Annotated in this window: 48 protein-coding genes, 4 tRNA genes and 5 pseudogenes (1 of these 57 running past the window's edge); 32 read left to right on the forward strand and 25 right to left on the reverse strand. The window is 44.6% G+C overall.

Annotated features, from left to right (window positions below; translation table 11 throughout):
* Nucleotides 1–134 precede the first annotated feature (134 nt).
* On the reverse strand, nt 135–1,133 hold the full coding sequence (gene yejK, locus AK965_RS14465; RefSeq protein ID WP_099080275.1) for a nucleoid-associated protein YejK: 999 nt from the start codon (nt 1,131–1,133) through the stop codon (nt 135–137).
* 85 nt (nt 1,134–1,218) lie between these two features.
* Between yejK and AK965_RS14470 the strand changes: the two genes are divergently transcribed.
* The 3 genes from AK965_RS14470 to AK965_RS14480 all read left to right on the forward strand — a co-directional run bounded on the left by AK965_RS14470 (nt 1,219) and on the right by AK965_RS14480 (nt 3,507).
* Nucleotides 1,219–1,446 (forward strand): YejL family protein, encoded by a 228-nt coding sequence (locus AK965_RS14470; RefSeq protein ID WP_099080276.1) that lies wholly within the window; start codon nt 1,219–1,221, stop codon nt 1,444–1,446.
* 22 nt (nt 1,447–1,468) lie between these two features.
* Nucleotides 1,469–3,277, forward strand: a complete 1,809-nt coding sequence (locus tag AK965_RS14475; RefSeq protein ID WP_099080277.1) for a DUF3413 domain-containing protein — start codon at nt 1,469–1,471, stop codon at nt 3,275–3,277.
* Nucleotides 3,278–3,416: 139 nt separating this feature from the next.
* Nucleotides 3,417–3,507 (forward strand) — tRNA-Ser (locus tag AK965_RS14480).
* A gap of 525 nt (nt 3,508–4,032) precedes the next feature.
* Here AK965_RS14480 and AK965_RS20945 read toward each other — a convergent pair.
* A pseudogene (locus tag AK965_RS20945) lies at nt 4,033–5,064 on the reverse strand (recombinase family protein); the annotation flags it as partial.
* A gap of 495 nt (nt 5,065–5,559) precedes the next feature.
* Between AK965_RS20945 and AK965_RS20710 the strand changes: the two are divergent.
* Nucleotides 5,560–6,062, forward strand: a pseudogene (locus AK965_RS20710) (transposase); the annotation flags it as partial.
* Here AK965_RS20710 and AK965_RS14500 read toward each other — a convergent pair.
* The 5 genes from AK965_RS14500 to AK965_RS14520 are packed head-to-tail and all read right to left on the reverse strand — an operon-like array spanning nt 6,010 to nt 13,982.
* On the reverse strand, nt 6,010–9,264 hold the full coding sequence (locus AK965_RS14500) for a type I restriction endonuclease subunit R (protein WP_099080278.1): 3,255 nt from the start codon (nt 9,262–9,264) through the stop codon (nt 6,010–6,012). The pseudogene AK965_RS20710 and the gene AK965_RS14500 overlap by 53 nt on opposite strands.
* Before the next feature lie 52 nt (nt 9,265–9,316).
* Entirely contained in the window at nt 9,317–9,898 is a 582-nt protein-coding gene (locus AK965_RS14505; RefSeq protein ID WP_099080279.1) for a hypothetical protein, read from the reverse strand.
* Nucleotides 9,895–11,103 (reverse strand): ankyrin repeat domain-containing protein, encoded by a 1,209-nt coding sequence (locus tag AK965_RS14510; RefSeq protein ID WP_099080280.1) that lies wholly within the window; start codon nt 11,101–11,103, stop codon nt 9,895–9,897. Before AK965_RS14510 ends, AK965_RS14505 begins: the two co-directional genes overlap by 4 nt.
* Entirely contained in the window at nt 11,096–12,289 is a 1,194-nt protein-coding gene (locus tag AK965_RS20475) for a restriction endonuclease subunit S (protein WP_099080281.1), read from the reverse strand. The genes AK965_RS14510 and AK965_RS20475 overlap by 8 nt, the downstream gene beginning before the upstream one ends.
* The gene (locus AK965_RS14520) at nt 12,279–13,982 is read right to left on the reverse strand and encodes a class I SAM-dependent DNA methyltransferase (RefSeq protein WP_099080282.1); all 1,704 of its coding nucleotides are present in this window, start codon (nt 13,980–13,982) and stop codon (nt 12,279–12,281) included. The genes AK965_RS20475 and AK965_RS14520 overlap by 11 nt, the downstream gene beginning before the upstream one ends.
* Before the next feature lie 110 nt (nt 13,983–14,092).
* Here AK965_RS14520 and AK965_RS14525 point away from each other — a divergent pair, with 110 nt between their 5' ends.
* The 10 genes and pseudogenes from AK965_RS14525 (at nt 14,093) to AK965_RS14575 (ending at nt 20,723) form a co-directional block, all read left to right on the forward strand.
* On the forward strand, nt 14,093–14,689 hold the full coding sequence (locus AK965_RS14525; RefSeq protein WP_099080283.1) for a tyrosine-type recombinase/integrase: 597 nt from the start codon (nt 14,093–14,095) through the stop codon (nt 14,687–14,689).
* 9 nt (nt 14,690–14,698) lie between these two features.
* Nucleotides 14,699–14,872, forward strand: a complete 174-nt coding sequence (locus tag AK965_RS20480; RefSeq protein WP_099080284.1) for a hypothetical protein — start codon at nt 14,699–14,701, stop codon at nt 14,870–14,872.
* Complete coding sequence (locus AK965_RS14535; RefSeq protein ID WP_099080285.1) at nt 14,865–15,464, forward strand: hypothetical protein; 600 nt, start codon at nt 14,865–14,867, stop codon at nt 15,462–15,464. Before AK965_RS20480 ends, AK965_RS14535 begins: the two co-directional genes overlap by 8 nt.
* Before the next feature lie 31 nt (nt 15,465–15,495).
* Nucleotides 15,496–16,842, forward strand: coding sequence for a P-loop NTPase fold protein (locus AK965_RS14540; RefSeq protein WP_172438158.1), 1,347 nt, complete (start codon nt 15,496–15,498; stop codon nt 16,840–16,842).
* 62 nt (nt 16,843–16,904) lie between these two features.
* Entirely contained in the window at nt 16,905–17,768 is an 864-nt protein-coding gene (locus AK965_RS14545) for an ImmA/IrrE family metallo-endopeptidase (protein WP_099080286.1), read from the forward strand.
* 162 nt (nt 17,769–17,930) lie between these two features.
* A pseudogene (locus AK965_RS20715) lies at nt 17,931–18,026 on the forward strand (integrase); the annotation flags it as partial.
* 9 nt (nt 18,027–18,035) lie between these two features.
* Nucleotides 18,036–18,209 carry a hypothetical protein gene (locus AK965_RS20485; RefSeq protein WP_099080287.1) on the forward strand — a complete coding sequence of 58 codons (174 nt, stop codon included), beginning with the start codon at nt 18,036–18,038 and terminating at the stop codon, nt 18,207–18,209.
* A gap of 1,259 nt (nt 18,210–19,468) precedes the next feature.
* Nucleotides 19,469–19,618, forward strand: a pseudogene (locus AK965_RS20720) (integrase); the annotation flags it as partial.
* Between the two features lie 9 nt (nt 19,619–19,627).
* Entirely contained in the window at nt 19,628–19,801 is a 174-nt protein-coding gene (locus tag AK965_RS20490) for a hypothetical protein (RefSeq protein ID WP_099080290.1), read from the forward strand.
* On the forward strand, nt 19,794–20,723 hold the full coding sequence (locus AK965_RS14575; RefSeq protein ID WP_099080291.1) for an HNH endonuclease: 930 nt from the start codon (nt 19,794–19,796) through the stop codon (nt 20,721–20,723). Before AK965_RS20490 ends, AK965_RS14575 begins: the two co-directional genes overlap by 8 nt.
* 86 nt (nt 20,724–20,809) lie before the next feature.
* On the opposite strand, the gene AK965_RS14580 is transcribed toward AK965_RS14575, so the two are convergent.
* On the reverse strand, nt 20,810–21,019 hold the full coding sequence (locus tag AK965_RS14580) for a hypothetical protein (RefSeq protein WP_099080292.1): 210 nt from the start codon (nt 21,017–21,019) through the stop codon (nt 20,810–20,812).
* Between the two features lie 323 nt (nt 21,020–21,342).
* Between AK965_RS14580 and AK965_RS20495 the strand changes: the two genes are divergently transcribed.
* Both AK965_RS20495 and AK965_RS14585 read left to right on the forward strand, forming a co-directional pair.
* On the forward strand, nt 21,343–21,492 hold the full coding sequence (locus AK965_RS20495; RefSeq protein ID WP_172438159.1) for a hypothetical protein: 150 nt from the start codon (nt 21,343–21,345) through the stop codon (nt 21,490–21,492).
* Between the two features lie 219 nt (nt 21,493–21,711).
* Nucleotides 21,712–22,278, forward strand: a complete 567-nt coding sequence (locus tag AK965_RS14585) for a cytochrome b/b6 domain-containing protein (RefSeq protein ID WP_099080293.1) — start codon at nt 21,712–21,714, stop codon at nt 22,276–22,278.
* Between the two features lie 61 nt (nt 22,279–22,339).
* Here the strand turns inward: AK965_RS14585 and AK965_RS14590 are convergent, their stop codons facing one another.
* Nucleotides 22,340–23,263 carry a histone deacetylase gene (locus tag AK965_RS14590; RefSeq protein ID WP_099080294.1) on the reverse strand — a complete coding sequence of 308 codons (924 nt, stop codon included), beginning with the start codon at nt 23,261–23,263 and terminating at the stop codon, nt 22,340–22,342.
* Nucleotides 23,264–23,429: 166 nt separating this feature from the next.
* Here AK965_RS14590 and AK965_RS20725 point away from each other — a divergent pair, with 166 nt between their 5' ends.
* Nucleotides 23,430–23,612 carry a hypothetical protein gene (locus tag AK965_RS20725; protein ID WP_099080295.1) on the forward strand — a complete coding sequence of 61 codons (183 nt, stop codon included), beginning with the start codon at nt 23,430–23,432 and terminating at the stop codon, nt 23,610–23,612.
* A gap of 43 nt (nt 23,613–23,655) precedes the next feature.
* On the opposite strand, the gene AK965_RS14600 is transcribed toward AK965_RS20725, so the two are convergent.
* The 3 genes from AK965_RS14600 to AK965_RS14610 form a co-directional block, all read right to left on the reverse strand.
* Nucleotides 23,656–25,620 (reverse strand): DNA topoisomerase III, encoded by a 1,965-nt coding sequence (locus AK965_RS14600; RefSeq protein ID WP_099080296.1) that lies wholly within the window; start codon nt 25,618–25,620, stop codon nt 23,656–23,658.
* A gap of 105 nt (nt 25,621–25,725) precedes the next feature.
* Nucleotides 25,726–26,274, reverse strand: a complete 549-nt coding sequence (locus tag AK965_RS14605) for an NAD(P)H nitroreductase (protein WP_099080297.1) — start codon at nt 26,272–26,274, stop codon at nt 25,726–25,728.
* Nucleotides 26,275–26,443: 169 nt separating this feature from the next.
* Nucleotides 26,444–28,456, reverse strand: coding sequence for an NADPH-dependent 2,4-dienoyl-CoA reductase (locus tag AK965_RS14610; protein WP_172438160.1), 2,013 nt, complete (start codon nt 28,454–28,456; stop codon nt 26,444–26,446).
* A 225-nt stretch (nt 28,457–28,681) separates the two neighbouring features.
* On the opposite strand from AK965_RS14610, the gene sppA reads away from it, so the two are divergent.
* Together sppA and ansA are read left to right on the forward strand one after the other, a co-directional pair.
* Nucleotides 28,682–30,532 (forward strand): signal peptide peptidase SppA, encoded by a 1,851-nt coding sequence (gene sppA / locus AK965_RS14615; RefSeq protein WP_099080298.1) that lies wholly within the window; start codon nt 28,682–28,684, stop codon nt 30,530–30,532.
* Between the two features lie 113 nt (nt 30,533–30,645).
* Nucleotides 30,646–31,659, forward strand: a complete 1,014-nt coding sequence (gene ansA / locus AK965_RS14620) for an asparaginase (protein WP_099080299.1) — start codon at nt 30,646–30,648, stop codon at nt 31,657–31,659.
* A 237-nt stretch (nt 31,660–31,896) separates the two neighbouring features.
* Here ansA and AK965_RS14625 read toward each other — a convergent pair whose 3' ends face one another.
* On the reverse strand, nt 31,897–32,181 hold the full coding sequence (locus tag AK965_RS14625) for a YeaC family protein (protein WP_099080300.1): 285 nt from the start codon (nt 32,179–32,181) through the stop codon (nt 31,897–31,899).
* Between the two features lie 99 nt (nt 32,182–32,280).
* Between AK965_RS14625 and AK965_RS14630 the strand changes: the two genes are divergently transcribed.
* Nucleotides 32,281–33,102: a DUF2989 domain-containing protein gene (locus tag AK965_RS14630; RefSeq protein WP_099080301.1), complete on the forward strand. Its 822-nt coding sequence runs from the start codon at nt 32,281–32,283 to the stop codon at nt 33,100–33,102.
* Between the two features lie 105 nt (nt 33,103–33,207).
* Here AK965_RS14630 and msrB read toward each other — a convergent pair whose 3' ends face one another.
* On the reverse strand, nt 33,208–33,621 hold the full coding sequence (msrB, locus tag AK965_RS14635; RefSeq protein ID WP_172438161.1) for a peptide-methionine (R)-S-oxide reductase MsrB: 414 nt from the start codon (nt 33,619–33,621) through the stop codon (nt 33,208–33,210).
* A gap of 332 nt (nt 33,622–33,953) precedes the next feature.
* Between msrB and gap the strand changes: the two genes are divergently transcribed.
* The 6 genes and pseudogenes from gap to AK965_RS14665 all read left to right on the forward strand — a co-directional run bounded on the left by gap (nt 33,954) and on the right by AK965_RS14665 (nt 40,474).
* Nucleotides 33,954–34,949, forward strand: a complete 996-nt coding sequence (gene gap / locus AK965_RS14640) for a type I glyceraldehyde-3-phosphate dehydrogenase (protein ID WP_099080303.1) — start codon at nt 33,954–33,956, stop codon at nt 34,947–34,949.
* Nucleotides 34,950–35,123: 174 nt separating this feature from the next.
* On the forward strand, nt 35,124–36,008 hold the full coding sequence (locus tag AK965_RS14645) for a D-hexose-6-phosphate mutarotase (RefSeq protein ID WP_099080304.1): 885 nt from the start codon (nt 35,124–35,126) through the stop codon (nt 36,006–36,008).
* 115 nt (nt 36,009–36,123) lie between these two features.
* On the forward strand, nt 36,124–36,966 hold the full coding sequence (rlmA, locus tag AK965_RS14650; protein WP_099080305.1) for a 23S rRNA (guanine(745)-N(1))-methyltransferase: 843 nt from the start codon (nt 36,124–36,126) through the stop codon (nt 36,964–36,966).
* A gap of 78 nt (nt 36,967–37,044) precedes the next feature.
* Nucleotides 37,045–37,992, forward strand: coding sequence for a ChaN family lipoprotein (locus AK965_RS14655; RefSeq protein ID WP_099080306.1), 948 nt, complete (start codon nt 37,045–37,047; stop codon nt 37,990–37,992).
* 185 nt (nt 37,993–38,177) lie between these two features.
* Nucleotides 38,178–38,399, forward strand: a pseudogene (locus AK965_RS14660) (hypothetical protein); the annotation flags it as partial.
* Between the two features lie 173 nt (nt 38,400–38,572).
* Nucleotides 38,573–40,474: a BCCT family transporter gene (locus tag AK965_RS14665; protein ID WP_099080307.1), complete on the forward strand. Its 1,902-nt coding sequence runs from the start codon at nt 38,573–38,575 to the stop codon at nt 40,472–40,474.
* 348 nt (nt 40,475–40,822) lie between these two features.
* Here the strand turns inward: AK965_RS14665 and vmeF are convergent, their stop codons facing one another.
* Together vmeF and AK965_RS14675 are read right to left on the reverse strand one after the other, a co-directional pair.
* Nucleotides 40,823–43,936 (reverse strand): multidrug efflux RND transporter permease subunit VmeF, encoded by a 3,114-nt coding sequence (gene vmeF, locus AK965_RS14670; RefSeq protein WP_099080308.1) that lies wholly within the window; start codon nt 43,934–43,936, stop codon nt 40,823–40,825.
* The gene (locus tag AK965_RS14675; RefSeq protein WP_099080309.1) at nt 43,936–45,024 is read right to left on the reverse strand and encodes an efflux RND transporter periplasmic adaptor subunit; all 1,089 of its coding nucleotides are present in this window, start codon (nt 45,022–45,024) and stop codon (nt 43,936–43,938) included. Before AK965_RS14675 ends, vmeF begins: the two co-directional genes overlap by 1 nt.
* Nucleotides 45,025–45,318: 294 nt before the next feature.
* On the opposite strand from AK965_RS14675, the gene AK965_RS14680 reads away from it, so the two are divergent.
* From AK965_RS14680 to AK965_RS14690, 3 genes are all read left to right on the forward strand, one after another.
* Nucleotides 45,319–45,403, forward strand: a tRNA-Tyr gene (locus AK965_RS14680).
* 97 nt (nt 45,404–45,500) lie between these two features.
* Nucleotides 45,501–45,585 (forward strand) — tRNA-Tyr (locus AK965_RS14685).
* Nucleotides 45,586–45,682: 97 nt separating this feature from the next.
* Nucleotides 45,683–45,767 (forward strand) — tRNA-Tyr (locus tag AK965_RS14690).
* Between the two features lie 64 nt (nt 45,768–45,831).
* On the opposite strand, the gene AK965_RS20845 is transcribed toward AK965_RS14690, so the two are convergent.
* Together AK965_RS20845 and AK965_RS14700 are read right to left on the reverse strand one after the other, a co-directional pair.
* Complete coding sequence (locus tag AK965_RS20845; RefSeq protein WP_099080310.1) at nt 45,832–45,966, reverse strand: hypothetical protein; 135 nt, start codon at nt 45,964–45,966, stop codon at nt 45,832–45,834.
* Nucleotides 45,967–46,238: 272 nt separating this feature from the next.
* Entirely contained in the window at nt 46,239–47,111 is an 873-nt protein-coding gene (locus AK965_RS14700) for a Tim44 domain-containing protein (protein ID WP_099080311.1), read from the reverse strand.
* Between the two features lie 256 nt (nt 47,112–47,367).
* Between AK965_RS14700 and AK965_RS14705 the strand changes: the two genes are divergently transcribed.
* From AK965_RS14705 to AK965_RS14715, 3 genes are all read left to right on the forward strand, one after another.
* Nucleotides 47,368–47,958 (forward strand): TetR/AcrR family transcriptional regulator, encoded by a 591-nt coding sequence (locus tag AK965_RS14705; protein ID WP_099080355.1) that lies wholly within the window; start codon nt 47,368–47,370, stop codon nt 47,956–47,958.
* Nucleotides 47,959–47,972: 14 nt separating this feature from the next.
* Nucleotides 47,973–49,847 carry an MFS transporter gene (locus AK965_RS14710; RefSeq protein ID WP_099080312.1) on the forward strand — a complete coding sequence of 625 codons (1,875 nt, stop codon included), beginning with the start codon at nt 47,973–47,975 and terminating at the stop codon, nt 49,845–49,847.
* Between the two features lie 160 nt (nt 49,848–50,007).
* The gene (locus AK965_RS14715; RefSeq protein WP_172438163.1) at nt 50,008–50,913 is read left to right on the forward strand and encodes a YeiH family protein; all 906 of its coding nucleotides are present in this window, start codon (nt 50,008–50,010) and stop codon (nt 50,911–50,913) included.
* On the opposite strand, the gene AK965_RS14720 is transcribed toward AK965_RS14715, so the two are convergent.
* The 7 genes from AK965_RS14720 to AK965_RS14750 form a co-directional block, all read right to left on the reverse strand.
* A complete protein-coding gene (locus AK965_RS14720) occupies nt 50,899–51,099 on the reverse strand; it encodes a hypothetical protein (RefSeq protein ID WP_099080314.1) in 201 nt (66 codons plus the stop codon). The genes AK965_RS14715 and AK965_RS14720 overlap by 15 nt on opposite strands.
* Before the next feature lie 120 nt (nt 51,100–51,219).
* Nucleotides 51,220–52,641, reverse strand: coding sequence for an o-succinylbenzoate--CoA ligase (menE, locus tag AK965_RS14725; RefSeq protein WP_099080315.1), 1,422 nt, complete (start codon nt 52,639–52,641; stop codon nt 51,220–51,222).
* Nucleotides 52,626–53,615 carry an o-succinylbenzoate synthase gene (gene menC / locus AK965_RS14730; RefSeq protein WP_099080316.1) on the reverse strand — a complete coding sequence of 330 codons (990 nt, stop codon included), beginning with the start codon at nt 53,613–53,615 and terminating at the stop codon, nt 52,626–52,628. Before menC ends, menE begins: the two co-directional genes overlap by 16 nt.
* Nucleotides 53,616–53,745: 130 nt before the next feature.
* Nucleotides 53,746–54,612, reverse strand: coding sequence for a 1,4-dihydroxy-2-naphthoyl-CoA synthase (menB, locus tag AK965_RS14735; RefSeq protein ID WP_099080317.1), 867 nt, complete (start codon nt 54,610–54,612; stop codon nt 53,746–53,748).
* Between the two features lie 26 nt (nt 54,613–54,638).
* Nucleotides 54,639–55,433, reverse strand: a complete 795-nt coding sequence (gene menH, locus AK965_RS14740) for a 2-succinyl-6-hydroxy-2,4-cyclohexadiene-1-carboxylate synthase (RefSeq protein ID WP_099080318.1) — start codon at nt 55,431–55,433, stop codon at nt 54,639–54,641.
* Nucleotides 55,420–57,126 (reverse strand): 2-succinyl-5-enolpyruvyl-6-hydroxy-3-cyclohexene-1-carboxylic-acid synthase, encoded by a 1,707-nt coding sequence (gene menD / locus AK965_RS14745; RefSeq protein WP_099080319.1) that lies wholly within the window; start codon nt 57,124–57,126, stop codon nt 55,420–55,422. Before menD ends, menH begins: the two co-directional genes overlap by 14 nt.
* Nucleotides 57,123–57,671: the final stretch of an isochorismate synthase MenF gene (locus AK965_RS14750; RefSeq protein ID WP_099080320.1), read on the reverse strand. The gene runs 759 nt beyond the window's last position; only the last 549 of its 1,308 coding nucleotides appear in the window; its start codon lies beyond the right edge, outside the window; the stop codon is at nt 57,123–57,125. Before AK965_RS14750 ends, menD begins: the two co-directional genes overlap by 4 nt.

The following is a 57,671-nucleotide window of genomic DNA, read 5'->3' on the forward strand; positions in this document are numbered from 1 at the left end:
TGTCTTGCCCATTAAACGAGAAGATCGGATATATCCGAGAGCAATAAAAGCAAAGGCAAAGAAATACCCCAATAAAAAGAAAGCCAGTCAGCTTAACTGACTGGCATTAAGCACGCGGCTCTCTTTTTTATGAATTAGTTACGGCTTAACTGATCTTTTAGGTTTGGTGGAGTGCCTTTGATCGTTAGTGTGTCGGTTTCAGGGTCGTAGAAAATACGCTCTCCAAGTAACAGACTATCGAAGCTGATGTTCAAACCACCACCAGCCCCGACATACTTAGTCAACTTACGGACAGTTGAACGATCACCAGGGAAAGAGTCTTCTAACTCATAACCTTGCTCTTTGGTGAAGTCCATAAAACTCGTGCCACCTTGGCTTGCCGGCAATTCACCAGACAGTTCAGCTATTTGCACTTCATCGCCCGATTTGATTTGCTCGTTACAGTAGTTGTAAACCTGCTTCTTGTACTCGTTCGCTTCTTGCTTTTCCAACTTTGAATCTGCACAGAAGTCTTCTACCGCCTGCATCAACACTTGGTTTTGCAACTTAGTGTCTAAACCTATGTCTGCCTGCAAGAAATCGAGGAAGAAATCCGCCACTTTACGACCAACACGCCCTTTAATGTACGAAAGGTAACGATTTGAATCGCGATCCGTATCGTAGCTAGATAGATCAATACGTGCAGCGATGTCCATTTTAGTGATGTCTAGGTAGTCAGTGGCACTAATATCTAAGCCTTCTGTTACTTTTAGGCTTTGGTTCATTGGTAAAATACCGATAAACAGATAGTCAGTGGCTAAACTTTGATACTCAGCGAAGACTAAAATACCTTCGTCAGCGAATGGATACTTAATCAACTCTTGTTTCAAGCGATTTGCACTGATTTGTGAGAAGTCGTAAAAATCTCTCTCTCCTTTGCGCATTTCCTGAAGCCAAAACTGGAATTCGCTGTCTGACTGGAAAGAGCCGAAACCTTTGCCCGCTTTAGAATGGAATACGCGATGCAGTTCCGCAACGAGATTCTCTGTCGAGGTATCGTTCTCTAACGATGCCGGGCGAAAGTTTACAACCAGTTCGTCCTGATCGTTTTTGCACAGTTGGTGCAAAATGACATTTGAAAGATGAAGGCTCATAGTGATTTTATCTTGCTACAAGGTTTAAGTTATTAGGCATTGTAGGTTATCATAAGCCGCTTTTACTATCATTATTAGAGTCTTTATGCCGATTACATCTAAATATACTGACGAACAAGTAGAGAAAATTCTTGCTGAAGTGGGTGCTGTCCTAGAAAAACACGCAGCTTCTCCTGAGTTGACGCTAATGATTGCCGGAAATATCGCAACCAATGTCTTAAATCAACAAGTTGCTGCTTCACAACGCAAACTTATTGCTGAAAAATTTGCTCAGGCACTGATGTCTTCTCTTGACGTGCCAAAAACACACTAATCACGGACAATAGAACAAGTACATGGTAGACAGCGGAAACTCATACGGCGAACGCGTATCTCGACTGGTTGGTTGGGGTCATTGGTTTGCATTCTTCAATATCGTCGCATCGATGTTGATAGGTACACGCTATATCGTTCAGTCGCCTTGGCCAGAAACCTTGATGGGACAATTCTATCTTGCGGTTTCTTGGGTTGGCCATTTTGGCTTCCTCGTTTTCGCTCTTTATCTGTTGGTTCTATTCCCGCTGACGTTTGTCCTGCCATCTCGGAAGCTTTTCCGTTTGGTGGCAGTGATATTCGCGACGATTGGTCAAACCCTTTTGTTGGTCGATACGCAGGCCTATCAGTCAATTAACCTTCACTTGACCCCTGTCGTTTGGGAGCTGTTATTTAGTGAAGATAAAAGCGCCATTAGTGCAGATTTACAACACCTTTTTGTTGTTATGCCACTGATCTTCCTGATTCAGCTTGGTCTGTCTGAATGGGTTTGGCGCAAACAGCGCAAACTTTCTTACAAACACATAGGCCGTCCATTGGCCGCTGTGTTCTTCTTGAGCTTTATCACTAGTCACTTGGTTTACATTTGGGCTGATGCCTACTTCTATAACCCGATTACTAGCCAGCGTTCTAATTTCCCATTGTCTTATCCGATGACAGCGAAAAGCTTCATGGAAAAGCATGGCTTACTCGATCATGAAGAGTACCTTAAGCGCTTAGCAGAAAACCAAAACAATGTAGCCCTCGTGAACTACCCGCTCGAACCGCTTGAATTTAACCGTCGTGGTAGTAAGTTGAACGTACTGATGATCAGCGTCAACAACCTTCGTGCCGATGCACTTAACCAAGACCAAATGCCAGAACTCTATCGGTTTGCGCAAAACAACCAAAATTTTATCAATCATTACAGCTCAAGCAACGACGCTTACGGGGCGTTTGGCTTGTTTTACGGCTTACCGAGCAGCTACGCAAGCAGTATCAAAGCTCAAGGCTCTGCTCCTGTACTGCTTGATGTACTAACAGAACAAAATTATAACTTTGGCCTGTTTAGCGGCAATGGATTTGAAGATACTCTGTATTCCGAAGTCATCTTCAGAGATCTAAACCTTGCAGAGCAGATTGATGGAACGCAAGCACACAACGATAAACAATCCATCAATGCTTGGAAGCATTGGCTAACAGAACAAGCGAAACAGCCATGGTTTAGCTATATCGAAGTGACAGCTGTTGATAATTTCGAATCAGAACCTACAGTTGCGAACAAAGAAACGCTTGCGAGTGAACGCTTCAAAAAGGCATACGAAAAAGCCGTTAAATCCGCAGACAAGACCGTTGCAGGGATTATTGAAACCCTTGAGCAACAGCAATTATTAAACAGCACCATTGTGATTATCACCTCTAACCATGGTAGTGAGTTTAATGAAACCAATACCAACAGTTGGGGCGCTAACAGCAACTACAGTCGTTACCAACTTCAGGTGCCTATGATTATTCATTGGCCGGGCATGCTTCCTGGGGAGTTTTCTCATAGCACAAGCCACTTGGATCTTTCAGTCACACTGCTACAAGATATGTTGGGTGTATCATCCAATCCCTACGACTACAGCAGTGGCCGCAATTTATTTGATGAAAGCCGCCGTCGCTGGATCTTAGCGGGTGATACCCAAGAAATTGCCTTAATCACTGGTTCTCAAACAACCGTCATCGACAAGTTTGGTAACTATAAACTGTACAATGACGACTACAAGCGCTTGCGAGAAACCACACCCAAGCTACCAGTGCTGATGCAAGGCTTAACAGAATTACAACGCTTCTATTCGAAAAGCAATTAATTCGAGCAAAATCTCTACATTCGGGGAGCTTTTTTGTATCTTTTATCAGCAAACAGTTCATAATCGAGCAGTAAACGTCCAAACGATTCATTTTGGGGTTTACAAGATTTTCAAAGCCTTATATTATGCGCTCAACAACGGAGAGATGGCTGAGTGGTTGAAAGCACCGGTCTTGAAAACCGGCGTACGTTAATAGCGTACCTAGGGTTCAAATCCCTATCTCTCCGCCACTTTGTGATGAAAACGGGAACCGAGAAGTCGGTTCCCGTTTTTGCATTTGCAATTAAGTATAAAACAGCCATATTAGATCCTCCGAATATCAGCTTTTTTTCTGCATCTACCACCTTTACACTCATAACTGTAGCAAGCATGAGCTGCTTCAATGCCTCATTGTCTATCTGTTGCAAGTACCCCTGTAAGGCTGAGGCGACCTCTACTAACCTCGCTTCTCCAAAGTTTCTCACTGGAAGATTTATTTTCACTGTTAATTTAGCCATTTCAGACTCAAGAATATCTAATTGAGTAGATAGAGCAGTTATAGTTTTATTGATTCTTGCATCTGGTTCTAACTCTCCGTCGGCAACCATAGTGATTAAACGGAATTGACGCATTTCCAAATGGTTTATTTTTTTTGAAAGCTTTGTTTTTTCAAACGACAGCAGTTTACTAGCCTCCTTAAGACGCTGCTTCGCCTGATAACAAATTTCTCTCAGGTGAGCCTCTGTCAATAATTCATTAATAAATTTATCCTTTACTAAAAGCTCTACTTTATCTCTTCTTATTCTTTTAGATGTGCACGAGTCTGGCGCATGTCTAACCTGCTTGCTGCATTGGTAATAGCTGTACTTGCCACTTTTACCGCTTGTAACAACCATACTTGCACCGCAAACATTGCACTTTAATAACCCAGTTAATAAACAATTAGACCTAATTCTTCTTGACTCGGCAGAAAATATATCTCGGAATTTTAATCCCTCTTGAACATTATGAAACTGTTCCTTAGATATAATACTTGGTATGTTAACTACAATAGGCTCACTATCACTAGAGTTATAAATAAACTCTCCAATATAAGATCTATTATTTAAAATTCTACATACAGAGTTACGGTTCCACTTTGTGCCTCTTCGAAAGGATTTCTTTTTGTTCAACATCTCAGCAATAGCTTTTACTCCAAGTGGTTTACCATTAATTCCTTTTTCAGATAGATTGAATATTTCTATTACTAACTCAGCTTCCTCTTGTAGTATCTGTAGCTTTTTCCTAGACTTCGATGTCACACCAGAGACTTTAACAGAACGATAACCAAACGGAATTGGCCCACCTGTGAAATATTGTTTTAACGCTGTATCCCTCAGCCTATCTCGAACTACCTTGCCATTTTGCATACTCGAATGTTCGTTCATCAGGCCTAGAATTGAAGACATTACATAGCTGTCTTCATAGCTTTCGGGTAAAGCTTCTGTTGCTGAAATCAGACGTATTTCTTTCCTCTGTAATACCTTGGTAGCTTCTAATTGAGCTAATAGATTCCTACTGAAGCGCGATAGAGAATAGACTATTAATCCGTCTACTTTAACGATATCATTTTCAAGTTCTTGTAGCATTAGGTCAAAATTATTCCTCTTACCTTTATATGCACTAACACCATCATCTATGTACCACTTGATTATATTACCTCCTCGCTCAGTGACCCATGCGATTATTGACTTTCTTTGTCCATCAATTGAATCGCCTTTCTCTTTTTGATTATATGAAGAGATTCGTAGATACGCCGCGTATTTCATCGAAAGCCTCCTTATTAAATATATTTGCCATATTCTGAGCAATGAAAATAAATGATTTCATCAATAATTAATTCTGGTATCAGCTCAACATTAATTTCAATTTCAATCTCAAATAAAGAATTTCTAGCATTATTCATATTCAGCACCCTGTGACGATAATTAGAATACTATATAATGAAAGACCAATTATTAATTTTGTCAAATGAAGGGAAGCGCATGAACTATGAAGGTAAAATGTACGGCATAATAGTGATACAAAAAGAATTAATATTTTTAAAAAGTTTTAATTCGAAAAAGTCGTTGAATGTTATCTAGTAATTAAAATTCAATAATCCGCATATTGCCACAAAATAAAAAATTTAAATATTACTGTCTTTATATTGCCACTGCTCATGAGTTAAATAGGAGTTTTCTTATGACATCATGATATATAGTTGTCGTTATTTAAAATTAAACAATATAAAAATAAACACAATAAAACCTTTCGTCGAATCAGCCGTTGATGTCGATACCCATGATGTGATTAGCACAGAAGTCAGCCTCATCAATGTTGGGGATAGTGAAGTTCTCCCAACATTACTGAATCCACTTCGTAGAAGAGTTCATTCTGTATCAGTTGACGGTGCTTATGACACGAAGAAGTGCCAAGAAGTATTGCAGGCGAAGGGCTGAAAACCTCTAATACCTCCCAGAACAATGCTGGATACAGGGAAAAGGCTCACCCCAGAAATGAAGTGGTAAATGCACTTTACAATGGTACGCTAGCTCAGTGAAAAACTAACTCTGGTTCTCATGAGCGTTCGATATCTGAGGCCGTAATGTCTCGATGTAAAGGACTGACTAGCGGTACATTGAACTTGAGATGTTATAATGCTCAAGTTGGCGAAGCATTGGCAAACGTCAAAGCAATGAACAAAGGCAAGGTATCAAACCTTGCCTTTGTCATTACTTATACCAGCCGTCAGCCAGCACTTCAGCCTGCTCCAATACAAGCTTGATTGCCTCTTCAGCAGCATCTGGCGGGTACTTCCAGCGGCGCAGCAGTCGGCGAACTAAGTTACGCATACGAGCGCGGACGCTTTCTCGCTTCTGCCAGTCAACCGTAGCTGATTTACGAAGTTGGCCTGTTAGCTCAATCGCTAAGTTACGCAAAGCATCATCGCCAAGCTCACGTACTGAAGACTCGTTTTCAACCAAAGCACGGTAGAACGCCATCTCATCCACAGAAAGGTTCAGTTTATCGAGCAATTCTGCATCTTCCTGCATCTCTTTAGCCCATTGGATCAGTTCTTCAATGACCTGAGCGGTTTCGATGCTGCGGTTGTGGTACTTGTTTAATGTCGTCAAAATACGGTCTGAGTATTTTTTCTCTTGCACCACATCGTTTTTCATTCGAGCTTTGACTTCATCGCGCAGAAGCTTCTCGAGCAGCTCAACAGCAAGGTTTTTCTCCTTCATGTTCTTTACATCTTCTAAGAACTCTTCAGAGAGCAAACCAATATTAGGTTTATCTAAACCAACCATTGCGAAAATATCATCGACGCCATCCGCAATCACAGCATTGTCAAGAATTTGCTTCAATGCGGTATTACGTTGTTCTTGATCGATTTTTTTACCAACATTGGTGTGCTTTATAAAAGCAGCTTTGATTGCTGAGTAGAAAGCGATTTCGTTCTTGTAACCTCGCATCTCATCCATGGTGTTGCACAACGAGTATGCTTTACCTAGCGCAGCCATTACATCAAGGAAACGACGTTTGCCATCACGAACTTCTTTACCTTTACTATCAGTATGTGACAACCCTGACAAGTGGCTTGCCGCTTTAGGTAACAAGCGTAAAGCCTCGGTTTCGAAGTCTGGGCGATAGTTAAATACCTTGCCATCAACTGGTGTGGCAAACATGCCGCGAACGATATCAACCTTTTCCATCAGCACGGAAAAGGCTTCGGCAGTATCGACTGTTGGTTGCCCTTTACCTTGGCTATTGGTATAGGTTTTGAGTGCGTTTTTCAGCTCATTGGCGATGCCGATATAGTCAACGACCAGACCGCCCGGTTTATCTTTAAAAACGCGGTTTACGCGTGCGATAGCCTGCATCAGGTTGTGACCTTTCATTGGCTTATCGATATACATGGTATGGCAACACGGCGCATCAAAGCCTGTTAGCCACATATCACGTACAATCACCAATTGAAGCTCATCTTGAGTGTCTTTGTATCGCGCCTCAAAGAGCTTCTTAGTTTTCTTATCATGAATGTGCGGCTGCATCTTAGGTTTATCAGATGCGCTTCCCGTCATGACAATCTTGATAGCCCCTTTAGCAGGGTCATCGTTGTGCCACTCTGGTTTGATGGCAACAATCGCATTATAGAGGTCGACACAGATTTCACGACTCATCGCTACAATCATGGCTTTGCCGGGAAACGTTTCGGTACGCGTTGTAAAGTGATTCACTAAGTCCTGAGCTACTTGTTGGATACGTGGCTCAGCACCGACGAGCTTTTCAAGCGTTGCCCATTGAGATTTGATTTTCTCGCGGCTTGCGGTCTCTTCGTCCTCACCGATCTCATCTTCGATTTGGTCATTAAGCTGCTCAATTTCAGCTTGGTTGATATCAAGTTTAGCTAGACGAGACTCATAGTAGATTGGCACCGTGGCACCATCATCAACCGCATCTTGAATATCATAGATAGAAACGTACTCACCAAATACGCCACGAGTATCTTTGTCATCCATGGCAATCGGCGTTCCCGTAAAGCCAATGAACGATGCATTTGGCAGCGCATCACGCATGTACTTGGAGTAACCATAAACAAACTTTTGTGAGATGACATTGCCGTTAGCATCTTTGACATCCACTAACTTTGATTTGTTGCCGTACTGGCTGCGGTGCGCTTCATCCGATACCACGACGATGTTGGCACGTGTTGATAGCACTGGGTGCTCTGTCTCTTCTGCAAGTAGGGCAAACTTTTGAATGGTGGTAAAGATGATGCCGCCAGATTGACGAGAGAGCAGCAGCTCACGCAGCTTATCGCGACCGTCCGCTTGCGATGGCACTTGCTTAAGCGTTTCATGCGCCATACCAAAGGTATTAAAAAGCTGACCATCGAGATCATTGCGGTCTGTCACCACGACAATAGTTGGGTTGTTCATTGCAGGCTGTTGCAACAGTTTACTGGCGTAGCAAACCATAGAGATACTTTTGCCACTGCCTTGCGTATGCCAAACCACACCAGCTTTACCGCTGCCGGGCTTGATTTTATCTAAGCCTTTTGTCGCTTGAACTTGGTATTGGCTCATGTTTTCTGCAACTAAAGGAAGCTCACCATCGGCTTGTTTCGCACGCACAGTGGCCTCGACTGCCGCTCGCACCGCATGGAACTGGTGGTAACCTGCAATCTTCTTGATGACCGTATCATTGTCTGTTTCGAACAAAACAAAATAACGAATGTAATCAAGCAGTAAATCAGGCTTAAAGAAACCCTTAACCATGGTTTCAAGCTGGTAATCCCAAAGCGGTTTATCATCTTCACCAGAAACAGTTTTCCAAGGTAAAAAACGTTCTTTGTTTGCGGTGAGAGAGCCAACACGCGCTGTCCAACCATCGCTCACCACCAAAGATTCATTGAAAACGAACAGATCCGGGATTTCATCTTTGTAGGTTTGCAGTTGGTTGTAAGCATGCCAAATGTCCGCATGTTCATCGGCAGGGTTTTTCAGCTCAATAACCGCAATCGGCAAACCGTTGATGAATACCACCACATCTGGGCGGCGATTGCCTTTTTTACCTGTAATGGTGAATTGATTCACCACCAAAAATTCGTTGTTATCTGGATTGGTAAAGTCCATTAAGCGTGCATGGGTGTGCTTGGTTTTCGTTTCCCCATCTTCATACGCGGTATACTCCACAGGCACACCCTCTATCAGGTACTTGTGGAAAGCGCGGTTGCTTTTAATCAGCACTGGCGTGTCTGGCGTACTGACCGTATTCACCACCACATCCAAGCTTTCTTGTGGCAGCTCAGGGTTCAACACCTCTAAACGCTCCAGTAAGCGCTGTTTCAACACAACTTGGTGGTAATCATCACGTTCTGGTGAATCGCCATCAGGGGCGATGTCGTAGCCATTTTTGTATAGGTAGCCTTGGTCTGTAAACCAGTCAAGACAGAGCTGTTCTAGTTGGTCTTCTGTGATCACATTATTTTCTCACATTGGAGTATCGTTTTTATTTTTCGCCGTAGCATTGCACTTAGAATGGCAACCCAAACAGCAAACCAATTCCAAACCCAATAGGGCTAACAGGTACAGCCACATCAGCTATAAGTTCAGCGAGTCCTTCACTCGCGACCTCACTTGCTACAGATTCACCGACATGGCTGGATATTTCACCTGATAATGCTTCTGACACCGCATCACCTAAAGCTACATTATCTATCCCGGAGTCAATCACCATTGCACTATCGAAGCCATTAGCGACTTCACTAGTCACAATAATTGGGATATCTGGGTTCTCAGCAAGTGCCTCGTTAATATAAGCAACGCTGTCGGTCGCTTTCAATTGCACTTCAGCCGCAATGTCACCATCACTCATTAATGCAATATCAGAAACGGGATGGTTAGTGGCTTCAAAGAGCATGGCATCCATACCTTGCTCATTGAGCGCAGTAACAACTTCTTGCTCAAACACAATACCTTTGATGTTGCTAATATGCCCCGACATTGCGTCGGGGTTAACATCTGCAAAGTAATCAAAGATCTCGTCGTTACTTGCGAGTTCTAGCTCGTTATAGCCTCGGCGGACTGCATCAAAAACGGAGTTTTGAGCAATCATTGCTGACGGGTTCTTTCTAGAAGTTCAACTATCTGCTTGAAGCTTGTGTTTAGCATCGCGCCTCCATCAAATACTGATTTTGCTGGTGCATTTGCCTTAGCAAGTTTTTGAGCAGTCTTATTATCATCATTAACCAACTCGACATTAACCCCAAACTCCAAAAGCTTAGTGACAGATTCAAGATAGCCTTTACTCGCCGCCACCATTAGAGGTGACCAACTATTCTCATTTCGCAAATCAAGGCAAGCTCCATGCCCATGTAGCAGTTCTAACGTTGATGCTTGGTTATAACTAGCAGCCCAATAAGCAGCAGTTCTTCCAGACTTACTCTGAAGGTTGATATCTGCACCTTTATCAATTAGCAATGCAATGAGTTCATTTTTGCCATTTTGAGCTAACAAAGATAACGCTGGATGTGAATCTTTATTTCTTGCATTCGGGTTTGCACCAGCAGCAACGAGCGCTTTGGTCATATCATCATCACCCTTAGTAATGGCAATAATCAGCATCGTTTCTTTATCTTCGTTTTCAACATCAGGATTCACACCATCAGCTAGCAGCTTCTTCGCGATGTTGATGTGCCCACTTTGATATGCTGACAGCATGGCGGCTTCTGAATACTTCGCACTGAACACCGCTCCTTTAGCGAGTAACTTATCTACTATCTCTATGCGTTGCTTGAAGTAAGCGCCCGTCACCGCATTCCAGCCATCATTGTTACAAACATCAACAGCAGCGCCGTGCTTAAGCAAAAAATCAACCGCTTTGACTCGGCCTTTCATTGCAGCCCAAATCAAAGGCGTCCAACCGTTATCGTTGCGAATATTAACTTCAGCGCCTTTCTCTACCATCAGCTCAGCTAGCTCGAAATATTCATTATCTAAGCAAAGCAGTAATGCACTGCTCATTTGCTGTGGTCGATAGTTAGGGTTCGCACCTTTGTGTAACAGTGCTTGAGCAATATCCAAGAAACCCAGTTCAATCGCTAACCGAAGTGGGTTATGCCCTGCATGATTGATATCAAAACCTTCACTGTTCATTATGTTCTCGGTGAGTGCCGAAAACCCATTTTTCAACGCAAGCTCAAATGGTGTTGCTTCTAGTTCTTCAAAGACGGTGTTAACTAACTCTGGTTGTCGCTCAAGTACATCACTCAATAACGCCAAATTACCGGACTCAATTGCAGTCAATAGTTGCTCAGTCATTCGGATTAACCTCTGCGACGTCTAACTCGATTTCGCCCGAAAGCAATTTAGGAAGCAACGTATCACGAAGGCTTTCTAGGTTATGATTCTCTTCAATATTGCGTGTCATTTTATCGAGCATTGTAGCCAGTAATTCTCCATACCTTTCCAGCACTACATTGGATGGAATTGGTACTTCTAGACTATTTAGAACTTTCTGATTCAACAGTGGTTGTGCAGCTCCGCCAGCATGCTGATTTAAGTCAAGGTGCTTCAACAAATACAGAACAAATGGTAGCTGTGCTTTACCAGACTTGGCCGTAGCAACGATGGTGTTATCAGATGCCCAGAATTGTGAATTACAATATTCAATAGCCCCACAGTAGGCTCCTACACGACCAATAATGACGGCATCTTCAAACTTAGCTTCTTCGCTAAAACCAATAATTCCATTAGCTCCGTACAGTGGGAATTGGCCGCTATCTGACTTCTTGCCTGACTTACCATTCGCAAACTTAATCAACTCAGATAACTTACCTACTGGCCAGCCTTCTGGTATTAGCCCTAACTCAGACTCAACGAGCTTTTCTGGGAATAGCGAGGCAGTAGCCGCATCCATACCCTCTGGTTGCTCGCCATTCATCTTGGCTTTGACTGGATCGAAATCGACAAACCACGACTTGAAGATGCCTTGTGCCATTTGTTCTAGGGTTTGGTTTGTTTGTGCATTCAAATACCTTTTATCTTCTATGGCAACAAGAAGTGTATTGGCATTTTGTGCTTGTTCTGGACTACAAACATCAACCTCAAAATTATTTAGCAAATCTTTCCCAACATTAGGAAAAGTTGAGCCTGTTGCTGCCACTAATAGTTTGTCTAGGTTACACTCTAAAACGGCTCGCACATAGGGCGTCGGATACCCATTTATCCCACGAATAGCTCCTATACCTCGACCAATAGCATAAGTCTGATCAGCATAATTCATTCGCCCTGTGGTTGAACCACGAACACAGAAAAGGATGTCACCAACTTTTGAGAATTTTTTTCCTACCGTAGTAAATTGAACAGGTAATGGACTTCGTTCAGTAAACTCTGTAGGCCCATTCAATAGAGGAAAGCCATCACCTGAGTCATTACAATCACTACCTTTTGGTGATTGTCCCATGACCAACTCAGCGATTTCAGAGAATTTAACTCTAGATGTCATATCCCAACCCCGCTAGGTTCTTCTTGATCTCTGCTTCTAGGGTTGCCGACTCAGCGAACTGCTCGCTTAACTTAGCGGTTAGGGTTGCCATCTTCTCACCGAATGGAATGCCGTCGTCCAATTCTTCAGTTGCACCTACGTAACGTCCCGGTGTCAGTACAAAATCGTGCTTGGTGATTTCTTCAAGGGTGGCTGATTTACAGAAGCCCGCTTGGTCTTCATAAGCGATACCATTGACTTCTGCGCCTGTTTTCCATGCATGGTAAAGGTCGGCTACTTTCTGAATGTCATCACGGGTGAAATCACGCAGTACGCGGTCTTTCATGTAGCCAAGGTTACGCGCATCAATAAACAGCACTTCACCTTTACGAGCACGCAGTTTACGACCTGCTTTATCAGTGCGAGCGGTTTTGTTTTTGGTTAAGAACCAAATACACGCTGGGATCTGGGTGTTGGTAAACAGCTGCCCCGGCAGTGCCACCATACATTCAATGAGATCGTTCTCGATTAACGCCTGACGGATAGTACCTTCATTATTGGTACTTGAACTCATCGAGCCATTAGCCAATAACAGTGCTTGAGAGCCTTCTGGTGCTAAGTGGTGAAGCATGTGCTGCATCCATGCGAAGTTCGCATTACCTGATGGTGGTTGACCGTATTTAAAGCGTGGATCGTTATCATCAACACCAGTGTTCCACTCTTTCATGTTAAATGGAGGGTTTGCCATGATGAAGTCTGCGCGTAAATCAGGATGCTGAACATTGGTGTACGTACTCGCAGGCTCTTTACCGAAGTCGTAATCCAAACCACGGATAGCCATGTTCATTGCCGCTAGCTGCCATGTGGTGTGGTTATATTCTTGACCGTAGATAGAAATCTTCTGCTTTTGTGTCAGCGGGTCAATTTCTTTTTGGTTTGCTCTGCGCTCAATGAACTTCTCTGATTGCACAAAGAAGCCGCCAGAACCCATTGCAGGGTCATACACGCGACCTTCAAACGGTTCAATCATTTCCACAATCATGGAAACAATGGATGCCGGAGTATAGTATGAACCTCCGCGCTTTCCCTCTGCCAATGCGAACTGACCAAGCATGTATTCGTAAACGTGACCAAGGATGTCTTTGCTGTTTAGTGACTTATGATCGAACGGAATGGTGGCGATCAGATTGATAAGCTCGTTCAGCTTAGATTGGTCAATCTTCAACGATGAATATGACTTGTTCAGTACACCTTTCAGTTTTTGGTTGTCACGCTCGATGCCCTCAAGTGCGTTATCAATCAGATGACCAACCGAGGTGATTTTCTTAACCTTGCCGTCAATCTCAAGATCAGCACCACCAATTACGCGAGGGCCATTATCTTGTAGGAACTGCCAACGAGATTCTGTTGGTAGCCAGAACACATTCTTCTCGGTGTAGAAGTCGCGTTGCTCAAGTTCAACCGCGATCTCGGCTGCCAACTCTTCTTCTGAAAAGTCGGCAGGGTCTAGGTAGTATTCGTGATCAGGGTTAGCAAGGTCTGCTTTGATCTCATCCTGACGCAGCTTAAACGCATCAGAAACGTATTTAACGAAGATTAAGCCAAGTACAGCGTGTTTGTATTGTGCTGCATCTAGTGTTGAGCGCAGCTTGTCTGCCGCTGTCCAGAGCTTGCTTTCAAGCTCTTTCAGGAATAATTGTTCTTGTTGGTTCATTTAGGTTTTCTATGATTCGAAAAAGTTGCGTGCATTCTACCAGTAACCAAGCGATTTACCTTGATTTCTGCCTTACTTAATAGTGATTTTTATGAAGTAAGGAGCACATCATGGTAGCTTGGAACAAAGGTAAACGAGTTGGTCAGAAAAAAGCGTTCAAACTAGAAGATATTTGGCGGATTCGAATTCGTTTAGAGCTTGAAGAACGCTTGTTTGAGTTGGCGCTGTTTAATCTTGCTATTGATAGCAAACTGAGGTCTTGTGACTTGCGGAACCTCAAAGTGCAAGATGTCAGCCGCAGTGGGTGTGTGATGTCGAGAGCCATCGTTAAACAACAGAAAACCCAGCAAGAGGTACACTTCGAAATCACACCAAAGACACAACAAACGCTGTCACAGTGGATCATTCAAAATGCGTTGGCACCAACGGACTTCCTTTTCCCCAGTCCACGCCGTGAGGGCCAGCCAATTTCATACCATTACTACACCACGCTAGTGAACCGTTGGGTGACCGATATCGGTTTAGACAAAACACAATACGGTACGCATTCGCTGCGCCGAACCAAGGCTTCTTTGATCTACGCTAAGACCAAGAATCTTAGGGCTATTCAGTTACTTCTTGGTCATGCTAAGCTCGAAAGCACGATTGAATACCTTGGCGTCGAGATTGAAGATGCGCTAAGGATTTCAGAGAGTTGTGAGACGTGAGGAACCATCATGCAATGCCCAGAATGTGAAAACCATTTCGGTTGGGATTGGATTGAAGACGAGTGCATTGAGCCAAACGAAGAGTTTGATTGCCCAAGTTGTGGAGTGACACTGCGTTACACCATTGATGAGGGCACTTATTATGGTGCTGAGTATAAAACTGTTGAGGTAGTTGATGAATAGTTCACTACCCGATAAAGAGCTATTCGTTGAGTGTCCTCAATGTAAAAAGGCTATCAAACAGAAAAACCTTAAACGCCACCTTAGAAAAATACATGGCGAAAAAATAGCGCCTATCCAACTAACATCCTCCTCAGAAACTCCGAGCACCAGCAGAACAACATCTAGAACAGAGCGTCTAAACGCTCTGTTTTCAAAGATAAATCAGGGGCAATATGATAACCAAGACAGTCTAGTTAGGCTCATGAAAAATGCTGAAGCTAAAGGCGAAAAAACAATACTAAAAGCAGTGCAACAGCGTTTACGGAAAGTGTTTCCCAAGCTTTATCGTCGATATGTAGGCCCATTAACACTGCGAGACCCATTAGGTAGTAAAAATTGTTACTGCGCCAAACCTACATCACTCCATAATATTGCACACGACATTTTAAGTATGACCATTCCCACTGAAGCACTACAGTGCGACCTTTGTTGGGACGAAGACATTTCAGTTGCATGGGGTGTATATGGGCCTTTTGGAGCAAAAGTGATTGATAAACACACATGGGCGGCTACTTGCTATGAGCGTGGTGATGTGAAGTACGCTACTCATTAAAAATCTAATTTATAAGGCTTAATTGAAACCAATGAACAATATAACCTTTACTGACCGTGATGAGTTCAAACGAGAAACTGTCGCTGAAAAAGTAGCTCTATTGCTTGAGTCTTCGATAGATATTTCTCCAATGGTTGTTGATGGTGGATGGGGAACCGGAAAAACAGAGTTTTGCCATAAACTAATCAACTTAATGAAAGGCAAAGATTCGCATCATTTGATTTACGTTGATGCATTTCAGGCTGATCATGCCGACGAACCTTTGCTAACAATACTAGCTGAAATTTTGAAGGTTCTACCTGAAGGTGAGCAACGAGAAAGCTTCGTTCAAAAAGTCTTACCAACAGTTAGGTATGGTCTAAAAACTTTAGCAAAAGCAGGTGTTGCTCATGTTTTAAAACAAGATACAAAAACTGTCCTTGATGGATTTGATAAAGAGATCCAGAAAGTAGCAGACAAAGCGATAGATTCATCAGTAGAGTCGCTGTTAAAAGATCATATAAAGGCTAATGAAAGCCTAGAAGCTCTGCAAAAAATGATGGCTGATATTACGGAAGAAAAGCCTATTGTAGTATTCATCGATGAACTAGACCGATGTCGACCTGACTTTGCGGTGAATATACTCGAAGTAATTAAGCACACATTCCCTGTTTCTGGTGTTCAGTTTGTCCTAGTGACCAACACAAGCCAACTAAAAGCCTCTATTAACCATCGATATGGTGACAGTGTTGATGCTCAACAATATCTCGACAAATTCCTAAAATTTACCTTTACCCTGCCGAACTCTTTCTCTGAATCAACGGGCTATACCAAATCTCTAGCTTCTGTTCACCACTATCGAAACCTAATGAACCAAAGTCCGATTTTGGGAGCACTAAACCTAGCAGAAAACTCCGAATTTTCTTTTATCAGTCACATAATAAAAGTTCGGCACTTATCTTTACGAGAAGTCGAGACCTTAGTTCGATATATAGAAATCTATCAGCAACTGTCAGGTGAAGGGGCTTTAGACACCGATTTTGGGTATAGGCTACTTAGATTATTTGGTATTGTACTATTTTGTTTTAATAAAGAGATAGCTAGCTCACTTACGCAATCAAAAGCTGATGCTAAGCAGATTGCGGAATATCTTGGCGAGCATCAAATAGTTCCTATTCATGAAGGTGGCCTTAACGCTGAGCATCACCAAGTTGTTTTAACTATGATCGCTCAGGAGTGTTTCTATAACTCTGCGCTTTTCAAAGCTGAAGAAGGACATCATGAATCTGAGTGGGAGCAACTTATTACTCAATACTTTATTAGAGGTGGTTTCCCTCCACGCGAAGGAGAACGTTCAAAAATAGTCGTGGAAGCTATCCAAACTCTGAATCTAATGTAGAACTCTATTTAGCGATTTAGATTAGCTTCTAAGTCGCTTTTGTCCCTGACCAAGGAAGGTTAATGAAAACTGTCGCAATAAAACAGAAACACAAGAGCACATTTGATGAATTGGTAGATTTAACGCGCGGATACAGAAGCAGTAGTAGTTACTTTCAGTTTATTCAATTTGTTGCCAAGATAAAAAACTACTCGGCTTACAATGTAGCGCTTATCTATTCTCAAAACCCCAACGTGACGTACGTCGCTTCGAAAGCAGACTGGAGTAAAAGGCACAATAGAACAGTAAACAAAGATGCTAGGCCTCTTATTATTCTTGCTCCATTCCACCCAGTAATGTTCGTGTTTGATGTTAATGATACAGAAGGTGCACCGCTGCCTGATAGAGTCTTTGCACCTTTTTGGGCCAAGGGTAATACGCCTGAACACGCCGTTGCAAAATTACACAAGTTAGCTAAAAGGTTAAGCGTAATTATTCACGAAGAGCCAAGGTCAGCTACTAGTGCTGGATGTATAAAAACTAACTACATTGAAAACGAATTTAAATCATACATATTAGAGATCAATTCAAATCATGCACCTCAAGTTAGATTCGCAACACTCGTGCATGAATTAGCTCACCTGATGTGTGGGCACCTCGGAATTCACAACGTCAATGAAAGCTGGAAAGAGCGAACAAACCTGTCTCTAGATCAACGCGAGTTTGAAGCAGAGTCAGTTTCGTACATTATTTGCAAGAGATTCGGCATAAGGAGTAATTCTGAAGAATACTTATCAGGATATGTCAAATGCAAAGACTTCATTCCAGACATATCAATAGATACAGTTTTACATGTTGCTGGGACAATTGAAAATGCAATTAATGGGCAACTCCCGAACGAAAAACGGAACGATTCTACGGGTCAAGAACAGCTCGCTCTATTCTAGATCAATCTTTCAAACACTAATTGCATAATGAGTTGGTGTTTCTATCTCGCTTCTGTCCCAAGGTTATTCGCATCAAAAAATGATGCGAATAATTGAAGTAATCAAATCATACACTAGCTTGGCTACCGTTTGTGTGCTTAGTTATCAATGCTAACTACTCTGTTACTTCTGAGTCATGCTAAGCTCGAAAATACGATTAAATACCTTGGAGACGAAATTGAAGGCGCGCTGAGGATTTCAGATAGTTGTGATACGTGAGGAACCATCATGCAATGCCCTGAATGTGAAGAGCAATCTGGTTGGGATTGGATAGAAGACGAATGCATTGAGCCAAACGAAGAGTTTGATTGCCCAAGTTGTGGTGTGACGCTGCGTTACATCATTGATGAGGGCACCTACTACGGTGCGCAACATAAGACTGTTGAGGTAGTTGATGAGTAAGGTGCGCCGCCGAAAACAAGTGTCTAGTAATCAAAGACCTATCGATCTACATTTAACGGTTAATGAGCACTTACGACAGCAAATACTTGGTGGTAAACATCCTAGCGATGAACATTCTAAGTACATAGTCTACAAGGTAAAAAGTTGTCTCAAAGACACGAAATATCAATGGAGTCTGCTTTAGAAATGTTCATTAATAATCAACAAAAACTTCAGCAGTTAGATCGCATACGCCAAAAGACAGCGGACTATTGCCAAAAGATAAAAGAACGCCGCAAGCAATCTAAGAGAAAGACGATCCACAACAGTTCTATAAAGTTACCTACGGGGCTGATATCTCAACAAGATTGGCAGAAGACAAAGTGAGTAGATTAGTAAGAGAGTTAAAACGATCACATGAGGTAACAACTGGGTCTGTTAAAAAGCTACCTATGCCTTTGTGTTCTGGGCGTGAACAAAGCACAGTAAAGCCAATTTTTATTGATGATTCTGGGTTTGGTAAGTACACATTTATTAAACCAAACACATTTAGTGAATATTGGGTTTGCAAAGGTGGTTGTGGGGTCAGAATAAAAAAGCCAAAGCGTTATTGTAAAAAATGCAAACGTCAATTAATGATAGCCTAACATAACGGCGGATTGTAAGCGCAAGCAGGCATGTTGTGTGTACTTGATAAGACCCCAGTACTGGTTAAGCTGCAATGGCTAAGGATGCCTTAGTAACAGGCGTTCAAAGAACTGCTAACTTTCTCAATCTATCAACTCCGTGAGATAGATATGCTTTACAAAGTTTTTATCCATATAGCCTATCAACCCTTTACTTTTTACGTGCTCTAGAAAGGTGTCAATAGCATTGATATCTACCAGAAAGTTTAATGCGTCTGTTGTAAAGTACACGTTAGCTGATTGTAGGATGGTAGATACATGTTCCTCACACTCATCCATATACTCACAACCAAGGCAGTTCATGCTTACGGCTCCGCCGCAATCAACGGGATAGTCATTACTTGGTTTTATCGCCATTTTCTGTCAATTTTGAAAGGTAAAATTTTCACACCCATAAGCTTTGACCTCACTTTAAAATGAATCATCTTTAATGGTCAACTATTCAATCTAAGTTGTTTGTCCCAAGCTTATTCGCATCAAAAAATGATGCGAATAAATGAAGTAATCAAATCACACTTTAGCTCGGCTACCGTTTGTGTGCTTAGCTATCAAGTCTAACCATTCTGTTGAAATGACTGTACACAGTCTCGAAGCCGAACCGACGCTTCTTTGATCTACGCTAAGACCAAGAATCTTAGAGCTATACCGTTGTTTCTGGATCATGCTAAGCTCGAAAGTGCGCTTGAACACCTTGGTGCCAAGGTTGAAGATACACAAAATATTTCAAAGAGTTGTGAGACGTGAGGAACCACCATGCAATGCCCTGAATGTGAGGACAGCTTTGATTGGGATTGGATTGAAGACGAATGCATTGAGCCAAACGAAAGGTTTGATTGCCCAAGTTGTGGCGTGAGACTGCGTTACACCATTGATGAGGGTACTTATTATGGCGCTCAGTATATGACCGTTGAGGTTGTTGATGATTAACAAAACAGAAACTCTACTTGTTGAATCAGCTAAGCAGTCACTGAATAAGATATTAGAGAAATCAAATATATCAAAATGGATAAAATTCGACCAAACACCTAGAAATGTAAGTAAATCAAAGAACAATCCTAGTTACATTGATGCTTATGGTTGTGTGAAGTTTGAATCCTCAGATAACGTCTGGAATTTATTAGGCATTTCCATTTATGTTCAGAAGGGCAATACTGGAAAACCCGATAGAACAAATCCTAGAGAGGTTCAATTCCGACTTATATCAGGTGGTGTTGGCGGTGTGAATGGTACAGATGGGTCTACAGAAAAAGCCACTTTACATCAACGCTGCAAAAAAGCGTTTATGGATGAAATCTGTCATCGTTCTGGTGGCAAGGCTACCATTGCTCAAGGTAATAAAAATGGCGTTTACTGTACTGAAGACAATTCTATCGCAGTTGCCAATTGTATTGCAGAGATTATGTCTGAGGGAAAAAAACAACTTTTCGCGGCATATGATGAAAGCAATATAGAAGTAAAATCACGAGCCTATTTAAATCACGAAGAGTTTTTAAACGAAGCTTTTTCTACTGATACCACGAATAAAAACGTTGTTGGTGTTTTGCAGCCAGAAAAAGAGACGGTGTCGGTCACCCTATACAAACGAGATACACTTGTTGTCGCTGAAACACTGAGGCTTGCGAACGGGTACTGTGAACTTTGCGAAGTCAAATCGCCATTCAAGACGAAATCAGGTCGAGATTATCTAGAAGTGCACCATGTCATTCCATTATCTAAACAAGGCAGTGATACAGTAGCCAACACTGTAGCTCTCTGCCCCAATTGCCATAGAATGTTGCACTTTGGAGAGAACGCTGAAGATATGACTGCTAAACTTTGTAAAATTAAACGCTTAGATTGTTTTCAGTAAGAGTTAGGCACACAAACTAAAGCTCAACACCGATTAATAGAAAAGAGGAGAAGCTTCGGTCTCCTCTAAATCATCTTCAAGGTTGGTTACCCTTTACGTACTTTCGCTACTAATGCCAACAAATCTGCCGATATTTCGGGTGCGGTGCTTCCGTTGTGCGGTATAAACTTAATATTGTCACCGTATTTAACGAGCACTTGTCCATCAGCCCCAATCACAATGCCCACTAGCGCTTTTTGCTCGTCGACATCTCCCATTTCGATCAGCTCTTGACTGGTCACGTCCCATTCAGGCATACATTCACCTCATTCAATTTTGACCACCGCGTGATTAGTTTATAAGTCCCTATTAGTTAACAACAGAAAAATGGATGCATTGATTTGAGTAACAGCGCTTTATTAGCAATCACATCTTTCAGAGAATTAAGCTTTGCCTAGATTAGCGTTGCTTATGTTATTCAGTAATTCGAATTAATACATGATGTTATAACTCAAACTCCCAGTTCCCATATTCGTCCCATGTAGCCCGCCACTATTCATAGAAAAAAGCCGCTGATTTTCAGCGGCTTTTTTCTTTTCTGGTCCGCTCGATTTGCTCACTGAGTCAATTTGGTGAGTCAATGTATTTATATAAAAACCGCGACAGCATCTACTACGGCCGTATCTGTTCTCCCAAGCGTCTAGTCGCACTCGGCTTTCCATTCGATGTTAAATTCAGCCTGAAACCAAAGGGCGAAATATTGCGCTTCGTCGCTGTCACCCCATCATGATAATGATCTTTCACAGAGCTTTGCCACAATCAAGCAACAGCAGAACTGTAATTTTTGTTCACCTATAGATATCAAGTGTACTTCTAACCAAATCGACACTTAGCATAGTTCAACTCAACATATCAGTTCGTAATTATTTACACTCTCAACTAAGCTTTATTCACTTAGTTATAAACTGATATCAACCTATGTGAAGAGTCACAATTTGGACGTAAACATATGGAAAACAAACTAAAAGTAGGTCTAAAAACGCTTTTTGGAACATTACCCAATATCGAACGATACCTACATTTTGCGGTGCTTTTCTGGGTATTATTGCAATTACTTTCAAGCGGTTTGATGCATGTCCATGGAGACACTGAATTGAACCAAATTAGCGACCTCGCCTTTATTCATATCTATTCTGGTCTGGTGTTGCTTCCGGTTAGCCTAATCTTCGCCACTAAGGTCATCATGCGTCGTAAAATTCAAGATCTTTACCCTTGGCTATCTGGTCATTACCAAGTGATTAAAGAGGACGCAGAGTCGTTATTGAAACTTGAGCTACCCGAAGCCAAGCCATCCGGGTTAGCAGCAACAATAGAAGGGCTCGGGATTTTAGCGCTCATACTTGCGGTTGTGACTGGCTCCGTTTGGTATCTAACGGTTTTCACTAGTGGTCCAAGTGAGTGGCTACTCTCGATCCACAAACTGTCCGTCACGTTTATCCAAGTTTATTTCTTTGGACATGCCCTATTTGCGTTGCTGCATTTAGTGCAATGGTGGCGTGAATCCTCTACCTCTTAGTTTTTAGAATCTGAGATAAAACAGTAATACTCGACGTTCACCAGTGACTTGTAGAAGCGGTTCATTGCCGAAAAAACACATCGTGGGCCGCATGAATGAGCTGCATGTGAATGGGCACTAAATCGGCGTGTTGAGTTCGGTAGCCTCCCCCAACGACAGCCGCGACCGGAATGCCTTTGTCTTTCATCAACTGCATTAGAAAACGGTCGCGCTCCAAGATGCCTTGCGTGGAAACATCGAAATACCCCAGTTCATCATCGGTGTGAATGTCGACGCCTGCATCGTAAATCACCAAGTCTGGACGATGCAGGTGAATTGCCATCTTGGTCACTTCCTTAAATGCCATCAAAAATGCTTCATCATCCGTTCCTCGAGCGAGAGGCACATCAAGATCGGAGGCTGGTTTTCTCGCCGGAAAGTTTTTATCGCAGTGAAATGATAAAGTCACAATGTCTGGCTCATGCTCACACAAGGTTGCCGTACCATCGCCGTGGTGTACGTCACTATCAATGATCAACACTTTATCCACCAGCTCATTATCTAGCATATGTTTTGCAGCAATCACCAAATCATTGAAAAGGCAAAAACCACTTCCGAAGTCTTTATGAGCATGATGATAACCACCACTAAGATGAATCGCGATTCCCTGCTCTAGTGCGAGTTCTGCTGTCAGGACGGTGCCTGCCGTCGAGGTGAACGTCCTGGTCATTAATGACTCACTCCAAGGGAAACCAATTCGACGCATCTTCGCTGCGGGCAAAGTACCACTGACCAGTAAATCCACATACTCCTCGCCATGCACTCGCTTAATGTGATCGGCGGTCAATGGCTCAGGTTGGAAAAGCTGTATCTGATGACCCCAACGTGCTTCATTCATCTTCGTCAATACCGCTTGGTAAAGAAACTGATACTTCATGATTGGATAGCGGTGCCCAATTGGCAAATCGAGTTGCGAATAGATAGGGTGATAAATCAATGGCAGCATACGTCGGTCTTTTGGTACATGATGAGGAAATAGTACCAACTTCGAGCAATGAATAAAAATGGCTCATCACTGACGATTTCTGAAGATGCTCTTTCGTCCTCTCTCCCTGCGTCTTAAACCCAACTTAATGACTTGAGTTTCGCCATTTTCAAACCAGACTTGGTGAATTTGCAGTGAAGATCATGATCTCAATTACTGCTTAAGAAGTGCAGGCAAGCGTCAAACCCAAGTCAATCGCGATGCGCTGGTGGATTTGGGCAAACAAGTGAAACAAGACTTAGGTAAGCGTGTTCTCACTCAGGACGATGTAAGAGGGGCGATTCACAATAACGATAACTTGTTTGATTAATAGGTAAAGAGTAAAGCGGCACCCAAATGTGCCGCTTTACTCTTTAGGAGGATTGACGCTTAGCGGCACTCGATTTAGATGTACTGCCCTTTGAATAACTGCGTTTCTTACGTTTAAAAGCTGGTCGCTCGACTTTTGGCAAATGTCGTAACGACTCAGGAATCGGCCCTGTTTTGACCTGTCCCATCAATCCATCGATACGCTGCTCTAAAGCGTGCATAAACGGTTGGTAAGCTTGATTTCTCTCGGCCATTCCTTGCAGTTGGTGCTCCCAGTTTGCAGTCATATCCGGGTAGGTCGCATCGATCGGTAAAGCATGAACCAGACCTCGCCCTGCTTGGGAGCTCAGTATCGATTTACCTTGCCGAGTCAAAAGTTGCCGCTTAAACAACGTATCGAGAATCCCCGCACGCGTGGCTTCTGTACCAAGACCGTCGGTGTCTCTGAGGATCTTTTTCAGCTCTTTATCGGCAACATAACGGGCAATTCCTGTCATGGCTTGCAGCAGCGTTGCTTCTGTAAAATGTTTTGGCGGCTCAGTCTTGCGATCTTTTATTTCCCCTTCGCGACACGTCAGCACGGTTCCTTCGGGTAACGGTGGCACCGCATCAATGCCCTCATCTTCTTTGTCCGTTTTACCCATTAACGCTTTCCAACCAGGGGACACCAACTGACGACCTTTCGCCACGAACGTGCCACCCGCAATATCGAAGACCAGCTTCGCTTCTGCATACACCGCTGCTGGATAAAACTGCATCAAATACTGGCGAGCAATGAGCTGGTACACTTTCATCTCGTTACCCGACAAGGCATTCACATTGGCTTGTTTCGGTGTGGGAATGATCGCGTGGTGCGCGTCGACCTTTTTATCGTTCCATGCTTTGGATTTGATGGACAAATCGGCACCTTGTACCGCGCTATGAAGCTCTTTAGCGTTGTTCGAGATAGCCGATGTCACCGCCCCCGCTTGCGCATAATGCTCTATCGGTAGGTAACGACAATCTGAACGAGGGTAAGTGATCAACTTGTGCTTTTCATACAATGCCTGACAGGTATCCAAGGCCTGCTGTGCGCTCATGCCATAACGCTTTGCCGCATCAATCTGTAACGCAGATAAGGAGTACGGAAGTGGCGCAGATTGCTTGGTTTGCTTTTGCTCCGACTCGGTCACGTTAGCGGGTTGGTTTGCAATGCGACTCGCCACATTCTCTACCAGTTTTCGGCTTAAAATGCGCCCTTCTTCATCCTGCCAAGGCTTACAAGCTTCACTGGGTTTCCAGCGTGCTCGAATATCAAAAGCGCCATTGTGATCTTGATACGGAATGAGAGCGTGTAGCGTGAAGTAATCTTTAGGCACAAAGTTTTCGATCTCTTCATCGCGGCGAACCACCAAGCCCAACACGGGGGTTTGCACCCGTCCTACCGACAACACGCCCTGATAACCCGCTTTTTGCCCAAGCAACGTATACGCGCGAGACATGTTCATACCATAAAGCCAATCGGCTCTTGAGCGCGCAAGCGCAGAAACCGAAAGAGGAATGAAATCACGATTGCTACGCATCGAGTTCAACGCGCGTTTGACTGCGGGTAAGTTCAAATCGGAAATCAGCAGGCGCTGAGTGGCCTCTTTTTTGGCTTTGGAAAGCTTGCAGTAATCCAGTACCTCATCCACCAGCAACTGACCTTCTCGATCTGGGTCTCCGGCGTGAATCACTTCCGTTGCCTCTTTGAGAAGCTTACGGATCACGGTGAGCTGTTTGCTGGCACTTTTCCTTGGCCTTAATTGCCACTGCTGGGGAACAATCGGTAAATCTGCCAGGTTCCATTTTTTGTAACGCTCGTCGTATGCGTCAGGCTCAACTTGCTCTAACAGGTGGCCAATGCACCAAGTGACCACATCGCCGTTGCCACAACGAATAAAACCTTGGTCTTTCTTTTGAGGATTAGGAAGTGCCGCCGCAATCGCGCGGCCTAAACTTGGTTTTTCAGCAATAAACAGACGAGACATAAGTTTTTGGAAGTCATAATAATTAGGGCCACATTATCTAATGTCGCCCTAACAAATCAAGAAAAACTGTACAGATAAACAGTAAGTACGCTTGAGGTCACGCCTTTACTGGAACTCAACAAACTTAGATAGCTCGCGTGCCGGCACTTTTAACGGAGTACAACCCGGCGTCCCCAGATATAGAAAACCAACAATTTGATCTTCGCCTTCTAAGCCAAATGCTTGGTGCACTGTTGGATGGAACATCCACTTACCTGAACGCCAAAAGCCTTGGAAGCCTTGTGCTACCGCTGCCATTTGCATCGCTTGTGCTGCGCAGCCAGCAGAAAGGTATTGTTCAAACGCTGGCACTTTTTCATGCTCAGTGACCTTAGCGATCACGGTGATCACCATAGGTGCACGAAACGGGGCATTCTTCACTTTTTCAATCACCTCGTCTTCACTATTGTCTGCGATAGCGGCTTTAACCAGAATATCCGAGAGTTTCTTTAAACCTTCGCCTTGAGCGATGACAAATCGCCATGGTGTTAAACCAGCGTGGTCTGGCGCGCGAAGACCAGCACGAATGATGTTTTCTAGTGCCACCCCCTCAGGCGCAGGCTCTGACAACTTAGCGATAGAACGACGATTGAGCAAAAGATCGAGAGCATCCATGAACGGTTCCTTATTGAATATAGCTATTATTGTTTACGTTGCTCACTTTAGCACAATCCCCTACCACGAATAACACTCTGTTTTAAATGGTGTCAGCGCGTGAGGAGAAAGAGATTCTCACAACAAAAAAAGCTGCGCAAAACACGCAGCTTTTTCTTACTTTGAATCGCTAAAGCTCAACAGCGAGCTTAACCCCCTGACGAATCGCTCGAACAGCATCGAGTTCACCTGCGTGGTCCGCGCCACCAATGATGTGTAGCTTATCACCCAATTGATGCCATTTGTCTTCAAACGGTCGTACTGACTCTTGTCCAGCACAAATCACCACAGTATCCGCTTCAATCAAACGTTCTTTACCATCGACATGAATATGTAATCCCTGAACATCAATCTTATCGTACGATACACCACCCAATAGATAAACGCCGCGCTTTTCCAGTGTACGTTTATGGATCCAGCCAGTGGTTTTGCCAGGGCCTTTACCCACACGGCCTTTACGACGTTGAAGCACCCACACTTCTTTATCACTGATTGAATCGGGATAAGGGTATAAACCGCCAGGTTGAGACATCTCTTTATCAATGCCCCACTCATGTAACCAATCGTCCAGAGTTTGTCCTTCTGGTTCCGTTATCATGGTTGCAACGTCAACACCGATGCCACCAGCACCAACAATCGCCACTTTTTCACCCACCGGGGTTTTATCGCGGATCAGAGTCTGATAATCGATGACTTTTTCCGGGTTATCAATGCCATCAATGTTCACTTTACGCGGCTCAACACCCGATGCCATGACAACCTCATCGTACTCCGTTAGTAAATCGTAATTTGCTTCCGTCGATAAGTGCAAGTGGACGCCCGTTTCATCAAGACGGTTGGCAAAATAGCGAATGGTTTCGCGAAACTCTTCTTTACCTGGGATCTGCATCGCGAGGCGGAACTGCCCCCCAATACGATCATTCTTCTCAAACAGGTCGACTTTATGCCCGCGTTTAGCCAAGGTCGTCGCACATGCCAAACCCGCAGGCCCCGCGCCCACTACAGCAATATTTTTCTTCTTAAATGCGTCCTTAACCACAATTTCGGTTTCATAGCAGGCAAGAGGATTGACCAAACAACTTGCACGTTTTCCTTTGAACACATTGTCCAAGCACGCTTGGTTACAGCCGATACAAGTATTGATGAATTGAGATTTATTTTGCTCTGCTTTCGCGACAAAATATGGGTCAGCGAGGAATGGGCGCGCCATGGAAACCATGTCAGCCTGGCCCGAAGCAAGAATACGCTCAGCTTCTTCCGGTGTATTGATTCGGTTACAGGTGATGATAGGCACAGAAACATGCGGCTTAACCTTTTCTGTAACCCAAGTAAATGCGCCGCGTGGGACTTGAGTAGCAATCGTTGGTATGCGCGCTTCGTGCCAACCAATACCCGTGTTAATGATGGTCACTCCCGCGTCTTCTAACGCTTTAGCAAGTTCTATCACTTCTTCAAAGGTACTGCCCTGTTCTACGAGATCAAGCATCGATAAACGGAAAATGATAATGAACTTGTCACCCACCGCTTTACGAACCGCCCTAACGATTTCAACCGGAAAGCGCATGCGTTTTTTGTAGCTACCGCCCCACTCGTCATATCGCATGTTAGTGCGCTGACATAAAAACTGGTTGATCAAGTAACCTTCTGAGCCCATTAACTCCACGCCATCATAACCAGCGAACTGTGCCAGTTCGGCACTATTGGCAAAAGCATCAATGGTTTTCTTGATTTGGCGTTCACTCATTTTGCACGGAGCAAATTTGGCGATGGGTGCTTTCGTGCCTGATGCACTTTGCGCGAATGGATGCATCGCATAACGACCAGCATGAAGAATCTGTAAGGCAATCTTACCACCGTGTTTATGCACGGCGTCAGTGACCACTTTATGCGCTTTAGCATGCTTCGGCTTGCTGAACTCAGCGCTTAAAGGGTGTAATCGACCACGTAAATTAGGGGAAAAACCGCCGGTAACAATCAAACCAACGCCACCTTTCGCACGTTCTTCATAAAAAGCAGCGAGCTTCTGCAGCCCCTCTTTGTGCTCTTCTAAACCGGTGTGCATTGATCCCATCAACACACGGTTTTTCAATTGAGTGAAACCGAGATCTAATGGCTTTAACAAATTTGGGTACATGGCAGACATCGCTCAACATCCATTGTTATTTTTGTGGTCTGACCAGAGTACGCCTGCGCCATAAAAAAATCAAACGCACGTTTACATTTTTGTAACACCGATCAATCTCAAGTGAAAATATGCCAATTATTGAGTGACCGTGATAAGCTAAAAAAATGTTATCTTATGAGATCTTAGAGATAAGAACCCAGACTTTATAAGATTAGGGAATGACTATCTCATTGTGGAGACAAGATGAAAAAACTCTTCAAATTTATTGGTCTGATATTTAAGGGGATTTGGAAAGCCATCACCTTTGTCAGGCTTGCATTGGCTAACTTGATTTTCTTATTGATGATCGCCATTTTCTATTTTGCTTTTACCTACACAGGGAATGGCCAGCCCGTTATTGAGAAAGAATCGGCGTTAGTCATGAACCTTTCTGGACCTATCGTGGAGCAACGTCGTTACGTCAACCCGATGGACTCAGTTGCAAGTTCAGTATTAGGCAATGAGCTGCCAAAAGAAAATGTTTTGTTCGATATTGTCGATACCATTCGCTACGCGAAAGATGATCCGAAAGTTTCAGGCCTTGTGCTTGCGCTACGTGATATGCCAGAAACCAATCTCACCAAGCTTCGCTACATCGCAAAAGCATTGAATGAGTTCAAGTCTTCCGGCAAACCAATCTACGCAGTTGGAGCGTTTTACAATCAAAGCCAATACTATCTAGCAAGCTACGCCGACAAAGTTTACCTAGCCCCAGACGGTGGTGTACTGATTAAAGGCTACAGCTCTTACTCGATGTACTACAAAACTCTGCTAGAAAAGCTCGATGTCTCTACTCATGTCTTTCGTGTCGGTACCTATAAGTCTGCCATTGAACCATTCATTCGTGATGATATGTCTCATGCAGCAAAAGAGTCTGCCACTCGTTGGATTACTCAGCTTTGGAGCGCTTACGTTGATGACGTCGCCACCAACCGCAACATCAATGCCAACGTTCTTAACCCAACGATGGATGAGCTTTTGGCTGAAATGAAGTCTGTCGATGGTGACATTGCACAATTGGCGGTAAAAGTAGGGTTGGTGGATGAACTCGCCACCCGTCAAGATATTCGTCGCCTATTTGCGGATAAGTTTGGCAGTGATGGTAAAGACAGTTACAACGCCATTGGCTACTACGACTACCTCGCAACGATTCGTCCAGATGTTAATATCGCCGAAAGTGACGTCGCGGTTGTGGTCGCGAGCGGTACCATTATGGACGGTCAGCAGCCACGCGGTAGTATCGGTGGCGATACGGTCGCGAGTCTACTTCGCCAAGCGCGTAACGATGACAAAGTAAAAGCGGTGGTTCTTCGTGTTGACAGCCCTGGCGGTAGCGCGTTTGCTTCAGAAGTGATTCGCAATGAAGTCGAGGCACTCAAAGCAGCAGGTAAGCCCGTCGTGGCTTCTATGTCTAGCTTAGCGGCATCTGGCGGTTATTGGATCTCAATGGGTGCAGATAAGATCGTTGCTCAGCCAACCACTCTCACTGGCTCCATTGGTATTTTCAGCGTGATCACGACTTTTGAGAAAGGCTTTAATAAACTGGGTATCAATACCGACGGGGTTGGCACATCCCCCTTCTCTGGTGAAGGACTCACTACGGGTCTATCGGAAGGCGCGTCTCAAGCGTTTCAACTCGGTATCGAACACGGCTACAAACGCTTTATTTCTTTAGTGGGTTCTAATCGTGATATGTCGCTAGAACAAGTCGATAAAGTCGCGCAAGGTCGTGTTTGGACAGGCCAAGATGCGCAAGGATTCGGACTTGTAGACCAAATGGGTGACTTTGATGATGCGGTCAAGCTGGCAGCAGAATTGGCGCAACTCGATAAGTACAACATTTACTGGGTTGAAGAGCCATTATCGCCTTCAGAACAATTCATTCAAGAATTCATGAATCAGGCGAAAGTGTCTTTAGGTATCGATGCCTCAAGCTTTCTACCAAAAAGTCTTCAGCCAGTGGTTCAACAATTCGAACAAGACGCAAGCATGCTGCGAAGCTTTAACGATCCAAAAGGTCAATATGCGTTCTGTTTGACCTGCCAAGTACAATAGCTTTTTTAGCTTAGCCAAAAAGGGGCATCTCTGTGCGAGATGCCCCTTTTTATTAGGCTTCATTTCGCTATAATCCCCGCCACTGTTCCCATACATGAAAACAAAGTAGAACGATGACTAGAAAACACATCTACATCGCGTACACCGGTGGCACCATCGGCATGCAAAAATCGGATCACGGCTACGTGCCTGTGGCTGGCTTTATGGAAAAGCAACTCGCCAGTATGCCCGAGTTTCACCGTGCGGAAATGCCAGAATACACGATTCATGAGTACGAGCCTCTGATCGACTCATCCGATATGACGCCCGCAGATTGGCAGCAAATCGCTGACGATATTCGTGATAACTACAATGACTACGATGGCTTCGTAATTCTGCATGGTACGGATACCATGGCATACACTGCGTCTGCTTTGTCATTCATGTTTGAAAACTTGGGTAAACCGGTCATCGTAACGGGTTCGCAAATTCCATTGGCTGAACTGCGCTCTGATGGTCAAGCAAACCTATTAAATGCGTTACACATTGCCGCAAATTACCCAATCAATGAAGTGACACTTTTCTTCAATAACCAATTGATGCGTGGTAACCGCAGCACCAAATCTCACGCAGATGGTTTTAATGCGTTTACTTCACCGAACCTTCCGCCACTATTGGAAGCGGGGATTAACATCCAGATCAGCAACAATGTGAGTGTGGGTACAAAACCAGAAGGTGAATTCAAAGTACATAACATCACGCCACAGCCAATTGGTGTGATCACTATGTATCCGGGTATTTCACACGAAGTTATCCGTAACACGTTACGCCAACCCGTCAACGCAATGATCCTACTCACTTTCGGCGTTGGCAACGCGCCACAAAATCCAGAGCTATTAGGCCACTTGAAAGAAGCCTCTGAACGTGGGGTTATTGTGGTCAATTTAACGCAATGTCTAGCGGGCAAGGTGAATATGGGTGGCTATGCGACGGGCTGTGCGCTTGCTGATTCTGGCGTGATCAGTGGTTTTGATATGACTTCCGAAGCGGCACTGGCGAAATTGCACTACTTACTTAGCCAAAACCTGTCGTACGAAGAAATCAAGGAAAAAATGCAGCAAGTTCTACGCGGTGAAATGAGCCTGTAAGCTTAGCGCACCTACACGTTTAGAATGCATAAGCCCAATGATGATAATTGGGCTTTTTCTTCTAATCTCAATCACCGTAAGTGAGCAGAGTCAGCACAGGAAAAACGTTTAAGAACAAGGCTAAAATTTTCGATAAATAGTGATTCTACAATCAAAAATTTAAACGAAGTTATCGAGCGTTATTACAAGCTATAATCACCAATTATTTACTACGATTGGTATAATTGTCTCACACCATCAGGTATGGTTTGGGTTCACGCGGACGATGTCACTCTCATCTTCACAGAATTGCTTTTTCAATTCTTGCTTAGACTTAAAGCTGATTTCACCACCTGCCGCTACCGTCATGTGCTGAGCATCGGTGTTATGTTTTGATTGATACAACATCACAGCTTGCATACATGAGTCTCGCTGCTGCTGGGAAAGTGTTGTACCCTCTGGCCATCTTCCTGTTTCTACTGCATAGACTAATCGGTCATAGACTTCTGGCGTGATCGCTTTTAATAGTTGTTCTGCGTCCATAATGTACCTTCTTATCACATTCGTTTACAGAACATAACGAGTTAAGAAACAGAGTCAAGAACACACAAATGAATTGGTGTAACGGATCACAAGCAAACCATGAAACGAACATACTGGTTACTGGCAAGTCTTGCCACTGCAACATTAACAGGCTGCTTTGAAGGCAATATAACGACAGAAGAATTATGTCAAAACAACCCTAAGCTGCGTTGTGAACATCTCAATATGGACGACGGACAATGCCGAATCCCACGAACGGATCTGGTTTGGCACCGCTTTGAACAACTCAAAGAGCCCTCTGAAGCCAATCAAGTGGTTGAATACGGCTTAGTCGCAAAATACCGTAAATGTTTAGAGCTTGCCTCTCAGATCACACCAATCGATCAAAGTGCGCTGAAGAGAAAGCGCTTCAATGCGTTAGTTCATAGCATTGATGAACTGGATCGAATAGTGGCTGAACTACAAGGATCGGATGATCCATCGACGCTTTATTTCTTGTGGTCACAAACGGGTGATGAGCAGGCCCGTCGTCAGTTTCTTCAAAAAGAAGGCAAACCAGAGTTAAATTCCGCTGAACTGCAATATGCCCTCGCGACCTTCTATACTAGCCGCGACCCACACAAAACACTCGTTTTACTTAATAATGCGTTATCGATGTCCAACGCTAGCAATCTGAATCCTGTCATACTCGAGTCCATGGCGAGCATTAACCAAGGCCTAGGAAATAAAGAGCAAGCTTACTTATGGGCAATGGTGGGGAAACGCTTTGATGTGCCTCTTGCCGATGAAACCCAATTGAAGCGGATGTTCAATTTTACAAAAGCAGAAACGTATGAAGAGTTGGAAGATCTGGCTAGTTCTATTTCTAAGTCGATAGCCAAAGGAAATTATTCACCAAGGATGATTCCTAACGATTTATAAAATAATAAACTCCCGTTAAACTCGGGAGTTTATTTATGCATGGTCATCGTGAACAAGTCGTCTATTCATTGAAAGGATGAAACATTCTTTCAATGAATATCCGTATTATTGACCAGATTTGTTGAAAATTAACGACACCGAATTCACGCAGTAACGTTCACCCGTTGTTTGGGGACCATCTTCAAAAACGTGACCTAAATGGCTATCACAGGTCGCACATCGAATCTCAGTTCGAACCATTCCGTGACTTAGATCATCTAAATATCGTACTGCTTTATCATCAATTGGCGCATCAAAACTTGGCCAACCACAGCCAGAATCATACTTGCTATCTGAAACAAACAGAGGGGCATGACAACAGGTACAGGCGTACACACCTGTCTCCTTATTATGCAATAGCTTACCCGTAAATGGTGGCTCTGTGCCTTGCTCTCGACAGACTCGAAATTCTTCATCTGAAAGCTGTTCACGCCACTGTTCATCAGACTTCATCACCTTTACTCTACTTTCTTTCACCAATGGTTATTCCTTCTATTTTTTTTGGTCATGACTTTTTTGGCAAAAAACTTGATTCTCGTAACATTTGTAGCACATACTTTCTCACCAGAACACCACGTGTAATTAAATTGCTACGAGTACTTATCTCAAAAGTTATATTACGCCAACTGGAATGTAGAATAGCCAGCAAAAAGTTTAAAAATCGAGCACTTGCGAAGAATTGTTAAAAAAAGCGTCGCATTTTTTTGACTTTAGACAAGTTAAGTCCGATTATCTGTTGCAGATGTTTACTGGATTCTGTAATTTTACTACCAGTTATCTTTAATCAGAAATTAAGTTGTGGAGCAACTATAATGACTATCAAAGTAGGTATTAACGGTTTTGGCCGTATCGGTCGTTTCGTATTCCGTGCAGCGCAAGAGCGCAACGACATCGAAGTTGTAGGTATTAACGACCTTATCGACGTAGATTACATGGCATACATGCTGAAGTACGACTCAACTCACGGCCGTTTCAACGGTACTGTTGAAGTTGAAGGCGGTAACCTAATCGTTAACGGTAAAACTGTACGTGTAACAGCTGAGCGTAACCCAGAAGATCTAAAATGGGATGCAATCGGTGTTGACGTAGTAGCTGAAGCAACTGGTCTATTCCTAGACGACGCTACAGCTCGTAAGCACATCACAGCTGGTGCGAAGAAAGTTGTTCTTACTGGTCCTTCAAAAGACGCAACTCCAATGTTCGTAATGGGTGTTAACCACGCTTCTTACGCAGGTCAAGACATCGTTTCTAACGCTTCTTGTACTACTAACTGTCTAGCGCCTATCGCTAAAGTTCTTAACGACAAGTTCGGTATCGAATCTGGTCTTATGACAACAGTTCACGCGACTACAGCAACTCAAAAAACTGTAGACGGTCCTTCTGCTAAAGACTGGCGCGGTGGTCGTGGTGCTTCTCAGAACATCATCCCATCTTCAACTGGTGCAGCTAAAGCTGTAGGCGTTGTTCTTCCAGAACTAAACGGCAAACTAACTGGTATGGCTTTCCGCGTACCAACAGCTAACGTTTCTGTAGTTGACCTAACAGTTAACCTTAAGAACGGCGCATCTTACGAAGCTATCTGTGCAGCAATGAAAGAAGCTTCTGAAGGCGAACTAAAAGGCGTTCTAGGTTACACTGAAGATCAAGTTGTTTCTCAAGACTTCATCGGTGAAGTTCAAACTTCAGTATTCGATGCTAAAGCTGGTATCGCTCTAACTGATAACTTCGTTAAAGTTGTATCTTGGTACGACAACGAAATCGGTTACTCAAACAAAGTTCTAGACCTAATCGCTCACGTTTCTAAGTAATTAGATATTGAGTTATTAGCGAAGCTTGTGTTTGAAACATAAGATTTGAATAAAAGGCGGCCTTAGAGTCGCCTTTTTTGTATCTGGAAATTGAGGGTTGCCTTCAACATGCGCCCTAGTAACCATGGTAAATGGGCCAAGGTCCCTCCGCCCCCCAGCTATAGGAAACATCACATGGATTTAAATACTCTACCTGCCTTAACCGTTCTATCTGACAATGTCACTGTCGTAGAAATCGACCAAGTAAAAGTGGTTCGCATTATTCATGATAAAGCCATCGCTGGTATCGCTTTACACGGTGGTCATGTGATTTCGTTTACGCCTGCAGGTCAAGACGATCTCATTTGGATGAGCGAAAAAGCCCTTTTTGATGGTAAAGCCGCACTCCGCGGCGGTATCCCAGTCTGCTGGCCTTGGTTTGGTCGCATTGCCGCGCCGGCACACGGTTTTGCTCGTACAGCAGAATGGGAACTGGTTGAGCATCGCGAAAACGACAATGGTGTGATCGTTGAACTGGCTTTGCTCCCTTCAAAAGAGATTCACGACATTTGGCCACACATGTTTGATGCTCGCCTAATTGTTGAAGTGAGTGAAGAACTGAAAATCACACTAAAAGTGACCAATATTGATGACGATGCTTGGACGTTCTCTGGTGCACTGCACACTTACCTCAACGTGGGTGACGTCAAGCAAGCGCACACCAGCGGTATGGGATCTGAATATATTGATAGCTTGAAAGCCGGCGAAGTATGCCAAGGTGGTGACGTTCTGCAACTGACGGACACTATCGATCGTGTTTACACTCAGCCTGAAGCGCAAATCTTCGTGAAAGATCCAGTATTCAGCCGCACACTGAGCGTAGAAAACCACGGTCATAACTCTGCAGTATTGTGGAATCCTTGGGCAGAAGGCGCACAAAGTATGGGGGACATGGCAGACAACGGCTATGAAACAATGCTTTGTGTCGAATCCGCTCTTCATGCGCCAAGTATTGAACAAGGTAAAACTCTACAACCTGGAGAAAGCCATGAACTGGTGACCATCATCTCCGTAAGATAAATGGTGTGGAACCAGAATTCAGATTATTTAAGGTCGGTTTATCCGGCCTTTTTTATTTCGCTTGAGGCTATCCTTTTGGTAGAATTTGTTGCCCTAACCTCCGTCAGAGATCGTCATGAACTACCAATGCCCTCTATGTCACTTACCGCTAACGCTAACCGTAAAGACGTTTAAGTGTGAAAACAACCATCAGTTTGACCTAGCAAAAGAAGGCTATGTGAACTTGATGCCAGCACACCACAAGCGCTCTAAAGATCCAGGTGACAACAAAGAGATGATGCAAGCGCGTCGTCGCTTCCTTGACGGGAACCATTACGATCCATTGCGCCAAGAAGTGGCTCGCCTGTGTGCAAAGTACACAGAAGGTACTCGCCACCAATTGCTCGATATTGGCTGTGGTGAGGGGTACTACACTGATCAAGTGCAACAATCACTGCAAGCGCAAGATGAACAAGCACAAGTCTTCGGCTTGGACATTTCAAAAATCGCCATTCGCTTTGCATCAAAGCGTTACCCTAACTGCGATTTCAGTGTGGCATCGAGCCATCGCTTACCATTTGCTGAGCAATCATTAGATGCCATTCTGCGTATCTACGCTCCGTGCAAAGCCGAGGAACTGCAACGAGTGATAAGAGACAACGGTGTTGTCATTACCGTCACCCCTGCGGCTCGCCACTTATATCAATTCCGTGAGCGTATTTACCAAGACGTGCGCCTCCACAACGAAGAGCCTGAGAACATCGAAGGCTTTGAGCTAGAGCATCAGCAACAGCTTAACTACAGCATGGATTTACAAAATGGTGTCGCCTTCGATCTTCTGCAGATGACACCTTTAGCATGGAAAGCAACAGACGAACTTCGAGAGGAGCTCAAGTCCGCTACACTTTTCCAGTGTGAGGCGGATTTTATGTTGCGTGTTTACCGCAAAAAAACCGTTGTGGAGAGTGGCAAGGCTTAACGTCAAAGACTAAATTGCCATTACTCATTCGCTAGTCAGCCTCCACCAATATCATTCAGACATTTCTGGAGGCTTTCAATGCGCTTTTCTACCCTAGGTCTGATTTTTACGGGCTTAATTACAGGCTGTACATCTAATACACCGACCACTCCTAATACCGTTGCTGGTAACGTGACCAGTTTCTATGACTACCAACTTCATGCTCCTTCTGGTGAAGCCATCTCTGTCAATCAATTAACGCCAGAGCTACAGCAAGCCGATGTGATTCTGATTGGTGAATGGCATACACACGCTGGTATCCACCGTTTTCAGACCGACATGCTAAAACAGCTATCTTCTATAAACCGTCCTCTTGCACTTTCCATGGAACAAGTGGCGCGTGATAAGCAAGCGATCTTGGATTCATACCTAAACGGTGAAATTGGCGAGCAGTACTTCATGAAACAAAGTAATGCATGGCCAAATTACGCAAGTGATTACCGCCCGTTGGTCGAATTTGCCAAGCAAACTGAGATTCCAGTCATTGCCGCAAACGCGCCAAAAAACATTGTGCGTTGTATTGGTCGCCAAGGTGTCGCTTACCTAGATAAACTCGATAGCGATGAGCGCAATTTTGTTGCGGATGAAATCAACACAGCAAGCAGCCCATACAAAGAAAAGTTCATGGCATCCATGCACCATGGCAAACCGGAACAAACTGAAAAGCAATACGCAGCTCAGGTTACATGGGATGAGACCATGGCGGAGTCCATCGTCAAATACTTAGAAAAACATCCCGGCACTCAAGTGATTCACGTTGCCGGTAAATTCCACACTGAAGGCGGCTTAGGCACGGCAGCATCGATCCTCAACCGCAATCCAAACTTAAATGTGGTCGTGATTACCCCTAGCCAAGCGATCACAACAGATAGCGCAGATTACCAACTCAACGTATTAGCGCCACCAGTACGATTCGTCCAAAGAGACAATCTCCTCCAAGCGTACCAACACCTTGCCGAACGGAACAACACTCTTCGATGCAAATAGAATATTTGCCTATTTCCTAACCTTGCTGCGAAAAGCCGGTCGGGTTTTTGCTTATTTTTCAGTCATGTAAAATCGACAGAAACAGATCTATTTCTTATAGAATTCACGTAAGAAATTACTCACTTCACCAATACAAAAATAACACCTTTTTACCTGCACTCAGTGAACGAGTGCTAATGTTCGGAGGTATATCCTTGCTTGCTGCACTGAAGCACATTGACCACGAAAGCAAAAAAGTAGAAGCGGAAAACAAAACCGTCGGTGAGCAAGTGGAACCTTTTGCCCATGGTGCGTTAGCTATGGCTCACCCCGACACCATTGAAGCAGAAGAAGACGATTCATACTCAGCAGGCCAATACTTCTCTGCAGTATTAGCGGTTGACGGTGTTCTTCTCGCACTTGTGTAAACGTTAGTCATTATACCCAAGTGACTTCAAGCTAAGTCATTCTCGATGAACCAAGCATCTCGAGGTTACTTGGGTATGAACAAGATTATCTTTCTTTACGACAAGCTTCCTCGTTTGAACGTTTTTTTACTCCACCCCATAATAATTAACTATTCATTAACGGACGATGAACTTTGAAAAACGCATTTTCTCTTATCGACAAACCCACTTTTTTTGGCGCCATTGCGCTACTTATCTCCATTGTTTTCCCTTTAATTTTATTTCCTGTAGAAGGCGCTGAATGGATTGCTGTCGCGAAAACCTTCATGACAGACAAACTTGGCTTCCTATATTTGGCACTCGGCCTCGCTGCCTTTGTATTTATGATCTATGTTGTCTTCAGCGACATGGGACAAATTAAACTCGGCGACCCAGATGAAAAGCCAGAGTTCTCAACAGCGTCTTGGGCTGCAATGCTGTTCTGCGGTGGCATCGGTGCCAGTATTCTTTACTGGGGTTGTATCGAATGGGCATATTACTACCAGTCGCCACCATTCCAACTAGAACCAGGCAGTGAAGAAGCGGTTCGCTGGGCGGCAACGTATGGCCTGTTCCATTGGGGGCCAATCGCATGGTCAATTTACCTTATCCCAGCACTACCGATCGCTTACTTCTTTTATGTGCGTAAACAGCCAGTGCTAAAAGTATCAAGTGCACTCATGCCTGTACTAGGTGAAGCGCGCAGTAAAGGCGCGGCAGGTAAAGTGGTCGATGTACTATTCATCTTCGGCTTGCTTGGCGGTGCGGCAACCAGTTTAGGTTTAGCGGCACCACTGATTGGTGAAGGCCTGCACTACCTGTTTGGTTTACCAAAGAATACCTTTAGCCAAGTACTTGTTCTTCTCATCTGTACCGCCATTTTTGCCTACTCCTCTTACGCAGGTATGGAGAAAGGCATCAAGGTGTTGAGTAACATCAACTTCTGGGGCGCAATGGGTCTACTTGCTTTCGTATTAGTAGCAGGTCCAACCATCTTTATGTTGGAAACCGGTCTCGATTCGATTGGCCGTATGCTGTCTAACTTCTTTGTCATGGCGACATGGGCAGAACCATTTGGTGGCTACGGTAGCTTTGATGATACTCATTTCCCACAAGACTGGACTATCTTCTACTGGGCGTGGTGGCTGGTGTTTGCACCAAGCATGGGCTTGTTTGTCGCACGCATATCTCGTGGTCGCACTATTAAGCAAATGGTCTCTGGCTCGATCTTTTTCGGTTCTCTAGGCTGTTTCTTGTTCTTCATGATCTTAGGTAACTACGGCCTATCATTGCAGCTATCCGGTGAACTTGACGTGGTTGGCATTCTCAATGCTGAAGGCGCTACCACTGCTATTTTCGCTATGTTGGATGCGCTGCCAATGAGCACCGTCGTGATCGCTGTATTTACCATACTTTGTATCATCTTTACCGCAACGACATTTGACTCGATCTCTTACATCCTCGCTTCTGTTGTGCAAAATAACGTAACGGAAGAACCAATGCGCTGGAACCGTATGTTCTGGGCATTCACGTTGTCGTTCTTGCCGACTGTTCTCCTGTTTATGGGCGGTTTAAGCACACTACAAACAGCAGCGATCGTTGGCGGTTTACCTCTACTTGGTATCTCAGTCATGCTGATGGTCTCCGCCGTGCGCGCAACATCACTCGATATCAGACATCAAGAAGATTACGTCGAGCCAACTATCAACATTGAAGAACTTCCGGACATTGACCCATGGTCAACGGAAGGGATGGCGATGGCGAAGTTCGAACGTGCACGTGATGCGGCTCAAGAAGCGGCGGAAGAAGAACGTGAAGCATTAGCAGCACTGATGAAAATGCGTAAACGTATTCGTGCCTTTGCCTTGGAGCACAGCAACGACACCAACTTTTCTGATCATCACCTACCTCAAGACATGCAAGATGAATTGCAGGCTCTAGTTGATGCTGTAACAGCGACTCAAGACAAAAAACTGCAATTGTCTGAGCAAGCACAGCAAGCTCGCATGGACTTCAATCAAGTGGTTGTCGCACAAACTGTTGCGATTCCTGCGTAATCTTTCGCTAAGACGTTTACCTCTTAAACTGAAAACTAAAGCCCATTTCGGTGGGCTTTATTCTACCGCCAAAAAACGCCCCCTCACACAAGTGAAAGCCCGTATCACGATCCAATAATTGCTTCATCGTTCTCTTTGTTTTAAACCGGCAGCTCGCGGTTTTAATAATCCTCTTATTAACCACACGGCATAGTGAACAGCCGAGCAATGGACGATGCGTGATACCGACTCAGATAAGTAAGTGGTATAGCGTAGAAAAAACGCTTGAGAAATGGCAGAAATGATTGACATAAAAAAGCGCCGAACAACCAGTGTTCGACGCTTTGATTGGCTACGCTATCGCTCATATTATGGGTGAGCGATACGCCCCTTGTTATCGTGACTAAGCGCTTTATTAAGCTCCGCTTCCACATGTCCTGGCGCTCGAGTCTTCGCAGAGATCAGGCGGTACATTGCTGGAATAACGAATAACGTCACTAAGGTTGCGAAGCCCATACCAAAGAAAATCACGGTACCGACCGCGACGCGGCTTTCATAACCGGCTCCGGTGGAAACAATGAGTGGAATGGCCCCAGCTAGCGTAGTAAACGCCGTCATCATGATCGGACGAAGACGACGAGCGGCGGCATCAATAATGGCTTTTTCAAACTCAATACCTCGATCACGGAGTTGGTTAGCAAATTCAACAATCAAAATACCATTTTTGGTCACCATGCCTATCAACATGATCATACCGATCTGGCTATAGATGTTCATTCCTTGCCCCATAACCACAAGGCCTAAGAACCCACCAAATACCCCCATTGGAACGGTGAACATTACCACTAATGGGTTAACGAAGCTTTCGAACTGCGCGGCAAGTACTAGATAAGCCACCAGTAAAGCTAAGCCAAAGACAATCGCGACGCTAGCCTGGTTCTCTTTGAAGTCTTTCGACTCCCCAGAGTAACTCACCGAAATATCACCCGGCAGATTATCAATCGCTTGTTGGTCGAGGAAGTTCAGTGCCTCGCCTAACGTAAAACCATCCGACAAGTTCGCTTTAATGGTAATCGATTTCTGCTTGTTGTAGTGGGACAGACGGATCGAGGCCGCGACCTCCTCGATTTTGGTTACCGTATCTAACGTCACCAATTCACCGCTGTTGGTACGCAGGTAAATCTGACTCAAATCTTCCGCATTGCTAAAGCTGTTTTCATCACCACGCAAATAGACATCGTACTCTTCACCGCGCTCAACGAAGGTGGTCTCACTCTTACCGCCGAGCATTATTTCTAATGTGTCCGAGATGTCTTTGACACTCACACCCAGTTCTGCTGCGCGACGCTTATCAACCGAGACCAATAACTCTGGGGTTTTCTCAGAATAATCGATCTCCGCACCTTCCATTATTGGAGACTCTTCCGCTTTATTCTTTAGCATTTCAGCCCAAACCAAAAGCTCATCATAATCAGAGCCACCTAGCACGAACTGGACAGGTTCACTTGAACCACCACGGAAACCAGGCATGAAAGGAAATACTCGGACATCAGGAATACCGGCCAACGACTTACGAACCTGGTTTAACGCTTCTTGCGCGGTCACATCTCTTTCGTTCCAATCTTCCAAAATCATGATCACAAAGCCAGTTTGATCGCCAGCTTGACCACCAAAAGCAGGCGTCTGGATGCTGAATGATTTTAAAAAGCCTTGGCCAAGCAATGGCATTAAGCGGTCTTCTACAATGTCCATATTTGCCGACATACGATTGTATGACGTGGCATCCGCACCACGAACAAACGCAAAAATAACACCACGATCTTCTTGCGGTGTTAACTGTGCAGGTACTTGATTCATCAAGACATAGCTGCCCCCCATACAAGCAACAATCACCAACGGAGCGACCCAACGTAACTTAAGTGCACCTTTTAACGTTTTTCGATAGCCGGTTTCTAGGTGGGCAAATAATTTATCCACGGCGAGATTAAAACGGTTTGGTTTTACGTTTGCTTTTAGAATCTTACTGCCAAGCACTGGCGTTAGCGTCAACGCGATCAATGACGAAAAGATCACCGACATCGCCAACAAGACTGAGAATTCGGTAAACAACAAACCAACCATGCCATCCATGAAGGAAATGGGCAGGAACACCATCACCAAAACCAGTGTCGTAGCGACCACTGCAAAGCCAACTTCCCGCGTACCTTTATAGGCAGCAAGCAGTGGTGATTCACCGCGTTCTATATGGTGGAAAATGTTCTCTACCACCACAATCGCGTCATCAACCACCAAACCAATCGACAGAATCAATGCCATCAGGGTGATCAGGTTTATCGAGAAACCAAAGTAATAGGCGGCGATAAAAGAAGAAATCAGCGATACCGGCACAGTGACCGCTGGAATAAGCGTTGCCCGAGCCTGACCAATAAAAATATAGAGGACTAAAATAACCAGACCACCCGTAATAAAGAGCGTGCTGTATACCTCATCAATCGAGCGTTCAATGAATACTGTGGCATCATAGTCGATGGCCAGACGCGTACCGTCCGGTAAGAACTTCTGAATCTTATCCACTTCTGAGCGCACCGCCTGTGCCACTTCTAGTGGGTTGGCGTCTGATTGCGGAACGACGCCCAAGCTAATGTTGACTACACCATCGCTCTTAAAGGTTGAGTTTTCGTTTTCCGCACCAATGAACACGTCCGCCACATCTTTCAGATAAATAGGCGTGTTATCGCTAGCACGTTTCACGACAAGATATTGGAAGTCTTCCGGCGTATTGTACGTACGTGCTGTACGTACTGACATGACGGTTGAATCGTTACGAACCTCACCACCTGGACTTTCCAAGTTTTCACTTCGCAGAGCGGCAGTAATATCAGAGGCAGTGACAGAGCGCCCCGCCATCAGCTCCGGCTTTAGCTTCACGTACATCACTTTGTACAAACCACCGGACAAGTCGATCGAACTGACGCCCGATATCAGACTGAAACGGTCCATGAGTACGCGCTCGGCATAATCCGTTAGCTGGGTACGGTCCATCTCTGATGAACTGAGGTTAATATAGAGGGAGGCTTCACCAGAACCATTATTCTTGTAAACAACGGGATCGTCCGCTTCATCCGGCAACGAACGCTGTGCACGCGCCACGGCATCACGAACATCACTCACGCCGGTGTTTAAGTCATAACCCAATTCAAAGGTAATGGTGATGCGCGACATACTGTTGCGCGTCGTTGAGCTGATCTCATCGATGCCACTGATGCCCGAAAGCTGATCCTCAAGTACCGAAGTAATTTGACTTTCAATGATCGTGGCCGATGCGCCTTCATAACGTGTACTGATCGAAACCACCGGGCTTTCGATGTCTGGCATCTCGCGGACTGCAAGCTTAGTAAATGAAACAAAGCCAAAAACACAGAGCAGCAAACTTAACACCAACGCAGCAACAGGGCGTTTTACCGAAACATCAGAAAGTAACATTAATTCACTTCCTTAGCGGCTTCATGTTGCTCGCCCTTGGCATCGGCATTTTTTACTTCAGAAGGCGCGGCAATCTCTTTTACTTCTACACCATCGCGCATATTAACAATGCCTTGAACGACGATCTTGTCGCCAATTTCCACACCTGAGTCGATCACCACTTCGTTCTCAACTCGAGCCCCAAGGAAAACTTGCTGACGCTTGGCTTTGTTGTTTTCATCGATTACGTAAACAAAACGTTTCGTCCCTGAGTACTCTAGGGCTTGCACTGGAATAATAGGCGCTTCGATAGCCGGGAATGCCAACGCTGCATTCATTAACATACCTGGTTTTAAGCGATTCTCAGGATTATCGAACTTAATTCGAACGCGCAAATTCAGCGTTTCCGCGTTAATGCGGGTATCAATGGCAGTCACTCTTCCTGTAAAGTCGAGATTACCCCAAGCACTGGTCGTTGCGTGCACTTCCATACCAACAGAAAGCATTGACAGGTAACGTTCTGGCACTGGCAAGTCCAGTTCCATCACCGACAAATCATCAAGCGTTAAGAGCTCGGTGCCTGCGCTCACCATTTTACCTTTGCTAAAATCAATAAAACCAACGGTACCGGCAAAAGGGGCAGTAATGTGAAGATCCGCTAGGTTAGCTTTAGCCGCGTCAAGGCGTGCTTGTGCTATTTCTACACGCGCTTTTTGCCCATCAATTTCAGTTTGGGTAATCGCATTGCGTTCTAACAAACGTTGGAACTCTTTGAGCTTGCGCTGCTCATCGCTGAGGTAAGCTTTTGCCTCAATCAAAGCCGCTTGAGCTTTATCATCATTGAGTTGGACCAAGAGCTGACCTTGCTGAACGTTTTGGTTCGCACTAACGGTGATTTGTTTGACCTTTCCAGAGACCTCAGAGGCAACCACCACAGATTCAGCGGCTTCTAACTTGCCAATAAGCGACAGAGATTGGTTAATTTCATGCGTTTCTACTTGCTCTGTCACAACCGTAACAGCCGATGGACCACGCTTTGCTGCAATAGCGGTCGGTGATGCCATCAATATAGAAAGCGTTAAAACAGATAAAGTGGCTTTCATGCTCATAATTTTGATGTCATTTAGGGTTATCTCATTAAACTGCCTACAGTTTATCAGTTGAATCCCTTAATAACGTCAAGGAGTGTAAATTCGAGTAAAAAGTCAGTATCTACTTTGTATATTCCACATACAAAATGCCGAGTTTCTATCATCTTTGCCCAAAAAGGCAGCATTCGATGTGAAAACGTAAGAAAAACGCTTTACAGCCGGAGCGAGTTTGCTATGATTCGCTCCGAACTTGAGAGATGCGTTGGGAAAACACTCTTAAGCATTACTCTGCAATGAGTAAGAAAACACCCTGGAGGGGTTCCCGAGTGGCCAAAGGGAGCAGACTGTAAATCTGCCGGCTCCGCCTTCGATGGTTCGAATCCGTCCCCCTCCACCATATTGCTTCTTGTGAACACATCATAAGAAACCACTTGAAAAGCCGTGTTGGGAAAACACTTTTCAAGCTTACTTTGTGAAGAGTAAGACAACACCCTGGAGGGGTTCCCGAGTGGCCAAAGGGAGCAGACTGTAAATCTGCCGGCTCCGCCTTCGATGGTTCGAATCCGTCCCCCTCCACCATATTGCTTCTTATGAGCACATCATAAGAAACCACTTGAAAAGCCGTGTTGGGAAAACACTTTTCAAGCTTACTTTGTGAAGAGTAAGACAACACCCTGGAGGGGTTCCCGAGTGGCCAAAGGGAGCAGACTGTAAATCTGCCGGCTCCGCCTTCGATGGTTCGAATCCGTCCCCCTCCACCATATTGAAAAGCCAGCTCATTGAGCTGGCTTTTTTCGTTCTATTGCACACAAAACAAACTAACGCTTAGCGCTCGTCTTTGCTTTTTTCTAAATGATCAGCGTATTGCTTCTCTACCCATTTGGGAAAATGCATGCCTGCCTTCTTAAACAACATGTAATCTAATAACACGAGCAGCAAAAGACCTAATATCGTTCCCATCGAGTTGCCCCTGACTTGTATTCATTAATACATAAACAACCATTAAAAGCCGAAGCACAAGAATAGATTGGCTGATAGCTACAGAACCAATACTGCATTGAGTTACGCTAAGTGAATAATCGACAATAAACGATTGATGCTCTAAAACTATTAGCGCTCTTTGATACTCCACCTAACAACACAACCCAGAACATACTTAGCTTCAGATTCCAGACATAAAAAATCCCGCTTAGAAACGGGATTTTATTAAAACGAAATCGAATGTTTGGCGATTAACCTTGAATACCAACGATCAACCAAGGTGCATTTGGCACAGTTAGATCACGCTCAAGATGCCAGATATCTTTGATATCTTCTTCGATATTTTCAGCAGCATCACGGTAGCGACCGCTGAACTGTAGGCTAAGCTGTGCTTTATTCGCATCGTAATCCGCACGAACAATCTCCGCATCAACGTACATCACATCTGTATGTTGCTCGCCTTCTAGCTTCGCGCGCTCTGCCTTCAGGTCTTCAAATAAGCTCTGAGAAACATACTCTTCAATCGTGTCTAGTTGATTGTGATTCCAAGCACCTTGCAGGATTCGGTAGTGTTCACGAGAACCATTAATGAATGCTGCTTGGTCAAAGCCCGGAGGGTAGTTATGTGGGATATCCGCTTGATTGCCGAAACCACCAAAGCCACCTGTGTTTGTATTTGGCTGCTGTTCAAAGTTCTGCATGTTTGGTTGTTCGAACTTAGAGTGATTACCACCAAATGCAGGCTGCTGACGATGCTGGTTCATACTGCCCTGCTTAGCTCCAAGCAGGCCTCGCATTAGCTTGAAGATGACAAAAGCAATCAAACCAATGATTAAGATATCCATAAACTGGATGCCTTCGAACGAACCACCAAAGAATGCGGCTAGTAACCCACCGGCAAGAAGACCACCAAGTAAACCTCCCATCAAGCCTTTCTTGCTTGAAGACTTAGTCGTTTGCTCTTTACCGATCGTATTTGTATTTTGCTGCTGCTGTTTTGGTGCAGGCGCGGTTTTATAACTCTTACCGAAAGATTTACCACCACCAAACTTCTTCGCTTCCGCGATAGGCGTTACAGCAACAGTAAACATCAGTAGGGCGACAATCGAAAATAAACGTTTCATCGTTATCCTTAAAATTGACGATAAGTACTTAATCATGCTGCGGACTGTGCGACGAACAAGCATCTAATGTCAGTAGCACGCTAAATATGAGATATGACCATCATACTCCGTCACATTCAACAATGAAACACTCCACAATAGAAGACATGTATCAGAATATTGCCAAACTTATAGGCTTATGACTTCTTTGTCTTATTGACGCATATTCACGAGCTGACTATCATATTGAACATTGTTCAATATGTGGTTTGGGACTATGGCGCGCAGAAACGATCATACTAGGGAAGAGTTAGTGAATTTGGCCTTAATGACGGTCAAGCACTTTTTAGATGAAAATTCTTACCACGAACTCAGTCTTCGTAAGATTGCAAATATGATCGGTTACGTGCCTAGCACATTGGTCAACATTTTTGGAAACTACAATTTACTGTTGTTACACGTTGTAGCACAAACACTGGACGAGCTACAGCAAGAAGCGCTAAAAGCAACTCACAATTGTGAAGATCCCCATCAAGCCTTGTTTGAACTAGCCTACTGCTATCACGACTTCGCAAAACAGCACCCTAACCGTTGGCAGCTTGTGTTTGAGCACAACATGAACGGTGCTGAATTACCAGAGTGGCACGCTAAACGTATTGATGGCATGACATCTATGTTGGAATCATTACTTGCTCAAATTTCCCCTCATCGAACAGAATCCGAAGTACTACAAGCGAGTCGTGTTTTATGGTCAGGCGTGCATGGTATTACTCTTCTTAGCGTCGATGATAAGTTTTTCTCGAGTGAACCCATTGATGGTAAACAGCTGATTAATAACCTGCTCTCTAACTATCTCGTCAACTGGTAATAAAGGGATTATTCATGCCATCTGACAGTCAGCCGTCTCTACTTACTCAAAGAAAGTTCTTTCCCTACTTTGTGACCCAGTTTTTGGGGGCTTTCAATGACAATATTTTCAAGAATGTGCTGTTGCTGTTTGTGGCCTTTGCTGGTTCGAGCGCCTTACCTATATCAAGCAATCTATTCATCAACTTAGCCGCTGGCTTATTCATTCTGCCCTTCTTTTTGTTTTCTGCATCAGCAGGTGTTCTGGCCGACAAATACGAAAAATCATGGTTTATCCGTAACGTAAAGCTGTGCGAAATCGGCATCATGCTGCTCGGTGCGATAGGCTTTATTACCGAAAGCTACGGTATCTTGCTGCTATTATTATTCCTCATGGGAACTCAGTCCGCTTTCTTTGGCCCGGTTAAATACGCACTTTTACCTCAGCAACTCAACGAAAAAGAGCTTATTCCAGGTAACGCACTCGTAGAAGCCGGAACCTTCATCGCCATTCTCATTGGTACTATTGGTGCAGGGCTGATTGCCTCTGCAGACAACGCAAAATACTTAGCCGCGTTCTGCGTGGTTATCTTCGCTTTGCTTGGCTATTTATCCAGTCGGTTTATTCCGTTCGCGGCTTCAAGCGCTCCGAACATTCAATTCCGCTGGCAACCTTATAAACAAACCAAGCACACACTTTCGATTGCTAAATCTGATCGTATCGTATTTGAGTGTATTATGGCCATTAGTTGGTTCTGGTTCTTAGGTGCTGCGTACTTAACTCAATTTCCAAACTTTACCAAAGAATATTTGAACGGCACTGAAAGTGCCGTTTCCTTCTTGCTGGCTCTATTTTCCATTGGGATTGCATTAGGCTCGTTAGCGTGTAACTGGTTTTCCAACCACCGTATCGAAATAGGGATCGTACCCATTGGTGCGCTTGGAATCACTCTATTCGGTTACCTGATGACCACCTCTATCCCTTCCGAATTGCCAAGATTCCATACCTTAGCGGACTTCATTAGCTACGAAGCATTTTGGCCACTGTTCTTCTACTTATTAATGATTGGCGCATCAGGGGGGCTATTTATTGTACCGCTGTACGCTCTGATGCAACTTCGAGCCAAAGAGACGGAACGCGCTCAGGTGATTGCAGGGTTAAACATTTTCAATTCCCTGTTTATGGTTGGTAGCGCCATCCTCGGCATTGTTTGTCTCAGCGTGATAGAGATGACAATCCCTCAGTTGTTCGCACTATTAGCCATAATGAATTTTCTCGTCGCGACTTATATCTTTTTGCAGATCCCTATCTTTGTTGTGCGTTTTATTATGTGGGTACTGACCCACACTATTTACCGTGTGAAACACAAGAACTTGCACTATTTGCCAGAACATGGTGGTGCGCTGATCGTCTGTAACCACGTCAGCTACATGGATGCACTATTGCTGAGCGCAGTATGCCCCCGTTTGATCCGCTTTGTCATGGAAGAGGATTATGCCAACCTTCCGCCGCTACGACGCTTCTTACGCCGTGCTGGCGTGATCCCGATCTCTGCAAGCAACCGAACATCCATTCGTCGTGCCTTCAATGATGTTGAACAAGCACTGAACGACGGCCACATCGTCTGTATCTTCCCTGAAGGTCGACTCACTGCAGATGGTGAGATGAATAAGTTTATGCGTGGTATCGATATTATTCTTCGTCGTAGCCCTGTACCAGTCATCCCAATGGCACTAAAAGGACTCTGGGGCAGCTACTTCAGTCGTGCAAAAGGTCGAGCTTGTAAAGGCATGCCGACGCGTTTTTGGTCTAAATTAGAAATCGAGGCGGGTACACCTGTCGAGCCCAAAGAAGCCACTGCAAGCGCCATGTTTGAGAAAGTAAAAGCACTGCGCGGTAACTGGCGCTGAGTTTAAGCGAAGTATTTCTGGCTCTTATACATACGTTTAGTTTTTCTGAACGCTTGTTCAATTCATTAAGACTTTCTGACCAAAAACGTTACTGTATACTTGACGCTTTAATTCATTACAACGAACGACATCCTTGAATACAAAGAATATTCCCTTTGGACTGGCACTGCTGTTTTGCTTCACCCCTTTTGCGTCCTCTCCTATTGCGCTTATGATTGGTTTTCTATTGGCGAGCTTTAGCCTAGTACCGACAGAGCTTCCTATTGCTTCGTTTACCAAGAAGTTGCTTTCTTACTCCATTATTGGCTTGGGCTTTGGTATTCATTTTGAGCAAGCACTGGCCGTCACTTCTGACGGTATTGGTCTGATCATCACAACCATCGTGGGTACGCTAGTAATTGGTATGATGATCGCGAAAGTCATTAAACTCGAACGCACTACCGCTTATTTGATCGCTTCTGGTACTGCGATTTGTGGTGGCAGTGCCATTGCCGCTGTTGCCCCCGCCATCAAAGCGAAGGATGAGCAAATTGGCTTAGCCTTAGCGACTGTGTTTGTCCTTAACTCTTTAGCGCTCTTTATTTTTCCGGTGATTGGTCATGCTCTTGGTTTGGATCAGCACACATTTGGTACATGGGCAGCGATTGCCATTCATGATACTTCTTCAGTCGTCGGTGCTGCATCGGCTTACGGTGAGGAAGCACTCACAACCGCAACAACATTAAAACTCGCTCGCGCGCTGTGGATCATTCCTGTTGCACTAATCAGCGCGATAATTTTCTCTCGTGGGAATGGCGAAGAAGGTAAGAGTAAGCTAGTAATTCCTTACTTCATCTTTTGGTACTGTGCTGCCATCGCATTCAGCGACTTCTTCCCACAGTTTGAAATGGTATATCAAGGTATCTTTACGATTGCTAAACAGGCGCTTGTGGTATGTTTGTTCTTGATTGGCTGTAGTATCTCAGTATCAAAACTGAAATCGGCAGGGGCAAAGCCGTTAATGTTTGGTGTGACGCTTTGGGTGCTGATTTCAACAATATCACTGGGTTGGCTACTTCTCAGCTAAGCTTCGATTGATTTTCTTTGGCTGAACTGACTCAGCTTTTCGAACGCTTTGGCTTTTGTGTACTAACACTAAAGCCAAAGCGACCAGAAAAGCGGTTAACTCAGCCAATGAACGCATTAAGCCCTCACTGCTGATAGCAACACCGATTTGCAGTAATACCGCCACCGCTAACGCTAATTTGATCATTCTGAAACTTATGCCTTATTCCTTAATCTTTGAGCATGATTATGATTCAGAGTTATAAGGATACGAAATTCCCTTTTCGACTAATTGATAGCAAAATTGACTAGTTAACCTGAATGTAGATCAGTTAAGTATGGAGAATAGCCAGTCTTTAACCGCCTTACGTGACACTTTAATCCCTCCTCCTAATAAGCTTTGAGGCATTAAGTGGTAAGCTACTGGCCATTTGAATTTTTCTAGCTTGGTTTGCAGATGCTGCTCATATTGCGCTTTACTCAGTAAGGATTCTGTTTGAATCACCGCGACTGGGCGATGTCCGAATGCCACATCTTCTATTGGCACCACAATACTCTGCGAAATACTCTCGATTTGGTTTAGTACCGCTTCAATTTCTTCACAGTGAACGTTCTCACCGCCAGAAATAAACTGGTTATCCGCTCGACCAATGATCTTAAGTTCATTGCCTTGCCACACACCTAGGTCTTTACTGTCAAACCAACCATTTTCATCCACCAGCTTGGTCAAACTTCCTTGCTGAAAGTAGCCAGACGCAAGCGTTTGTCCACCAATATAAATTCTTTCGTTCAACAGCTTAATATCGCGATTTGGCAGTAGATGCCCTGCATTGCTCACCCTGTCGATTTGCTTTGCGGTAACCGTAGAGGCCGCTTCTGTCATGCCGTAACCTAGCCAAGTTTCAATGCCTTGCGAAGTTGCGCGTAATGCCAACTCATGCGCGACATGGCTACCACCGAGCAGTACATGAGTCAGAGACAACGTCACTTGTTCATCCAATAACCGCTTGAGCTGTGTTGCAACCAAAGACGCATGAGAGACGCCAACAATGTCTTCAGCTAAGTTCCCTGTCCCAACTTTGAGTGTTGCACCAGCAAACAGCCATCGATACACAATCGCGAGGCCTGATACATGGTAAAGCGGCAGAGAGAGCAACCAAGTATCTTGTTGGTTGAACTGAAATTCACCCAACAAGCCTTGAGCAGAAGCAAGGTGCTGCCTGTGACTATGAGCCACCGCTTTAGGGGATCCTGTTGAGCCAGAGGTAAACACAATTGAGGCTAGCGCATCGTGCTCATAAACTTCTGTTGAAGCGATGGCCTCCGTGTTTGCCACTACCGGAAATGAGAGTAAGGTAACATCCAGTTGTGATAATTGCGGCTCCGAGTACGCACTCTCCATACCATCAGCTAACCAAACAAAGCGCGACTGGTTTGGCTTATACAAGGTGTTTAGCTTACCTTGTAATGCCTCAAGAGGTTGCGGCATGGTTAACGCTGTAATGGAACCCAACTGCTGCGCGGCAAGGTAAAACAATAGTGTCTCGGCTTGATTTTTACCGACGAGAGTGAGCAGATCACCGCTCTTCACCCCTTGTTGTTGCAGGTCGTGAGCATACCGGTCAATGTGAGCGGTTAATTGCTGCCAACTCAGCGATTCATTGTTGGTTTCAAGCGCAATAGAAAAAGGGCTCACTTGAGCCCAATATTTCCATGGTGCAATCGCAGTATCATCTATGCTGAATGCCACACTAACTCCTGCTCTGATAGCGGAATAATTGGAAGTTCACAATTAGGCCAACCTTGCTCTAGCTGCACTTTAAACAGACCAATGGTATCCAAACCAGGGATCTCATTAGGCAACTGCCATTGTGCTAAGCGCGCAAGCTGGTTTAGACCAAGGCTTGATTCAATGCTTGAGCTTATCACCGCTTTGATGCCAAGCGTCTTCGCCTTTTCAATCAGCTTAATACAGAAATCCACCGAACCAATCAGCGTTGGCTTGATGATGATGGTTTTCACACCCGTGAGATCTTCTAGGCTGAAGTCTTCACGGCGAACCGCGTCTTGCAATGTTTCATCCCAAGCAATCGCAATGCCGGTATTGATCGCAAAAGACAAACTGTCACCCGGAGAGCGACATGGCTCTTCCAAGAAAGTGATACGCTGACGCAGTGACGGTGCAATATACTTAGCAAACTGATGCGCTTTCTCTGATGTCCAAGCACGATTTGCATCAAGACGAAGGGTAAGCTGTGGGATCGATTCTAGGAACAAGTTCACTAGCATACCGTCGCGAATCGGCTCATACAAACCCACTTTTACTTTCGCAACTTTCTCACCTTCCATCTCGTTAAGTTTAGGGATGAGGTCGTCTGGATCACCGTTACACAACGGAGCAACTTGGTACTTGCCTTGTGCAGGTAAGCCGCCTTTAAGCTCAAGTTGAGCCATCGATAAACCAAATGCTACCGATGAGTACATATGGTTGTAATCCAAGGGGAAATTTGCCACCCAGCGTTCAACTTGTGCTTGCAGTTGAATGCCCGCATCTTCAGTGTCTTCGAGGCTAAAACCAATCAGAGGGGCCACTTCTCCACGACCCACCTTATCACCTTCTGACAACTCAATAATATAACCTGTACGTTCCGTCAGCTTGTTATCACGCAGTATAACGCCACTGTCCATTGGTAGGCAGTAGCGGTAAATCTTCGCTTTACGCATAATTCGAATCCTATGTAATGCCGTATATTCTGAGATCTTTAACGAGAGGACCCGTTAGCCTCCTAGAGAGCGAGACACTCAGGACAAAAAACGAAACCGAGGAGCACAATGGCTCCCTTTCTTATACGGATTATGGGTTACGAGGGAACTTATCGAAGTCTGGGCGACGTTTCTCGTTAAATGCGTTACGACCTTCCTGGCCTTCATCTGTCATGTAGAACATCATGGTTGCGTTACCAGCAAGCTCTTGTAGGCCCGCTTGACCATCACAGTCCGCGTTCAAGGCGGCTTTCAAGCAACGTAGTGCCATAGGGCTGTGTTGGAGAACTTCACGACACCAGCGAACGGTTTCTTTCTCTAGATCGTCTAGTGGCACCACTGTGTTGACTAGCCCCATGTCTACTGCTTCTTGCGCATTGTAGAAACGGCATAAGAACCAGATTTCACGTGCTTTCTTCTGACCTACGATGCGAGCCATGTAAGATGCGCCCCAACCACCGTCAAAAGAGCCGACTTTAGGACCTGTTTGACCAAACTGAGCATTGTCAGCAGCAATCGTTAGGTCACACATCATGTGTAGAACATGACCGCCACCAACCGCCCAGCCAGCTACCGATGCGATCACAGGTTTTGGACATGTGCGGATATCACGTTGGAAATCCAATACGTTTAGGTGGTGCGTACCTTGATCGTCTTTGTAGCCGCCGTAGTCGCCACGGATCTTCTGGTCACCGCCAGAACAGAATGCGTCTTCACCTAGACCAGTCAGAATGATTACGCCAACACCTGAGTCATAACGTGCATCAGCTAACGCATCAATCATCTCTTTTACCGTTTGAGGACGGAACGCGTTACGCACTTGAGGGCGTGCAATCGTAATTTTCGCGATACCATCTTCAGACTTGTGGTAATGGATATCCTCGTATTTCTCGCCGCAATCTTTCCATTGAACCGGAGCGTAAAGTTCTTCTTCAGAAATGCCTACTGTTTTAGCCATGGTGATTCCCATTGTTCTCGTTGCTCTCACTTGAAGTGAGAATGAATTATTTGATTAATGTGCATCGCAAATTGATGGGGTTGCTCTTGGTGGACATTATGTCCCGCATTCTCAACTTGTCGATAAGCCAACCCGCTACTTTCAGCCAGTTGACTAAATTTTTTGTCTTTTTTGCCACAGATGTAATACAGCGGAACCGCTTGTTGTTGCAGTGCTGGCAACAAGTAAGATTGCTTTGCCAGTGATGTTGCAAGCAGCATGTCCGCAACCGCAGAACCAAGATTAGCACTTCGTTTTGCAATCAATGTTTGTCTTTGCTCATGGTTTATTGAAGAAAAGACTAACTGTTGGTACCAATCGTTCAAAACACAGGCAAGAGACTCCGTTTTGAAACGCTGTACCCAGCGCAAGTCATTATCTAATCGTGCTTGCTTTTCTGACTCGCTTTGCAGCCCAAAGTTTCCCCCTTCAACAATGGCAGCACGAATATTGAGATCAGGGAAACACTGGTGTGCAAGGCCATGCATAGCAATGCGTCCACCCATTGAGTAAGCAATAAGGATAAGCGGTTGTTGAGAAGGAAATAGTAAAGATAGTGTGGAATTGAGCTGTTTGCAGCAATCACTGAGATCGTGGCAAAAAATAGAGTGGCTAGCACCATGTCCGGGAAGGTCGATGGTCACTCGTTCATACTGAGGCAATACCTTTATGCATTCTTTCCAATCCGTGCCGCTGCCAAGCAAACCATGCAAAAACACCAAAGTTGGCACCGTGCCACTTTGGTGTTTTTCAGTAGCAGGAAAGTGTTCAGAATAAAGCATGCAGATTCTTATTGAAGGCTCTTAAATGCTCGGTCGCTTGGTTTGGTGGTGTTTGTACTTCCACCACCAAAGTCCCCTTACCCGCCGTAAAATGTTCAGTGACCACAGCTTGATACTCAACCAACGTCTCGGGTTTACAGTATTGCAAACCGAATTGCTTCGCAGCATGTTCAAACTCATAGCCATGCGGCATTTGATAGAATTTTTCTCGATGTGAGACAGGTACTGGCAGCATATCAAAAATCGCCCCCCCATCATTGTTGGTAATCACAATCACGGTCGGCTGCTGAGTATGCGTAAACAAAGCGAGAGAGTTCGTATCATAAAGTGCCGAGGTGTCACCTATGTACATCAAAATAGGATTGTTGCGTGCACGTTGAACACCATTCGCTGTCGCAAACAGACCATCAATGCCAGACGCGCCACGGTTAGTGAATATCTCTGTATTATCCAATTTACCAAACATATCAACCAAACGAACAAACAAGCTGTTGCCCATGAACAGGTCAACACCTTGTGCTCGTTTTGCGACATCAATGGCCAAGGCAATCTCATTAAGCTCACTTTGAGGATCAGAAGCAAACAACACTTTCGACTTTTGGCTTACCAACGCAATATCTTTTGCCAGTTTCTCTGCCCACCCCGTATGATAAGACTCGCAACGGGGCGATTGAGCGATCCACTCGGAAGGCTCTTCAACCCAATGAGATTGCGGAAGATGACTTTGATTATCACGTTCTAAACGCGGTGAAATCAACCAATAGCCAGCTTGTGAGCACGACACCTGTTTTTCCAACCACTGATTTAAGCGTTTAGAGATAATACGGCTACCAAACTGAACAATGAGATCACAGCATTCTATTTGCTCCGCAAACGTCGAATGTTGCAACCATAAGTCATAGTAAGCCCAATCAGAACTCACACCGCTTTGTGGATCAGCCAAAATAGGCCAACCCATCTGCCTAGCAAACTGTTTAGCGGCTTGTGCTTGCTCTAACGGTAAACTGCCGATGATCACCAAGCCTTTCTTATCATCGCATTTAGGACGCTCGCCATTCGTCAGCGAGATAAAGCGGCGACAATACGTGTCCGAACTCTCATGCCAAGATCCCACCATATCGAGATAGCTTTGATAAATGCTCTTCTCACCATTGGAGTATAAAGGCTCAGGAAATGCGCAGTTAATATGAACAGCACTGCCTTTCAAACGCTGGGTGAACATCACTTCATCAACCGACGTCAGTAGCCAGTTGAGTGGTGTTGCAAGCGAAGGACTTGGTAGATTCAAGCTGTCACAAACGTGCTGAGAGAAAATACCAATCTGGTGGATGGCTTGGTTTGCGCCGCAGCCCACCAATTCAACCGGACGGTCAGCCGTGAGCACCACCAGCTTTTCGCCAGTGAGCTTTGCTTCTGCGATGGCAGGCAACAAGTTCGCGGCTGCCGTACCAGAGGTCACAATCACGATCACTGGCTCTTTACTTGCCTTTGCAAGCCCCAGCGCCATAAAGCCCAATCCACGCTCATCGAAATGGGTGTGAATGGTAAAGTGTGGGTTCTCTGCAGCTTCTAACGTTAACGGTGTTGAACGTGAGCCTGGTGCAATACAAACATGCTTTACCCCAAATCGACTCAGTTCTAATAAGATGGCTTCAGACCAGATACGATTTAACACAGCTTGATCTGTGCTCATAACGCCACTCCAAGCGGGGGATGATCAGAAATCAGGGATAACAGAGTAGACATCTTTTTATCAAGTTCGACCCACTCGTGCTCTGCAACAGAGCCCGGGACGATGCCTGCCCCAGCAAACAACTGGACTTGATCACCTAAAACCAACGCACTTCTGATTGCGACACAGAACTCAGCTCGCTCATGACTAATGTAACCCATCGAACCCGCGTACCAACCGCGTGCAAACGGCTCATTATCCAAAATAAACTGCATCGATTCCTTACGCGGCAAACCAGCTACGGCTGCCGTTGGCTGCAAGGCAGAAAGTAGCTGAACACCATTGATCCCCGACTGGAGGTGCGCGTGAATATGGCGTTTAAGATGCTGTACTTTTCTCAGACGAACTAAACTCGCCTCTTGGTCGACTTCCACGCTTTCTGAATAAGGCAGCAAACGCTCAATGATGTCATCCACGACATATTGGTTCTCGTTGAGATTTTTTGTGTCAGTAGACAGCCAATTCGCCAGCTCCATGTCTTGCGTTGCATTATCGCCACGACCAAT

This window comes from Vibrio sp. PID17_43 (genome assembly GCF_002608565.1).
Classification (GTDB): Bacteria; Pseudomonadota; Gammaproteobacteria; order Enterobacterales; family Vibrionaceae; genus Vibrio.

Coding starts and splice junctions, on each gene's coding strand:
- AK965_RS14655 (WP_099080306.1), top strand. CDS start 37,045: ATGCGCTTTTCTACCCTAGGTCTGATTTTTACGGGCTTAATTACAGGC.
- menC (WP_099080316.1), bottom strand. CDS start 53,615: ATGCGTAAAGCGAAGATTTACCGCTACTGCCTACCAATGGACAGTGGC.
- AK965_RS14575 (WP_099080291.1), top strand. CDS start 19,794: ATGATTAACAAAACAGAAACTCTACTTGTTGAATCAGCTAAGCAGTCA.
- rlmA (WP_099080305.1), top strand. CDS start 36,124: ATGAACTACCAATGCCCTCTATGTCACTTACCGCTAACGCTAACCGTA.
- AK965_RS20485 (WP_099080287.1), top strand. CDS start 18,036: ATGCAATGCCCTGAATGTGAAGAGCAATCTGGTTGGGATTGGATAGAA.
- AK965_RS14600 (WP_099080296.1), bottom strand. CDS start 25,620: ATGTCTCGTCTGTTTATTGCTGAAAAACCAAGTTTAGGCCGCGCGATT.
- AK965_RS14590 (WP_099080294.1), bottom strand. CDS start 23,263: ATGCTGCCATTGATTTATCACCCTATCTATTCGCAACTCGATTTGCCA.
- AK965_RS14720 (WP_099080314.1), bottom strand. CDS start 51,099: ATGATCAAATTAGCGTTAGCGGTGGCGGTATTACTGCAAATCGGTGTT.
- AK965_RS20490 (WP_099080290.1), top strand. CDS start 19,628: ATGCAATGCCCTGAATGTGAGGACAGCTTTGATTGGGATTGGATTGAA.
- AK965_RS14630 (WP_099080301.1), top strand. CDS start 32,281: ATGAAACGAACATACTGGTTACTGGCAAGTCTTGCCACTGCAACATTA.
- ansA (WP_099080299.1), top strand. CDS start 30,646: ATGACTAGAAAACACATCTACATCGCGTACACCGGTGGCACCATCGGC.
- menB (WP_099080317.1), bottom strand. CDS start 54,612: ATGGCTAAAACAGTAGGCATTTCTGAAGAAGAACTTTACGCTCCGGTT.
- AK965_RS14510 (WP_099080280.1), bottom strand. CDS start 11,103: ATGACTGAGCAACTATTGACTGCAATTGAGTCCGGTAATTTGGCGTTA.
- AK965_RS14520 (WP_099080282.1), bottom strand. CDS start 13,982: ATGAACCAACAAGAACAATTATTCCTGAAAGAGCTTGAAAGCAAGCTC.
- AK965_RS14610 (WP_172438160.1), bottom strand. CDS start 28,456: ATGTCTGCCATGTACCCAAATTTGTTAAAGCCATTAGATCTCGGTTTC.
- AK965_RS14470 (WP_099080276.1), top strand. CDS start 1,219: ATGCCGATTACATCTAAATATACTGACGAACAAGTAGAGAAAATTCTT.
- AK965_RS14585 (WP_099080293.1), top strand. CDS start 21,712: ATGGAAAACAAACTAAAAGTAGGTCTAAAAACGCTTTTTGGAACATTA.
- AK965_RS20845 (WP_099080310.1), bottom strand. CDS start 45,966: ATGGGAACGATATTAGGTCTTTTGCTGCTCGTGTTATTAGATTACATG.
- AK965_RS20480 (WP_099080284.1), top strand. CDS start 14,699: ATGCAATGCCCAGAATGTGAAAACCATTTCGGTTGGGATTGGATTGAA.
- AK965_RS14645 (WP_099080304.1), top strand. CDS start 35,124: ATGGATTTAAATACTCTACCTGCCTTAACCGTTCTATCTGACAATGTC.
- AK965_RS14705 (WP_099080355.1), top strand. CDS start 47,368: ATGGCGCGCAGAAACGATCATACTAGGGAAGAGTTAGTGAATTTGGCC.
- AK965_RS14580 (WP_099080292.1), bottom strand. CDS start 21,019: ATGCCTGAATGGGACGTGACCAGTCAAGAGCTGATCGAAATGGGAGAT.
- AK965_RS20495 (WP_172438159.1), top strand. CDS start 21,343: ATGTATTTATATAAAAACCGCGACAGCATCTACTACGGCCGTATCTGT.
- AK965_RS14675 (WP_099080309.1), bottom strand. CDS start 45,024: ATGAGCATGAAAGCCACTTTATCTGTTTTAACGCTTTCTATATTGATG.
- menD (WP_099080319.1), bottom strand. CDS start 57,126: ATGAGCACAGATCAAGCTGTGTTAAATCGTATCTGGTCTGAAGCCATC.
- AK965_RS14525 (WP_099080283.1), top strand. CDS start 14,093: ATGGTAGCTTGGAACAAAGGTAAACGAGTTGGTCAGAAAAAAGCGTTC.
- AK965_RS14545 (WP_099080286.1), top strand. CDS start 16,905: ATGAAAACTGTCGCAATAAAACAGAAACACAAGAGCACATTTGATGAA.
- AK965_RS14625 (WP_099080300.1), bottom strand. CDS start 32,181: ATGGACGCAGAACAACTATTAAAAGCGATCACGCCAGAAGTCTATGAC.
- AK965_RS14475 (WP_099080277.1), top strand. CDS start 1,469: ATGGTAGACAGCGGAAACTCATACGGCGAACGCGTATCTCGACTGGTT.
- AK965_RS14505 (WP_099080279.1), bottom strand. CDS start 9,898: ATGATTGCTCAAAACTCCGTTTTTGATGCAGTCCGCCGAGGCTATAAC.
- vmeF (WP_099080308.1), bottom strand. CDS start 43,936: ATGTTACTTTCTGATGTTTCGGTAAAACGCCCTGTTGCTGCGTTGGTG.
- AK965_RS14605 (WP_099080297.1), bottom strand. CDS start 26,274: ATGGATGCTCTCGATCTTTTGCTCAATCGTCGTTCTATCGCTAAGTTG.
- AK965_RS14540 (WP_172438158.1), top strand. CDS start 15,496: ATGAACAATATAACCTTTACTGACCGTGATGAGTTCAAACGAGAAACT.
- AK965_RS14710 (WP_099080312.1), top strand. CDS start 47,973: ATGCCATCTGACAGTCAGCCGTCTCTACTTACTCAAAGAAAGTTCTTT.
- AK965_RS20475 (WP_099080281.1), bottom strand. CDS start 12,289: ATGACATCTAGAGTTAAATTCTCTGAAATCGCTGAGTTGGTCATGGGA.
- menH (WP_099080318.1), bottom strand. CDS start 55,433: ATGCTTTATTCTGAACACTTTCCTGCTACTGAAAAACACCAAAGTGGC.
- AK965_RS14700 (WP_099080311.1), bottom strand. CDS start 47,111: ATGAAACGTTTATTTTCGATTGTCGCCCTACTGATGTTTACTGTTGCT.
- AK965_RS14535 (WP_099080285.1), top strand. CDS start 14,865: ATGAATAGTTCACTACCCGATAAAGAGCTATTCGTTGAGTGTCCTCAA.
- gap (WP_099080303.1), top strand. CDS start 33,954: ATGACTATCAAAGTAGGTATTAACGGTTTTGGCCGTATCGGTCGTTTC.
- yejK (WP_099080275.1), bottom strand. CDS start 1,133: ATGAGCCTTCATCTTTCAAATGTCATTTTGCACCAACTGTGCAAAAAC.
- sppA (WP_099080298.1), top strand. CDS start 28,682: ATGAAAAAACTCTTCAAATTTATTGGTCTGATATTTAAGGGGATTTGG.